At 51.1% G+C, this 57671-nt stretch carries 55 protein-coding genes and 1 pseudogene (2 of these 56 running past the window's edge); 25 read left to right on the forward strand and 31 right to left on the reverse strand.

The features are described from left to right. The 3 genes in view from djlA to L2725_RS08345 are tightly spaced (at most 30 nt apart) and all read right to left on the reverse strand, a layout consistent with a single transcriptional unit that may run on beyond the window. Positions 1-547, reverse strand: the 5' portion of a protein-coding gene (djlA, locus tag L2725_RS08335; RefSeq protein ID WP_249248510.1) for a co-chaperone DjlA. The gene continues 233 nt to the left of window position 1, outside the view; only the first 547 of its 780 coding nucleotides appear in the window; it begins with the start codon at positions 545-547; the stop codon falls past the left edge of the window. Between the two features lie 30 nt (positions 548-577). Further along, positions 578-1252 carry an N-acetylmuramate alpha-1-phosphate uridylyltransferase MurU gene (murU, locus tag L2725_RS08340; protein WP_249248511.1) on the reverse strand — a complete coding sequence of 225 codons (675 nt, stop codon included), beginning with the start codon at positions 1250-1252 and terminating at the stop codon, positions 578-580. Between the two features lie 3 nt (positions 1253-1255). Then, positions 1256-2260 carry an aminoglycoside phosphotransferase family protein gene (locus L2725_RS08345; RefSeq protein WP_346429387.1) on the reverse strand — a complete coding sequence of 335 codons (1005 nt, stop codon included), beginning with the start codon at positions 2258-2260 and terminating at the stop codon, positions 1256-1258. 162 nt (positions 2261-2422) lie between these two features. Between L2725_RS08345 and lptD the strand changes: the two genes are divergently transcribed. The 7 genes from lptD to L2725_RS08380 all read left to right on the forward strand — a co-directional run bounded on the left by lptD (position 2423) and on the right by L2725_RS08380 (position 11476). Next, positions 2423-4735, forward strand: coding sequence for an LPS assembly protein LptD (lptD, locus tag L2725_RS08350; RefSeq protein ID WP_249248666.1), 2313 nt, complete (start codon positions 2423-2425; stop codon positions 4733-4735). A 139-nt stretch (positions 4736-4874) separates the two neighbouring features. Then, a complete protein-coding gene (surA, locus tag L2725_RS08355; RefSeq protein WP_249248513.1) occupies positions 4875-6173 on the forward strand; it encodes a peptidylprolyl isomerase SurA in 1299 nt (432 codons plus the stop codon). Between the two features lie 4 nt (positions 6174-6177). Beyond that, the gene (gene pdxA / locus L2725_RS08360) at positions 6178-7161 is read left to right on the forward strand and encodes a 4-hydroxythreonine-4-phosphate dehydrogenase PdxA (protein WP_248935551.1); all 984 of its coding nucleotides are present in this window, start codon (positions 6178-6180) and stop codon (positions 7159-7161) included. Between the two features lie 11 nt (positions 7162-7172). Next, the gene (rsmA, locus tag L2725_RS08365) at positions 7173-7979 is read left to right on the forward strand and encodes a 16S rRNA (adenine(1518)-N(6)/adenine(1519)-N(6))-dimethyltransferase RsmA (protein WP_115136177.1); all 807 of its coding nucleotides are present in this window, start codon (positions 7173-7175) and stop codon (positions 7977-7979) included. A gap of 46 nt (positions 7980-8025) precedes the next feature. Continuing rightward, a complete protein-coding gene (gene apaG / locus L2725_RS08370; RefSeq protein WP_115136178.1) occupies positions 8026-8406 on the forward strand; it encodes a Co2+/Mg2+ efflux protein ApaG in 381 nt (126 codons plus the stop codon). A 15-nt stretch (positions 8407-8421) separates the two neighbouring features. Next, on the forward strand, positions 8422-9246 hold the full coding sequence (locus tag L2725_RS08375; RefSeq protein ID WP_249248514.1) for a symmetrical bis(5'-nucleosyl)-tetraphosphatase: 825 nt from the start codon (positions 8422-8424) through the stop codon (positions 9244-9246). A 205-nt stretch (positions 9247-9451) separates the two neighbouring features. Beyond that, entirely contained in the window at positions 9452-11476 is a 2025-nt protein-coding gene (locus L2725_RS08380; protein WP_249248515.1) for a methyl-accepting chemotaxis protein, read from the forward strand. A 78-nt stretch (positions 11477-11554) separates the two neighbouring features. On the opposite strand, the gene L2725_RS08385 is transcribed toward L2725_RS08380, so the two are convergent. The 5 genes from L2725_RS08385 to rplU form a co-directional block, all read right to left on the reverse strand. Beyond that, complete coding sequence (locus L2725_RS08385) at positions 11555-11938, reverse strand: DUF3718 domain-containing protein (RefSeq protein ID WP_248935400.1); 384 nt, start codon at positions 11936-11938, stop codon at positions 11555-11557. A 151-nt stretch (positions 11939-12089) separates the two neighbouring features. Beyond that, entirely contained in the window at positions 12090-12572 is a 483-nt protein-coding gene (gene folA, locus L2725_RS08390) for a type 3 dihydrofolate reductase (RefSeq protein ID WP_249248516.1), read from the reverse strand. A gap of 122 nt (positions 12573-12694) precedes the next feature. Beyond that, the gene (gene cgtA / locus L2725_RS08395; protein WP_249248517.1) at positions 12695-13861 is read right to left on the reverse strand and encodes an Obg family GTPase CgtA; all 1167 of its coding nucleotides are present in this window, start codon (positions 13859-13861) and stop codon (positions 12695-12697) included. Between the two features lie 159 nt (positions 13862-14020). Further along, positions 14021-14275 carry a 50S ribosomal protein L27 gene (rpmA, locus tag L2725_RS08400; RefSeq protein ID WP_115136184.1) on the reverse strand — a complete coding sequence of 85 codons (255 nt, stop codon included), beginning with the start codon at positions 14273-14275 and terminating at the stop codon, positions 14021-14023. 15 nt (positions 14276-14290) lie between these two features. Further along, entirely contained in the window at positions 14291-14602 is a 312-nt protein-coding gene (gene rplU, locus L2725_RS08405) for a 50S ribosomal protein L21 (RefSeq protein WP_115136185.1), read from the reverse strand. Between the two features lie 278 nt (positions 14603-14880). Here rplU and ispB point away from each other — a divergent pair, with 278 nt between their 5' ends. Next, positions 14881-15852: an octaprenyl diphosphate synthase gene (gene ispB, locus L2725_RS08410; RefSeq protein ID WP_249248518.1), complete on the forward strand. Its 972-nt coding sequence runs from the start codon at positions 14881-14883 to the stop codon at positions 15850-15852. 137 nt (positions 15853-15989) lie between these two features. Next, a complete protein-coding gene (locus L2725_RS08415; protein ID WP_428985279.1) occupies positions 15990-16544 on the forward strand; it encodes a type II secretion system protein in 555 nt (184 codons plus the stop codon). Between the two features lie 57 nt (positions 16545-16601). Here L2725_RS08415 and ung read toward each other — a convergent pair whose 3' ends face one another. Then, the gene (gene ung / locus L2725_RS08420) at positions 16602-17270 is read right to left on the reverse strand and encodes a uracil-DNA glycosylase (protein WP_249248520.1); all 669 of its coding nucleotides are present in this window, start codon (positions 17268-17270) and stop codon (positions 16602-16604) included. 161 nt (positions 17271-17431) lie between these two features. Between ung and L2725_RS08425 the strand changes: the two genes are divergently transcribed. Further along, complete coding sequence (locus L2725_RS08425) at positions 17432-18043, forward strand: pilus assembly FimT family protein (protein WP_249248521.1); 612 nt, start codon at positions 17432-17434, stop codon at positions 18041-18043. Between the two features lie 11 nt (positions 18044-18054). Here the strand turns inward: L2725_RS08425 and L2725_RS08430 are convergent, their stop codons facing one another. The 6 genes from L2725_RS08430 to L2725_RS08455 are packed head-to-tail and all read right to left on the reverse strand — an operon-like array spanning position 18055 to position 22720. After that, positions 18055-18825: a heme ABC transporter ATP-binding protein gene (locus tag L2725_RS08430; RefSeq protein WP_249248522.1), complete on the reverse strand. Its 771-nt coding sequence runs from the start codon at positions 18823-18825 to the stop codon at positions 18055-18057. A 22-nt stretch (positions 18826-18847) separates the two neighbouring features. Continuing rightward, on the reverse strand, positions 18848-19894 hold the full coding sequence (locus L2725_RS08435; RefSeq protein ID WP_249248523.1) for a FecCD family ABC transporter permease: 1047 nt from the start codon (positions 19892-19894) through the stop codon (positions 18848-18850). Between the two features lie 60 nt (positions 19895-19954). Further along, the gene (locus L2725_RS08440; RefSeq protein WP_249248524.1) at positions 19955-20833 is read right to left on the reverse strand and encodes a heme/hemin ABC transporter substrate-binding protein; all 879 of its coding nucleotides are present in this window, start codon (positions 20831-20833) and stop codon (positions 19955-19957) included. A 29-nt stretch (positions 20834-20862) separates the two neighbouring features. Beyond that, positions 20863-21276, reverse strand: coding sequence for an ExbD/TolR family protein (locus L2725_RS08445; protein WP_248935408.1), 414 nt, complete (start codon positions 21274-21276; stop codon positions 20863-20865). Beyond that, positions 21276-21968, reverse strand: coding sequence for a MotA/TolQ/ExbB proton channel family protein (locus L2725_RS08450; RefSeq protein WP_249248526.1), 693 nt, complete (start codon positions 21966-21968; stop codon positions 21276-21278). Before L2725_RS08450 ends, L2725_RS08445 begins: the two co-directional genes overlap by 1 nt. Positions 21969-21994: 26 nt before the next feature. After that, on the reverse strand, positions 21995-22720 hold the full coding sequence (locus L2725_RS08455) for a TonB family protein (protein ID WP_249248527.1): 726 nt from the start codon (positions 22718-22720) through the stop codon (positions 21995-21997). A gap of 318 nt (positions 22721-23038) precedes the next feature. On the opposite strand from L2725_RS08455, the gene L2725_RS08460 reads away from it, so the two are divergent. From L2725_RS08460 to L2725_RS23210, 5 genes are all read left to right on the forward strand, one after another. Then, a complete protein-coding gene (locus L2725_RS08460; RefSeq protein ID WP_249248529.1) occupies positions 23039-25075 on the forward strand; it encodes a TonB-dependent hemoglobin/transferrin/lactoferrin family receptor in 2037 nt (678 codons plus the stop codon). Between the two features lie 13 nt (positions 25076-25088). Next, positions 25089-25601, forward strand: coding sequence for a heme utilization cystosolic carrier protein HutX (gene hutX, locus L2725_RS08465; protein WP_249248530.1), 513 nt, complete (start codon positions 25089-25091; stop codon positions 25599-25601). Between the two features lie 32 nt (positions 25602-25633). Further along, positions 25634-26197, forward strand: a complete 564-nt coding sequence (gene hutZ / locus L2725_RS08470) for a heme utilization protein HutZ (RefSeq protein WP_249248531.1) — start codon at positions 25634-25636, stop codon at positions 26195-26197. A gap of 122 nt (positions 26198-26319) precedes the next feature. Then, a complete protein-coding gene (locus L2725_RS08475) occupies positions 26320-28149 on the forward strand; it encodes an ABC transporter transmembrane domain-containing protein (protein WP_428985277.1) in 1830 nt (609 codons plus the stop codon). A gap of 57 nt (positions 28150-28206) precedes the next feature. Then, complete coding sequence (locus tag L2725_RS23210) at positions 28207-28764, forward strand: type II secretion system protein (RefSeq protein ID WP_283164230.1); 558 nt, start codon at positions 28207-28209, stop codon at positions 28762-28764. A 106-nt stretch (positions 28765-28870) separates the two neighbouring features. Here L2725_RS23210 and L2725_RS08485 read toward each other — a convergent pair whose 3' ends face one another. From L2725_RS08485 to L2725_RS08500, 4 genes are read right to left on the reverse strand one after another with little or no spacing between them, the layout of a single operon-like run. After that, a complete protein-coding gene (locus tag L2725_RS08485; RefSeq protein WP_249248532.1) occupies positions 28871-29476 on the reverse strand; it encodes a class I SAM-dependent methyltransferase in 606 nt (201 codons plus the stop codon). 16 nt (positions 29477-29492) lie between these two features. Next, positions 29493-30149 carry a hypothetical protein gene (locus tag L2725_RS08490; protein WP_249248533.1) on the reverse strand — a complete coding sequence of 219 codons (657 nt, stop codon included), beginning with the start codon at positions 30147-30149 and terminating at the stop codon, positions 29493-29495. 6 nt (positions 30150-30155) lie between these two features. Then, complete coding sequence (locus tag L2725_RS08495; protein WP_249248534.1) at positions 30156-31358, reverse strand: M56 family metallopeptidase; 1203 nt, start codon at positions 31356-31358, stop codon at positions 30156-30158. Further along, complete coding sequence (locus L2725_RS08500; RefSeq protein WP_249248535.1) at positions 31355-31738, reverse strand: BlaI/MecI/CopY family transcriptional regulator; 384 nt, start codon at positions 31736-31738, stop codon at positions 31355-31357. The genes L2725_RS08495 and L2725_RS08500 overlap by 4 nt, the downstream gene beginning before the upstream one ends. Positions 31739-32037: 299 nt before the next feature. Between L2725_RS08500 and L2725_RS08505 the strand changes: the two are divergent. Continuing rightward, positions 32038-34089: pseudogene (locus tag L2725_RS08505) on the forward strand (bifunctional 2',3'-cyclic-nucleotide 2'-phosphodiesterase/3'-nucleotidase); the annotation flags it as partial. 88 nt (positions 34090-34177) lie between these two features. Here L2725_RS08505 and L2725_RS08510 read toward each other — a convergent pair. The 6 genes from L2725_RS08510 to L2725_RS08535 form a co-directional block, all read right to left on the reverse strand. Further along, a complete protein-coding gene (locus L2725_RS08510; protein ID WP_249248536.1) occupies positions 34178-34408 on the reverse strand; it encodes a hypothetical protein in 231 nt (76 codons plus the stop codon). A 105-nt stretch (positions 34409-34513) separates the two neighbouring features. Continuing rightward, a complete protein-coding gene (locus L2725_RS08515) occupies positions 34514-35749 on the reverse strand; it encodes a GGDEF domain-containing protein (protein WP_249248537.1) in 1236 nt (411 codons plus the stop codon). A 172-nt stretch (positions 35750-35921) separates the two neighbouring features. Further along, a complete protein-coding gene (locus L2725_RS08520; RefSeq protein WP_249248538.1) occupies positions 35922-37520 on the reverse strand; it encodes an AMP-binding protein in 1599 nt (532 codons plus the stop codon). 874 nt (positions 37521-38394) lie between these two features. Beyond that, entirely contained in the window at positions 38395-39159 is a 765-nt protein-coding gene (locus L2725_RS08525; RefSeq protein WP_249248539.1) for a phosphoadenylyl-sulfate reductase, read from the reverse strand. Continuing rightward, positions 39152-40843 (reverse strand): assimilatory sulfite reductase (NADPH) hemoprotein subunit, encoded by a 1692-nt coding sequence (gene cysI / locus L2725_RS08530; RefSeq protein WP_249248540.1) that lies wholly within the window; start codon positions 40841-40843, stop codon positions 39152-39154. Before cysI ends, L2725_RS08525 begins: the two co-directional genes overlap by 8 nt. A 71-nt stretch (positions 40844-40914) precedes the next feature. Further along, a complete protein-coding gene (locus tag L2725_RS08535; protein WP_249248542.1) occupies positions 40915-42696 on the reverse strand; it encodes an assimilatory sulfite reductase (NADPH) flavoprotein subunit in 1782 nt (593 codons plus the stop codon). Between the two features lie 274 nt (positions 42697-42970). Here L2725_RS08535 and L2725_RS08540 point away from each other — a divergent pair, with 274 nt between their 5' ends. The 4 genes from L2725_RS08540 to L2725_RS08555 all read left to right on the forward strand — a co-directional run bounded on the left by L2725_RS08540 (position 42971) and on the right by L2725_RS08555 (position 46399). Next, on the forward strand, positions 42971-44182 hold the full coding sequence (locus L2725_RS08540) for a Re/Si-specific NAD(P)(+) transhydrogenase subunit alpha (RefSeq protein ID WP_249248543.1): 1212 nt from the start codon (positions 42971-42973) through the stop codon (positions 44180-44182). A gap of 8 nt (positions 44183-44190) precedes the next feature. Then, positions 44191-44466 carry a proton-translocating transhydrogenase family protein gene (locus L2725_RS08545; RefSeq protein WP_205407303.1) on the forward strand — a complete coding sequence of 92 codons (276 nt, stop codon included), beginning with the start codon at positions 44191-44193 and terminating at the stop codon, positions 44464-44466. Positions 44467-44472: 6 nt separating this feature from the next. Continuing rightward, on the forward strand, positions 44473-45855 hold the full coding sequence (locus tag L2725_RS08550) for an NAD(P)(+) transhydrogenase (Re/Si-specific) subunit beta (RefSeq protein WP_249248544.1): 1383 nt from the start codon (positions 44473-44475) through the stop codon (positions 45853-45855). Positions 45856-46129: 274 nt separating this feature from the next. Beyond that, entirely contained in the window at positions 46130-46399 is a 270-nt protein-coding gene (locus tag L2725_RS08555; protein WP_115136213.1) for a hypothetical protein, read from the forward strand. Here L2725_RS08555 and L2725_RS08560 read toward each other — a convergent pair. Both L2725_RS08560 and hldE read right to left on the reverse strand, forming a co-directional pair. Beyond that, positions 46370-47257 (reverse strand): hypothetical protein, encoded by an 888-nt coding sequence (locus L2725_RS08560; RefSeq protein ID WP_249248545.1) that lies wholly within the window; start codon positions 47255-47257, stop codon positions 46370-46372. The genes L2725_RS08555 and L2725_RS08560 overlap by 30 nt on opposite strands. Next, positions 47257-48687, reverse strand: coding sequence for a bifunctional D-glycero-beta-D-manno-heptose-7-phosphate kinase/D-glycero-beta-D-manno-heptose 1-phosphate adenylyltransferase HldE (gene hldE, locus L2725_RS08565; protein WP_249248546.1), 1431 nt, complete (start codon positions 48685-48687; stop codon positions 47257-47259). The genes L2725_RS08560 and hldE overlap by 1 nt, the downstream gene beginning before the upstream one ends. 714 nt (positions 48688-49401) lie before the next feature. Between hldE and L2725_RS08570 the strand changes: the two genes are divergently transcribed. The 4 genes from L2725_RS08570 (at position 49402) to L2725_RS08585 (ending at position 54079) form a co-directional block, all read left to right on the forward strand. Then, on the forward strand, positions 49402-50580 hold the full coding sequence (locus L2725_RS08570; protein WP_249248547.1) for a DUF6602 domain-containing protein: 1179 nt from the start codon (positions 49402-49404) through the stop codon (positions 50578-50580). Between the two features lie 781 nt (positions 50581-51361). Next, positions 51362-52285: an LpxL/LpxP family Kdo(2)-lipid IV(A) lauroyl/palmitoleoyl acyltransferase gene (locus L2725_RS08575; RefSeq protein WP_249248548.1), complete on the forward strand. Its 924-nt coding sequence runs from the start codon at positions 51362-51364 to the stop codon at positions 52283-52285. Positions 52286-52364: 79 nt separating this feature from the next. Continuing rightward, on the forward strand, positions 52365-53276 hold the full coding sequence (locus tag L2725_RS08580; protein ID WP_249248550.1) for a L,D-transpeptidase family protein: 912 nt from the start codon (positions 52365-52367) through the stop codon (positions 53274-53276). Positions 53277-53515: 239 nt separating this feature from the next. Continuing rightward, positions 53516-54079, forward strand: a complete 564-nt coding sequence (locus tag L2725_RS08585; RefSeq protein ID WP_249248551.1) for a hypothetical protein — start codon at positions 53516-53518, stop codon at positions 54077-54079. Positions 54080-54137: 58 nt separating this feature from the next. Here L2725_RS08585 and L2725_RS08590 read toward each other — a convergent pair whose 3' ends face one another. Continuing rightward, entirely contained in the window at positions 54138-55058 is a 921-nt protein-coding gene (locus L2725_RS08590; RefSeq protein ID WP_249248553.1) for a prohibitin family protein, read from the reverse strand. Between the two features lie 275 nt (positions 55059-55333). Between L2725_RS08590 and L2725_RS08595 the strand changes: the two genes are divergently transcribed. Beyond that, positions 55334-55918 (forward strand): hydrolase, encoded by a 585-nt coding sequence (locus L2725_RS08595; RefSeq protein WP_249248555.1) that lies wholly within the window; start codon positions 55334-55336, stop codon positions 55916-55918. A gap of 15 nt (positions 55919-55933) precedes the next feature. On the opposite strand, the gene L2725_RS08600 is transcribed toward L2725_RS08595, so the two are convergent. The 3 genes from L2725_RS08600 to L2725_RS08610 all read right to left on the reverse strand — a co-directional run. Beyond that, on the reverse strand, positions 55934-56770 hold the full coding sequence (locus L2725_RS08600; RefSeq protein WP_249248561.1) for an N-acetyl-ornithine deacetylase: 837 nt from the start codon (positions 56768-56770) through the stop codon (positions 55934-55936). 91 nt (positions 56771-56861) lie between these two features. After that, on the reverse strand, positions 56862-57125 hold the full coding sequence (locus L2725_RS08605; protein WP_249248562.1) for a DUF3081 family protein: 264 nt from the start codon (positions 57123-57125) through the stop codon (positions 56862-56864). Positions 57126-57174: 49 nt separating this feature from the next. Beyond that, positions 57175-57671, reverse strand: partial view of a LysR family transcriptional regulator gene (locus tag L2725_RS08610; protein ID WP_249248564.1) — the 3' portion only. The gene runs 463 nt beyond the window's last position; 497 of the gene's 960 nt are visible here — the last part of the coding sequence; its start codon lies beyond the right edge, outside the window; it ends in the stop codon at positions 57175-57177.

Genomic DNA, 57671 nt, shown 5'->3' on the forward strand with positions numbered 1-57671 from the left:
CCTGACGAAACCGGAATTCAGCCTGCCAACGGCTTAGCAACTCATTCAATGCTGCTGCGTTAAACCCAAGCTCTTTGGCTATCACCTGCAGGATCTGCTGCTCCCTCGGGTGCAGTTCGCCATCAGCCAAAGCGGTCTGGATCTGAATTTCCAGAAACATCTTCAAAAGCTCAGGGCGACCCAGAGTCAGGATCCGGAATGCCCGCAGGCAACCTTTAAGATCAAAATCAGCACCCTTACCATCTCTGAATGCCTGTTGGGCGTCTTTACGGGCCTGTCCATCCAGACGCATTTGATCCATTACTAGGCTGGCCAGACGAATATCATCCTCAGTGACCCGGCCCGATGCTTTGGCAACATGCCCCATCACCGCAAAGGTAGAGTTAAAAAATACCGCCTGACGATTACTTCCATGTCGGCGCATCGCTTTTAATTTACCGGCCCGGGTATCCCACCAATGACCCAACACCAACCCCAGCAGTGCGCCGGCAAACTTGCCGAACATAAAACCTATGCCAACGCCGAAAAACTTCCCCCAAATGCGCATGGAAATTCCTGTAATTATCCTGAGTAAGAGTTAGATATGTGTCAGTCTGGCTTCCAGACCCTTCAACCGCTCAACCGTACCTACGTCGAGCCAATATCCCTGAAAATGCGTGCCCGATATCTTTTGCAATGGCATTTGTTTTCTCAGCAACAATGGTGTCCCGAAAGGCCCCTGCGGTGAATCATCAAAAAGAGCCGGATGATACACGCCCATACCGGCGAATGTCAGCCTGGGTTTATCTTCATCCTCAGAAACCAGACCTTGTTCAAGCACAAAGTCACCATTCGGATGATTCTCTGGGTTGCTCACCAAAAACAGGTGTGCGAGTTTACCTGTCGGCAGCATCAAATCTGATGGCAGGTCATCGATGAAGATATCGCCATTGATGACGAAAAAAGGGTCCTGACCATTTGGGCTCAATAGAGGCAGTGCTTTTTTGATGCCACCGCCGGTTTCCAGCGCGGTACCTTCAGGGCTGTAAATAATCTCCAGCCCCCAGCGGCTGCCATCCCCCAGTGTCTCTTCCAACATATGCCCCAACCAGGCATGATTGATCACCACAGTGCTGAATCCGGCGCGGGCCAGGTTTTCAAGATGGTACTGAATCAGGGGCTTGCCACAGGCTTTTACCAGAGGTTTTGGGCAGGTATCAGTGAGTGGTCGCAAACGCTCGCCGCGTCCTGCGGCCAGAATCATGGCTCTCATGGGTTACAACTGTCCTTTTTTATCAAGTTCGGCAACAACGACCGCTTCAACCCAGTCACCCAAAGCCTGTAATTCAGGATAGCGTCTGGCGATATCAACAATGTAAGTCAGGGTCAGTGGAATATCTTTCAAATAACCACTCTTGCCATCTCTGTGGTGAAGTCGGGCAAAAATGCCCGCCGCCTTGATATGGCGTTGCAGCCCCATCAAATCAAACCACCGACTGAACTGCTGTTCACTGACCTCAGCCGCCAGCATCCCCTGTTGCCTGAGCAGGTTGAAATAGTATTGTCGCAGTTCGCTGACCAACTTATCATCCCAACGCACATAGCAGTCTCGCAGCAGTGAAACCGGGTCGTAGCTGATTGGGCCACAAACTGCATCCTGAAAATCTATCACCACCAACTGATTGTCTTTCACCATCAGATTACGGCTGTGATAGTCCCTGTGCATACCGCCTTTTGGCTGTTCCATAGCGCTGGTTATCAGCAGGTCAAAACATGATTGAAGTAATTGATGGGGCACATGCTCCAGTTGCAGGTGCGCCTGCAGGAGCCACTCGTTGAAGATATCCAGCTCACGTTGGACAAAAGCGGCATCATAATCAGGCAAAGCTTTGGCTCCGGCCTCGGTGACCCGGTAAACCGCAGGAAGCAAATCCAGAGCTTGCTGATACCAGTCAGCAGCATTATCCCGTGTCAGCAGCATACCCAGTTGGATATCTCCAAGATCCTCAAGCAGCATCAATCCCTGAGCTTCATCAGTTGCAATCATTGCAGGGACGTTCAGCCCCGCATCGGCAAATGCCAGATCCATGTCAACAAAGGGCTTGATGGGAACCAGCTCTGGAGGAGAGTCCACTGCAATCAGGGTATTTTTGGCTGTGACAACCCGAAAATAACGGCGAAAACTGGCATCACCGGAGATAAGTTCGATGGAAAAATCGGCGGCTAACTCTTGCTGCAACCATTGGTGCAGACAAAGAAATCTCGGGTCAGACAAGGTCATCTCGTGGCTCTTGGAGAAAAATTGCTTTATTATACCCGCCATAACATCCGGAAACAGCCAAGAGTATGAATTTCTTGGTTTGACTGAGTTGCAAGCGCTTGGATGCAACCTTTCCCTCCGATTTTTGTCCAGACAAAGAAATCACAAATTTTATTGTTCAAGATGCAGATCCGTTACCTTGTGGCCCTGAGCCTGTTACCTCAACTCGTTATTGCAGGCGAAGCCCCCGCTCCGAGCGCATCTCAATGTGTTGTCCAGCCGCCTGTGCCGGTTCCTGCAGTTCAGCCCTCTACTGATGAGAATAATCAGGTTATCCGTATCAGCTCTCAGGACTCTGAAGCTCAGATGGGTAAGCAGGCCAGGTTTTCCGGCGATGTTACTGTGACCCAGGGAAATCGTTTGATTAAAGCTGATGAAGCGGTACTGGATCAGGAGAATGAACAGCTGGATGCCAATGGCAATCTGGTATTTCAGGACAGTGCCTTCACAGTAACGGCTGAGTCTCTGCAGGCACGTATGCAAAATAACAGTGCCACCCTTAAGGGCGCTCAGTATTGGCTCCATGGCCAGCAGGTGCATGGTGACGCCAATGAGTTGGAGATCACCCCGGACAATAATCTGCTGCTGAGTGAAACCAATTTCACCACCTGCCCGCCGGGTGACAGCTCATGGTTGCTGGAAGCAGAGAAGATCAAAATCGACTCCAGTGATGAATGGGGTGAGATCTGGGATGCCAGACTGAGAATCGCGGGCGTTCCCGTGCTCTATGTGCCTTATATGACAGTGCCGGTTTCAGACAAGCGCAAAACCGGCCTGCTGTTCCCCACCTTCAGTACCAGCTCAACCAATGGTGTGGAAGTGGCAGTACCCTGGTATTGGAATATCGCACCTGAATACGATATGACAATTACCCCAAATTACATGTCCAATCGGGGTCTGTTCCTGAAAAACGAATTCCGCTATCTGGCGGGGGATGCGCAGCAGGGCCAAATCAATCTGGAATACCTGGACAAAGACAGAAGTATTTCAGGTAATCCTGACCGTTATCTCTACCACTGGAATCATCAGGGTGCCATCGATAAGAACTGGCGGGTATTGGCTGACTACACAGATGTGTCAGACAACAACTATTTTAACGACCTGAATTCCGACGTGGCTCAGGCCACTGACAACCAGTTGTCCCGTGTGGGTGAGATTGCCTATTTCCAGAACAACTGGAACGCAGGTATTCGTGCGCAGGATATTAAGGTTCTGGGCGAAACCGACGAGCCATATCAGGTAATGCCTCAGGTGAGCTTTAACTACTTCTCTCCTTCACTTTGGCAGAACCTGGACTTCTCTTTCGCATCAGAAGTGACCAACTTCGCCCATAAAGATGCAGGAGAGCTGTCGCTGGCAGGCCAGACAATTCCAACTGCAACCCGACTGCATGTTGAACCTTCGCTCAGTTACCCTATTTATGGTCCGGCAGGCTCATTTGTCAGTGAACTTAAGCTGTATCAGACCAACTACTGGCAGCGTGACTTTGCCAATGACTCAGGTCTGAGTGAACATGTCAGCCGCACCATTCCTCAGGCGCGCCTCTATGGTCAGATTAACTTTGAGCGTCAGACCAAACTGTTTGATGTGAATTACCGTCAGACTCTGGAGCCTCAAATCCAGTATCTGTATGTGGGGTATCAGGATCAGTCAGATATTGGCCTGTACGACACAGCCGCACTGCAAGATGACTTTTACGGCCTGTTCCGCGACCGCAGATATGCAGGTCTGGACCGCATTGCCAACGCCAATCAGGTTACTTTAGGTGTCACCAGCCGCCTGTTCGACGACCATAACGAAGAGCAGCTGAAGTTCAGTATCGGTCAAATCTTTTATCTGGAAGACAATAAGGTCAACCTGTTGCCGGAACTGGTGGAAGAAACTCCGTCGTTCTCAGTGCTGGCTGCCGAGATGGATGCCAAGCTTTACGAAGATTTCTATTTCAGTGGTTCGGTTCAGTACGACACCAAAGAGCAGGACAATAAAAAGTCTGAATTCACTCTGGATTATCGTCCCGGCGCCAACAAGCTGGTACAGCTGAGCTACCGTTATATTCCGGATCTGCTGAACACCAATACCAATGACAGGGTCGACATATCCCAGGCAGGTATTCGTGGTGCCTGGCCCATCCGTGATGACCTCTACTTTGTGGGCAACTGGTACTATGACCTGAATGAAAGCCGCAGTATCGAAACCTATACAGGTATTCAGTATGAATCCTGCTGCTGGGCTGTGCGTCTGAGTTACCACTACCGTATTAAAACCAACTATGACGATGATATCGCCACAGTACCGGATCCCCGTGACCAGTTTGAAAGCGGTGTGTATCTGAACTTTGTGATAAAAGGCTTAGGTGGCTCGGGCCCACTGGGCGTAGCAGATATGCTGAACGAAGGCCTGTTTAACTACCGCAAGCCACTGTACCTGAGAAACTGAAACCGGCTCCATTGAGAGCCCAACCCGCCTCAAGGGCATAAAAATGTGATAGATTGCTGAACCACTTAGCGGACCGGCAGTCCAATAACGAAACCAAATCAGGCATAGGGCCTGATTTTATGAGGCCAAGGATTTTTGGATGAAACCCATTAACAGACTGATTGTAGCTTTTCTGACCCTGGTAATGAGCCAAACGGCTTTTGCCGCCCAGCAACAGCTGGATGCGGTGGCAGTGCAGATTAACGATGGCGTGATTCTGCAAAGTGAAATCGACAATATGATCTCCGAGGTAAAGCGCAATGCTGCCGAGTCCGGTCAGGCGTTGCCTTCTGAGCAGGCGCTGCGCACTCAGGTTATCGAGCGTCTTATTCTGACCCGCCTTCAGCTGCAAATGGCCGATCGCATGGGTCTGCATGTCGGCGATCTGCAGCTCGACCAAACCATAGAGAACATTGCCAAAGAACAGAATATGACTGTTGCTCAGCTGCGTCAGGCGGTTGAGTCATCCGGCATCAGCTTCAGCCAGTACCGTGAACAGTTGCGTGAAGAGATCACCCTGGGTGAAGTCCAGCGTATTCAGGTACAGCGTCGTATCCAAATCTCTCCTCAGGAGATCTCTGCACTGGTCAAAATGATCGAAGAACAGGGCATGAAGAATGTTGAGTTTCAGATTGGCCACATTCTGATTGAACTGCCTTCAAACCCGACTTCCGCTGAACTGGAAGGTGCCCAGAAGCGCGCTGATGCTGTACTTAAGCGACTGAACGAAGGTGCTGACTTCCGTCAGGTAGCCATCGCAGCCTCTTCCGGCCCTAAAGCACTGGAAGGTGGTGTTTGGGATTATATGAACATCAATGAGATGCCTACTCTGTTTGCCGAAGTGGTCAATGGTGCCAAGAAAGGCGATATCATTGGCCCTATCAAGAGTGGCAGCGGTTTCCATATCATCAAGGTAATGGATATCCGCGGTATGCAGACTCAGGAAATCAATGAAGTGAAATCCCGTCACATTCTGCTCAAGCCATCTCCGATTCTTTCCGAAGATAGAGCCAAGGCGATGCTGGATAAGTTTGTGAAAGAGATCCGCGAAGGCAAGGCTGACTTTGCCGACCTGGCCCGTCAGTATTCAGAAGATCCGGGCAGTGCAGCAAAGGGCGGTGAACTGGGCTGGGCGGAGCCAACTCTGTATGTTCCGGCCTTTGCCAACACGCTTAATGAGCTGAAAAAAGGTCAAATCAGTGAGCCATTCCGCTCCAGTCATGGTTGGCACATAGTACAACTTGAAGACCGTCGTACATCCGACGCAACAGACAAGTTCAATACCAACCGCGCACACCAACTGATCTTCCGTCGCAAGTTCAACGAAGAGCTACAGAACTGGCTGGACGAAATGCGCAGTGATGCGTACATTCATGTGTACGACCAAAGCGGAGAGTAACATATTGGATATCAAGCGCATCGCCATTACACCGGGAGAGCCGGCAGGGATAGGCCCGGATCTCGTGGTTCAGTTGGCCCAGCAAGCCTGGGACGCTGAATTGATTGTATGCGCAGATCCCAAACTACTGAAAGCCCGAGCTAAAATGCTCGGGTTACCTCTACAGTTCAGACCCTATCAGCCGGGTCAGGCCCCTAAACCTCAGGAAGCGGGCACCTTAACGATTGTGCCTTTTAGTCTTGAGGCAGAAGCGAAATGCGGTGTGCTTGACGAGGCAAACAGCGCCTATGTAGTGGAAACCCTGCGCTATGCAGGTGAGAAGAATATTGCCGGAGAGTTTGATGCCGTTGTCACAGGTCCTGTGCATAAAGGTATCATCAATCAGGCCGGTATCTCTTTCAGTGGTCACACCGAGTTTTTCGCCCATCAGGCTAACTGCCAGGATGTGGTGATGCTGTTGTCCTGCCCGGGATTACAGGTCGCTCTGGTGACTACACATATACCCCTGGCCTATGTGGCCAAGGCAATTACCCGTGATCGTCTGCACCATATCATCCGCATTCTGCACGATGATCTGGTCAACAAATTTGGTATTGCCGATCCCCGTATCTATGTCTGCGGCCTTAACCCCCATGCGGGTGAAGACGGACACCTGGGTCGGGAAGAGCTGGATGTGATGATTCCAGCCCTTAATGAGCTCAGAGAAGAGCAGATCAGTATCGTCGGCCCGCTGCCGGCAGATACCTTGTTCCAGCCCAAATATCTGCAGGATGCCGATGTTGTGCTGGCCATGTACCATGACCAGGGTTTGCCTGTGCTCAAAGCGCAGGGCTTCGGCAAAGCCGTCAACATTACGCTGGGGCTGCCCTATATCCGCACCTCGGTCGACCATGGTACAGCACTGGAATTGGCAGGCACAGGAAAGGCCGACACAGGCAGTTTTGTCTGTGCCCTGAATAAGGCCATTGAACTGGCCTCAAAGAACTGAAATCTGAGTTAATGAGCAATAAAGTCCATTTAGGCCATACGGCCAGAAAACGCTTTGGTCAGAACTTCCTGACCGATGGCAACGTAATTAATCGCATCGTGGGTGCCATCGCACCGGACAATGACCATGTCATGGTCGAAATTGGCCCGGGTCTGGCGGCATTGACTGAGCCGGTTGCTGAAGCAATCGATAAGCTGACCGTAGTTGAACTGGATAAAGATCTGGTTGAACGTCTCAAGGTTCATCCAACCCTGAAAGATAAGCTGGAGATCCATCAGGGCGATGCTCTGCAGTTTGATTTTTCCAAGCTGTTGGTACCGGGTAAAAAGCTGAAAGTGTTCGGTAACCTGCCTTACAACATCTCTACCCCACTGATGTTCCACCTGTTTGAATATGCCGAACAGATTGAGAACATGCACTTTATGCTGCAAAAAGAGGTGGTATTGCGCCTGTCGGCAGCGCCTGGCAGCAAAGCCTATGGTCGACTGACCGTAATGGCTCAGTATTTCTGTCAGGTTGTACCTGTACTGGAAGTACCGCCTGGCTGCTTTACACCTCCACCAAAAGTGGATTCTGCCGTGGTTCGTCTGGTTCCTTATGAGACCAAGCCATTCCCATGTCAGGATGTCAGTGTACTGCGCCACTTGTGCTCCACTGCATTCAACATGCGCCGCAAGACCTTGAGAAATAACCTCAAGCAACTGCTGAGCGACAGTGATTTCGAAGCTCTGGGTGTTGACGCCAGCCGTCGTCCGGAAGAGATCAGTGTTGAGCAGTATGTGGCCATGGCCAACCTGCTTTGTGACAAGCAAAAGTGATTTGCCGGGCGCCTTTGGGCGCCCACTTCATAACCAGGATAGAAAGATGACCGCATTGGAAGCCAGCATCAGAATCGAAGTGGAAACCGAGTACATAGAACAGCAATCTGACCCGGAACAGGACAAGTTTCTGTTCAGCTATACCATCACTATCTTCAATGAAGGTGCAGCTCCAGCCAAACTGGAAAGCAGACACTGGATCATCACTGACGCCAATGGCCGTACCAGCGAAGTTCAGGGCAGTGGTGTCGTCGGTGAAACTCCCACTATAGACCCCAATACTTCCTATCAATATACCAGTGGTACAGTACTCGAAACCCCGCTGGGTGTAATGGAAGGCAGCTATGACATGCTGTCCTCTGATGGTCAGGTTTTCAAAGCCAATATCCCGGCGTTTCGACTGGCCGTGCCCGGCCTGCTGCACTGATTTACAGGAGTTGTAGTGGCACACTATTTTGTAGGCGACCTGCAGGGTTGCTACGACGAATTCAGGCGCCTGCTCGCCAAGGTGGAATTCAATCCATCCAGAGATCAAATATGGGCCGTTGGTGATCTGGTTGCCAGAGGACCGGGTTCTCTGGATGTATTGCGCTTCTTCGCCAAGCACGAAGGCGCCGCCCATACTGTGCTGGGCAATCATGATCTGCATCTACTGGCCGTCCAGGGTGGACTGAAAAGAGCTAAACCTAGTGACAAACTCGACGCTTTGCTGCAGGCCGAAGATATCCGTTATCTGATCGATTTTGTGCGTGAGCAGCCACTGGTTCATCACTTACCTCAGCAGGATCTGGTGGTCACCCATGCAGGTGTTCCTCCGCAATGGGATCTGGACACCTTGTTGAAGGAGTCTGCATTTGTCAGCAAGGCACTGAAACGGCCCGACTACCTGACTGCACTTATCGCCGAAATGTATGGCACAGATGTGGATACCTGGTCACCGGAACTCAAAGGGCTGAAACGCCGTGTTTACTGCATCAATGCACTGACACGCATGCGTTTTCTTCACGCTGACGGCCGACTGGACTTTGACTGTAAGATGCCCCCCTCTTCAGGAACTCAGGGGGATCTCGCTCCCTGGTTCAACTTCCCCTCTTCCCTGCCCGAAACCACAAAAATAGTGTTCGGTCATTGGGCCGCATTGATGGGAGAGACTCACTCAGATCGCTTCCAGGCGCTGGATACAGGCTGTTGCTGGGGTGAGCACATGACCATTCTTCATCTTGAAACCGGTGAAAAAATTACCCAAAACGCGTTAAAAAGAAGTTAAACTTCCTCCGAGTTCGGCCGATAGTATTAGTCGGCCACATTGGGAGCCTATCCCAATGGTGAAAATCTTCCCTCGTACTGAGTCCAGTCACGCCCGCCGCCAAATTGGGTCAGTGACTATTTCGTCACGGATGTCGAAATTTCCGGTACCGCAGGGCGCAATGCATTTTCATTTGGGTAGAACAGAATAAGAACCGGAGTAACCTATGAAAATCAATATGACGACCAGGGTCATTGGTGGTTTCAGTATTGTCACCCTGTTGCTGGTTGTACTGGGAGGAGACTCCCTGCTCACCCAAAATAACCTCAAGCACACTACCTCCAGCCTTAAAGAGATCAGCATGCCCTCGCTGATCACGACCAACCAGATTGCCGCCAATCTCGCAAGCCAGCAAAGAGTACTGTTAAGCCTCTATCACAGTCAGGCTTCTGCTGATATTCCTGCCCAGGCAGAGCAGCGCAATCAGCAACATCAGACTATTGAGGAGCAGCTGAGCAAACTGCAGCGCCTGCTGGCACAACAGTCTAAAATCAGCGCTCAGTTGCAGCGACTTTCACAGGGCTACACAGACTTCAGTGAGCGGGCTCAGAAGCTTATTCAGGATCATCAGGCCTCACTCAAGCTTAAAGAACAGCTGAATACCCGTCGTGACGACCTTGAGTATGAGCTGGATGATGTCACTTCCAATCTGCTGGATATCATAGATCTGGAAACCAGCAGCGATGATGCCGAACGCCGCATTGCAGCCTCAGCCGTGGCTGTAGACAACAACCTCACCACAGTAGTCAGCACCCTGTACGAATTGGTCGCCGCCAAGGACAGGGAAAAGTACGACCTTATCGTCAATGACCTCAACTATCTGACCAGTGATATTGAAAGCAAGCTCAGCTATCTGCTGCGTCACGGCGAAACCATGAGCAAACTGTCAACGTCGCTTTCAGATATCGACGCAGGACTTAAAAGCGTATTGCAAACCATCAATAGTCAGGATGGCTTGATTCAGGACAAAGCCAGACAGTTAACCAATCAAGAGCAAGCAACGGCAGATCTCAGACAAATTGAAACCGAAGCTGCCAATATCGAAGCGCTGATGACCACCATCAGTGCCGAGATTGAGACCTCTACCGATAAATTAAGTGCCGAAGCGATCAGCTCTATCGAACGGGGAAGTGTCCAGACACTGATACTGATGCTGATTGCTGTTGTGGCCGCAGTCGTTGTGAGCATGGCGGTCATTGGCCCACTTCGCCGCTCTCTGTCCAAGGTAAATCATGCTCTGGATGTCCTGGCCGGCGGTAATCTTACCCATAAGCTCGACGATTCAGGTCATGATGAATTCGGTGAGCTGGCTCGAAACTGTAATCGTCTGATAGACAGTCTGCGCGGCCTGATCCAGGGAATTCTTGACCGCTCCACTCAGCTGGCTGCGGCGGCAGAGGAAACCTCAGCCATCACCACCCAGACAGAGGCGGGAATTCAGGATCAGAGAAGTCAGGTTAATCTGATTGCTCAGGCCACCACAGAGCTGAATGCCCGTTCCCATGATGTGGCACAAAGTGCAACGTCCGCCCTTGAACAGGTCGAAAAGGCAGATGCCGAAGCTCAGCACATGCAAACCATCGCCGACGAAAACAAGCAGATTATTCAGCACCTGGCTGATGAGGTTGCCAAAGCCGGACAGGTCATCAATAAGGTTCATGCGGACAGCGCGTCTATCAGCACCATCCTGGATGTTATCCGTGGTATCGCTGACCAGACCAACCTGTTGGCTTTGAATGCCGCCATTGAGGCTGCCAGAGCCGGTGAACAGGGGCGTGGCTTCGCCGTGGTAGCAGATGAAGTGCGTAGCCTGGCATCACGAACTCAGGACTCCACTCAGGAGATCCATCAGATGATCGAAATTCTGCAAAAAGGTACTCAGGAAGCTGTGGCTGTGATGGAAAATGGCCGTGCCCAGGCTCAGGCCTGTGTTGAGAAAACAGAGCAAGCCAATGAGGCTCTGACCGCCATCAGCGACTCAGTCCACAGGGCATTTGATGCAGGTAATCAAATTACCCATGCTGCCAACGAACAGAGCCAGCTCAGTCAGGATGTGTCCGTTAAACTGGACCACATTGCCGCTATCTCAGAAGAGAGTGCAACCGGTGCAGAGCAGACAGCTATTTCAAGTGCTGAAGTGGCCAAACTGGCAGAAGAACTGCAAAGTTCAGTCAGGGAGTTCAGGGTCTAATCCCAGCCACTCTCCAAAACCCAGGCATAAAAATACCGGACATCAAGTCCGGTATTTTTGTATCTACCTATAGGAGAATCAGCCACCGATACGTTCTTTTACCGCAGCTGCAATAGGGCTGGCACCGTGCCCCTGGGACTCTGCCCAGGCACCCACTGTCATGCCATCTGCTTCAGGCTTTTTCAGTTTGGAAGATGGCAGGCGAGATACAATAAACTCTCCCGACTCGTTGGCACCGGAAACCATGGCGAAACGCACCAGGCTATGACCATCGCACTTAATGCCATCATAGACTTGCCGTAACTTCATCCGGCTTTCTTTCAGCTTTTTACGCAGCAGGTTTCTGTCGTCTGACTTCACATATTCGCAGATATTAGCCACCAACATATCGCTGGCGGCTGCCTCTTTGGCCATTCCCCCGGCCACCAACAGAGCTGCCACTGCCACAGGCAATATACGCATCTGATTCTCCTTGTTTCTTGTTATATAAATAAACCGGGCATGCCCGGCTTATTTGTCGTGTTAATTCACGGATAAATGCCGTGTACAGACACCCGCCTCCCATGACGATGCCACAACTGTACAGAGCTTTATCGGCGAATCGCGCCAAAAATTAACACTTTCTTATCAATTTTACAAAGCGATAGCCTAACCCTTTGTCACTGGTGCCTTTTCCCAGCTCTGTTTCATCCCACTCATTCGGGTTCCATTGGGGGAAATGAGTGTCGCCATCAACATCGAGCTCTATCTCAGTGAGATAGAGAATATCGGCCACGGGTAACAGCTCCCCATAAAGTTGTCCGCCCCCTATCACCATCAACTCATCGCATTGGCCTGCGGCCTGTTTCGCAGTCTCAAAGGAGGTCACACAGGTGACGCCTTCAATCTGCAGATCCGGATTGCGGCTGATAACGATATTCTGCCGTCCCGGTAAAGGACGCCCAATGGACTCAAACGTTTTACGACCCATCACCACAGGTTTACCCATGGTGACCGCCTTGAAGTGTTTCAGGTCGTCCGGTAGATGCCATGGCATCTGATTGTCTTTGCCGATAACACGGTTGTGAGCCATAGCGGCAATCATGGCTATCTTCATTTCAGTTCCTTGATGGGGGAAAGCGTGGGCGCAGGTTAGCAAATTCCCTCAGTTTTTTGCACCGCCAAAGTAAACAAAAAGGGCAATGTCAGTGACATTGCCCTTTAATACTCAAATGATTATCAACGTTCGTATACGACTTCAACGTCGTAATCATCATCGTCGAAATCATCGTCCCAGTCGTCATCATAGTCCTGGTTTGCATCTTCCATGCTGCACTGGTGGTAGTTATCCCACTTGAATTCAACGTCTGCATCCGGATCCTGATCTTCATCTTCAGGCGGCAGGCTCTTGATAAAGTCCATCAGCTTTTCTGACAGCTTTTGAGTGCCTTCACGGGCATAGGCAGACATGGTGTATACCTCACCTTCCCATCCCAGCTCAGCAACGATGCGGTCGACCTTTTCCTGAACTTCTTCTTCCAGCATCAGGTCAGTCTTGTTGAATACCAACCAACGCGGCTTACCAGCCAGCTTTGGAGAATACTTTTCAAGTTCACCCACGATAGCGCGTGCAGCTTCAACAGGATCACTGCCATCAATCGGTTCTATATCCAGAATGTGCAGCAGAATACGGCAACGCTCAAGGTGCTTGAGGAAGCGAATACCCAGACCGGCTCCATCAGCTGCGCCTTCGATCAGACCGGGAATATCGGCAATAACAAAGCTCTGACCTGGACGAGGGTTTACCACACCCAGGTTTGGAACCAGAGTGGTAAACGGATAATCAGCGACTTTTGGCTTGGCACGGGATACAGCACGGATAAAGGTAGACTTACCGGCATTCGGCATACCCAGCAGACCAACGTCAGCCAGCAGCATCAGCTCAAGGCGCAGGCTGCGTACTTCACCCGGGGTACCCAGGGTCTTCTGACGTGGAGCACGGTTGGTGCTGGACTTAAAGCGAGTGTTACCCAGACCGTGGAAACCACCTTTGGCAACCAGCAGCTTTTGACCATGGGTGGTCAGGTCGCCCAACACTTCCTCAGTCTCTTCATCGGTCGCACGGGTACCCACAGGCACTTTCAGCACCAGATCTACACCGCCTTTACCGGTACAGTCACGGCCGCGGCCATTTTCACCACGCTCAGCCATATGGAATCGTTCAAAACGATAATCGATCAGAGTGTTAAGGTTTTCATCGGCCTGCAGAAATACGTTACCGCCGTCACCACCGTCACCGCCATCTGGACCACCGTCCGGCACATACTTTTCGCGACGGAAACTGACACAACCACTGCCACCATCACCCGCTTCGACGCGGATCACTGCCTCATCGACAAACTTCATACTTACTCCTGGCGCCAAGAATTGTGGGAAATTATACCGCTGAACCCAAGCTACGCCAAACAATCACAGTCTGTACTCTACAATGGCAGAATACAGTAACCAGACAAAACAAAAGCCCCACCAATGGCGGGGCTTCAGGATTCGATTTAAGGTCGAAGATTAATCTTCGATGCTAACGAACTTACGGTTGTTAGGACCTTTAACTTCGAACTTAACTTTACCGTCAGTCAGAGCAAACAGAGTGTGGTCACGACCAACACCTACGTTTACACCTGCGTGGAACTTGGTGCCACGCTGACGAACGATAATGTTACCAGCCAGAACAGACTCACCGCCAAAGCGCTTAACACCAAGACGTTTGCTTTCTGAATCGCGGCCGTTACGAGTAGAACCGCCAGCTTTTTTGTGTGCCATGAGTTAGACTCCTAATTAAGCGTTGATAGCAGTGATTTTAACTTCGGTGAACCACTGACGGTGGCCCATCTTCTTTTCGTGGTGCTTACGACGGTTGAACTTCTGGATAGTTACTTTCTCGCCGCGACCATGGCTGATTACTTCGGCAACAACTTTGCCAGCTTCAACCAGTGGAGCACCAACTTTCACGTTTTCGCCATCAGCAACCAACAGAACCTGATCGAACTCGATGGTTTCACCGGTAGCTACTTCAATTTTTTCCAGACGCAGAGTGTGGCCTACAGACACACGGTGCTGCTTACCACCACTTTGAAAAACAGCGTACATAGCTATTTTACTCCAAACATTTGACGTACTGGCCAGCCGTACAGGCAGGGGGCAGTCGCCATAAAAACTTTATTGACAATGGGCGCGGAGTTTACGCGAAGAACGCACCTCAGGCAACCCTTTTTACTCAAAGATTAAAAAAAGATCGCATCCAGCAGCACAAAGCCTCAGCAGGTGCTGGCCTGGGGGATTAATTTCGGTAAAATCTGCGATATCATAGCACTTTCGCCGAAATTCGGGCAGCATTCCGTGGCCCTTCAGTAAACCAGAGTCTTTATATGGATTTAAATGCCATCCGCCAATTGGCGGACGCCGACATGCAAGCGGTCAATCAGCTGATCTACAAGCAACTCGAATCTGATGTTGCCCTTATTAATCAGTTGGGGTTCTACATTATTAATGGTGGCGGCAAGCGATTGCGCCCTCTGCTGACTGTACTGGCAGCCCGCGCTATCCAATATGAGGGCGAAGCTCATCTGAAGCTTGCTGCGATTGTGGAGTTCATTCACACAGCCTCCTTGCTGCACGACGATGTGGTTGACGAGTCCACCATGCGCCGCGGCCGTGAAACTGCCAACGCCATGTTTGGCAACAGCGCCAGCGTACTGGTAGGTGACTTCCTTTATACCCGTTCTTTCCAGATGATGACCGAACTGGAGAATATGAAGGTACTGACAGTACTGGCTGATGCCACCAACGTACTGGCAGAAGGGGAAGTACTGCAGTTGATGAACTGCAACGATCCCAATACTACAGAAGAAAGCTATATGCGGGTTATTTACTGCAAGACTGCCAAGCTTTTCGAAGCAGCCACCAAACTGGCTGCCGTGGTAGCCGGTGCTGAGAGCTCATGGGAAGCGGCGCTGGGTGAATACGGTAAGTATCTGGGCACAGCTTTCCAATTGACTGATGACCTGCTCGACTACACCGCCGATGCCGAAGAGCTGGGTAAGAATATTGGTGATGACCTTGCCGAAGGTAAACCAACCCTGCCGCTGATCTATGCGATTGCCCACGGTAATGATCAAGAGAAGGCGATGATTCGTAATGCCATCGAACAAGGTGATGGCACCAATGATATCGACGCTATTATCCATGCACTGAACCACTGTGGCGCGCTGGACTATACCCATCAGCGTGCGGTGGAAGAGTCTGATAAAGCTATCGCCGCCCTGGCTCCTTTGCCTGATACCGACTTCAAAAAGGCGCTTATCTCTCTGGCCAAGCTGGCTGTTGCCCGCAATCACTAATAGCCAAACTCCTGCAAAATGCCGCCATAGTGCGGCATTTTTCGTTATAAAGAATGGCTATCTATCTCAGCCACCACCTTCTCATGGCAATTGACAACTGATAAGCTCTCAAAAAGATAATTACAAAGTGGTAGGAGATTAAGTTGAAAGACTTACAAGCCAACCGCTCAGTCCATGGCTTTACACTGATTGAGCTTGTGGTGGTTATTATCATTCTGGGAATTTTAGCCGTCGCTGCAGCCCCCAAATTTATCAATCTGCAATCCGATGCTTTGGCCTCCACAGTCAAGGCTACCGGCGGCGCGTTTAAATCCGCAGTGAATCTCGCCCACGCGGGCTGGATAGCCAAAGGTGCCTCAGGCCCATTGGAAGACTTTCCTCTATACCACGATGCACCTGATCGCTCGGGTACCATAGATATCAACGCCAATGGCTGGCCTGCCCAACATTATCTGGGCCCTCAGGAACCCGATCCCAATCTGAATAATGTTGAAGATTGTGTCTCTGTCTGGCAAATACTGTTTGCCTATGGTGAGCCTACAGTTTCCCGGGCTGGCGTCGACCCGGATGCGGATTACAGGGCAAGCTATATCTCACCGGCTCAGTGCGACTATGTCCTCAGTGAAGATCCCGGCTACAAGATCTATTACAACGCCAACACAGGCCAGGTCACGACCACGATTCCCAACTGATTCAACAAAAACGCCGCATTCAAGATGCGGCGTTTTTTATGGGCAAGAGAAAAACAACTACACCTGCCAATCGATTAGAGACTCACCCCTGTCACTCAACAGCTGATTCACCCTGGAGAAGTGTCCGCAACCAAAGAATCCGCGATAAGCAGACAAAGGCGAAGGGTGAGGACCGGAAATCACATGATGCTGTGATGCAGTAATCACCTTCCCCTTCTTGATGGCATGACTGCCCCAAAGCACAAAGATAATTGGCTGAGTTTGTTCATTCAGCAATTTCATCACCTCCGTAGTAAAGATTTCCCAGCCCGATTTTGCATGGGAATGGGCCTTGCCCTGCTCAACCGTCAATACGGTATTAAGCATCAAAACCCCCTGCTTTGCCCAGGACTCCAGATAGCCATGGTCAGGAATAGTGAAACCAGGAATATCAGTCGCCAGCTCTTTATACATGTTGACCAGAGAAGGTGGCGTTTTTATTCCCGGTTTAACCGAAAAACAAAGGCCGTGGGCCTGCCCCGGACCGTGGTAAGGGTCCTGGCCAAGAATAACCACCTTCACCTTATCCAGAGGCGTTAATTCGAAAGCGCTGTAGACCTCCTCTGCAGGAGGAAAGACAGCTTTTCCTGATGCGCGCTCAGCATCAACAAAGGCTTGCAAGGCTTTAAAGTAATCCTGTGATTCCTGGGACTTAATAAAATCCGGCCAGCCGGCGGGCAAACTCATAACAACTTCCTGGGTAGTATAATTCGGCGACAAGATTAAAACCCCCGCCTGCCGGTGGCAAGCAGGAGGTGAGTTTTTACACAGACGTGATCAGTGTTCTGGAACGACTTTTTGCCACGTGCTATCTTGTCGCGCTTTTTCAAGAGATCAGGCCTTACTCAATGAAGAAAACCCATATTTACCGCCAAACTCACACCCGTGCACAGGGGTTTACCCTTATTGAACTGGTGGTAGTCATCATTATTCTTGGGATTTTGGCGGTTGTCGCGGCCCCTAAAATGCTCAACCTGCAGGATGATGCCAATATCGCCTCGGTTCAGGGCACGGCGGGCGCATTCAAGGCAGGGGTAAACCTAGCCAGAGCTGTCTATCTGGTTAAAGATGGCGATGGGGAAGCTGAAGATCTGCCTGTATTTATTGGTACCCAGAACAACAATCCTGCCTATCCCTATGAAAAACCCGGCCATCTGGACTTCAACAAATATGGCTGGCCGGTACAGAACTATATGTATGAAGACACCACTATCGTTCAGCTGGACAATGCTGCCGATTGCGTCTCTCTCTGGCATACACTGTTTGCCAACGAAGAGCCCACTGTCTCAGAGGCGGGACAGGATGAGGTGACAGACTATATCGCCCACTATACTCGCCAGACAGGTTCAACTGAGGCCAGTCAAGAGTGCCGCTATGACCTGCGCAGAGAGCCTAAGCTCTCTATCAGCTATAACGCCATTACCGGTCAGGTCAGCACAGACACAGATCTGAGCTCATAAATACTGAACTGTCAGAAGTACAGCGGGGTCTCGCTGCTGCGATACAAACGCTCAGGGCGATAACGCCAGACATGGTCAATGAGGTCTTCATTCATACAGGTACGCGGCGTACCACTCGCCGCTACTCTGCCCTGACTCAACACCACCAGCTCATCACAATACTGGCAGGCCTGATTCAAATCATGCAGCACGCTGACGATGGTGTACTCCTGCTCCCTTGCCAGCTCCTTCAGCAGCGACAACACCCTGTGCTGCTGTGCCAGATCCAGGGCTGAGGTAGGTTCATCCAACAAGAGCACCGGCGGCTGTTCACTTTGAGCCAGCTGCACCAAAACCCGGGCCAGATGCAGCCTTTGTTTTTCACCACCGGACAGCTCAGGGTAAAGGCTATCCCGTAGATGCATGATATCCAATCGCTCCAGCCAATGGGTAACCAGTGCATCTCCCTGCTGCTGGCTCAGAGTCAGCGGATAGAGACCCATGGCCACCACATCTTTAGCCTTAAACGCAAAACCCAGTCCGGAATGCTGGGGCAGTACCGCCAGCTCTCTGGCCAGCTTAACCTGAGACCAGTCGCTCAAGGGTTTGCCACGAAAACTTATACTGCCGATATCGGGCTTATGGTCCTGGCTCAGACATTTGAGCAAACTGGATTTACCCGCGCCATTGGGGCCTAACAGCGCGGTAAATTTCCCCTGTGTCAGCTCAAGATCGATATCAGACAATATCTGCTTACCGCCGCGACTCAGATTCAGGCCTGACAGAGATAATACGCTTTCCATAAGATTCTCCTCCCAAGCCGGCTTAAAACAGTCGCTGACGTTGCTTTAACAGCAAATAGATAAAGAAGGGTGCACCAAGCAGGGCTGTCAGCAAACCAACAGGAACTTCAGAAGGTGGCATCAGAGTCCGGGCACCCACATCAGCAATCAACAGCAATACCGCACCGAGCAAGGCGCTCAGGGGCAACAATAATCTGTGGTCCGGCCCCACCATCATGCGCACTATATGGGGCACCACCAGACCGATAAAGCCTATTATTCCGGTACCGGCAACCGCAATCCCAACGCCTAGAGCGCACAGAAAAATCATCCTGTATTTAAGTCGCTCCACATCCACCCCCAAATGCCTTGCTTCGGCTTCGCCAAGCAAGAGTGCATTCAAGGCTTTGGCACTGCGATGAAACTGCCATGAGATCACCACCAAAGCGGCCGCAGACAACCACACAAAATGCCATTTTGCCCCGGCAATAGAGCCCATCTGCCAAAGGCTTAAGTCCCTCAGCGCCATATCATTGGCGATATAGGTCAGTACCCCGATACCAGCGCCAAACAATGCCGCTACTGCAACACCGGCCAGCAACAGCATCACCACTGAGGTACCACTGCTGCTTGTCGCGACCCTGTATACCAGTAAGGTGGTTGCCAACCCTCCAAGGAAAGCACCTATGGCTACCGCGTATTCTGGCGCACCAGCAAACAACACAATAAAAATTGCTGCACCAAACGCTGCTCCCGCAGACACACCAATGATCCCGGGATCAGCCAGAGGGTTACGAAACAGGCCCTGCATGACAGCGCCGCACTGAGCGAGCGTTGCCCCCACACACAACGCCAACAAGGTTCTGGGTAATCGCACATTATTGATAATCAACTGCTCGTGAGGTGCCAGTGTGCCGGGATCCCATGCGGTGACCGTGTTCACCAAACCTATCACCAGTCCCTTCAGGCTGTTGATAAAGCCGATGGCTAAAGGGCCTGTACTGATGGACAGGCCACAGGTCAGCAGCAGCGCAAGTAACCCCAGATTTCGCAGCGAGGAATAGCTGTTAATTGAAGAATGAAACGACATAACTTCTCTTTCTGCATCTCTTTCTGCACTGAGGCAGCGTGATGGCGTTTGGTAACGGATTCAAGGTAACTGCGACATGGATTGACTCAGATCCTGAGCCGCAGCAATAGCCGATATCCCAAGCCCCCCCATCAGAGCTGTCCCGGGAATATGGAATACCCTGTCCTGTGCCATTGCAGGCAGGTGCTCAAGTAGAGGCAAAGCTTCCAGTACAGCGGCCTTTGGGTTGTTCGCTTGTTCAGGGTCGCGAAAGCTCACCAGTATCATGTCGGGTTCAAGAGCCAGGATGCCTTCCTCCGACAGCGTCTTATAACCGCCAAAATCGGCAGCATTTACACCACCTGCCAGCTCAATCACCATGTTCACCGCGGTGTCACTTCCACCTACGCGGGTCGCCCTGCCCGGCTGCACAAGTAGAAAAAGCATAGAGACCTGTTGGCCCTTCAACGCCTCTCTGGCGTTGGTAAGCTCATCCAATGACGCAGCCAAAGAAGTTTTCAGCACTTCTCCCCGGGAACCAGCACCAAGGAGATTAGCCAGCGTATCAACATTAGATAAAAGGCCTTCACCGTCCTGTGCATCAGGCAGAATCACCACCCTAACCCCTGCATCTTCAACCAGTTCAACAGCACTTTTAGGCCCGGTTACCGGGGTACCGATCAGAACCGACGGAGACTCCGCCAGCATGCCTTCAGCCGACAGTGCTCTGTGGTAACCCAGCTTTTTTGCCTTGCTGCCCTGAGGCAAAGCACTGCTGGAATCTACTGCCACCAATTCTTCAGCTTTATCCAAAGCCACAATTAACTCAGTTACCCCCGGACCTGCACTGATAATTCTTTGAGTATCTTCCGCCCATGTGGGCGAAGCTCCCAGGGCTAATGCCGCAACCAGTGCAGCGCTGAACTTAAGCGCGCCACACTTGAGTATGAGTTTGTCCAAGATACCTGTCCTTGTATGAGTCATTGTTTTCAGGGCTCCATTAAAATCTGAGTTTGGGAAATTGACTGGGCTTGCAGCAGAGCCAGCAATCGCATCAGGTGCTGCACGTCTGCCTGTTTGTCTGCGGCCACGATAAGAGTAGCGCTGGGATTGGATTTAACTCTTTCAAGCAATTGCTGCTCGAATACTTTGAAGTCATGCAGACGCTCACCATCCAGTGCCCAGTAGGGTGAATCCGTCATGACATTGATACTGATGCTGTCGGTCCGGGTAATCGTTTGAGTACTCTCACCACCGTGAGTTGGCACATCTACAGGTAACGCCTGCAGACGCACGTTGGCAGTCAGCATAAAGAACACCAACATAATGAAGATGATGTCTATCAGCGCAGTCATATCCACGCCGACATCAAGCTCCTGCTCAGCCTGAGGAAGATGGATCATCAGGCCACCTCCAACTTTGCAAACTCTTGGCGCTGTTGTGGCAGAGCACTGACACCATCGAGCCAAAGGTTAAGCTGGGTCAGACCATGAGCCAGTCGGGTACAGCGGGAACTGGACCAGATATCTACCAGCTTACTCCCCAGCAGTGCAGGCAGGGCGATAAGCAAGCCTGCAGCAGTGGTATTCATCGCCAATGCCAAACCAGCACTTAACATAGCGGGCGTTACGGGCCCCTGGGTTTGGCTGATACCATCAAACATCTGAATCAGCCCAAGCACAGTGCCCAACAGACCAATAAGTGGGCTGACTACACCGATCAGATGCAATAGCTTCAGGCCGGTTTTCTGTTTACTTTGGAGTTGCGCCAGCCAAAGTTGCGCCATCTCCTCTCTGTCAGCCCGGCAAAGCGCTTTGCCATCCAGCAGCAACCTGCACCCTCTGGCAAATACCCCCTTGGACTGCTTGAGTTGAGCGTCCAGCTCACCAAGTGACTTATCGTTAACCGGCTCAGCCAATCGTTGGCGAAACGCCACCAACCAGCGACGCTGAAACGCTGAAATCCCCCGAACCTCGTACCAAATAACGTACGCCACCCGCTCCAGCAGTATCATACCGCTGAGCACTGCTGCCGCCACCAGCGGCCAGGTCAGCGGCCCAAGTTGTTGCTCCAGATTACTGATAAGGTCCTGCATGCAATTTCCTGTTTTATTTATGCTGCTTAATTGAGGGCGAACCTGACGGGCACCCTGACGATAAATTGGTCGCCTTCATCTGACGGCGCAGCAAACTGCCAGTCCCGCACAGCGGTCAGTGCGGCGTCATCCAAAGCACCAAAACCGCTGCTTTCAACCATCTCAAGCGAGAGCTGCTCACCAAAGCGGTTAAACAGCACCTCAATCATCACTACGCCTTCCATACCTCTGCGTCTCGCCAATCTTGGGTAAGAGGGAGCTTTGGGACGTTTCATAAATTTGGGCTTATCCACCCACACGGGTGCACTGGGGGCTGATGCATGGGACTCGCTGGTTGTCGAATCAAGCTCCTCAACAGCATGCTCGACGTTCTCATCGGTTCTGGCTTGCTCTGTCCTGGGCTGTGCCAAAGGCTGGCTCTCAACAACTGGCGTGGGAACAGGTTTGACAGCAGGGCTTGTTGTCACTGTCGTTTGGGTTTCGGCTGTTGGCCTGCTTTCCTGCAGAGGCTTGGTCTCTGGTTGATGTTCTGGTTGATGTTTAGCTTTGGGCTTTTCTGTTTTCTCGCGTACTGGCTTTTTCGGTTCCGGAGAAGGTGAAGACAGGGGCTTAGCAAGACTGAGGGTCAGGGGGCCCTGATTGTGGGGCATCTCGAACGCCAGCGCTCTTTGGTCACTGACCTTAAGAGTTAACCCTCCGAATAACAGCAGAATGGCAGCAGGCAGTGAAACCAAGTATCGCCAAGAAACCACATCATCCCCCGTTAAAATCGCTTTGACTATTAAATCCCCGCCAGCATGAGTCCGCTTCAGCACCTGCCGAAGTCTTCCCTGAACAGCCAGCAAAACAATAAAAATTTACCTCATGAAAAAGTTATATGCAAATAATAATAATTATCGTTTGATCTATCATTTGGTATTGTGCAAGCATAATAATTATCAAAATAAGATGACCCAAGTCACTCAATGCGCAACCAAATTACCGGCAAGCCCGCCGTGATCATTGAGCTCTGATAAGGGTTTGTTTCACTTCACAATCAGGTAAAAAAGACAGTCATGGATAGTTTGAAGATGTCACCAACTCCATTGGCCACAGCGCTGCTGTTGGCTCTGGGCAGCACTTCAGTGTCAGCTCAGAATGATCCCTATGAATTGGAAGAAGTCCTGGTCAGTGCGACCCGGGTTGAAGAAGCTGCATCCCAAAGCAGTCGTTCCATCAGTGTTGTCGATGAAGAAGAACTGTCACTGACTCAACCTCAATCTGTACCTGAAGCCCTTTCCTCCAGCCCCAATATCACAACCACTAATGGCCCAAGAGTCAGCAGTCAGGGAGTGGAAATTCGAGGCCTGAGTGGTACCCGTGTCCTGCAAACCATTGATGGAGCACGCCAAAACACCACTTCTGGACACCGTGGCGTGTATTTTATGGATCCGGAAATGCTCCAGTCTGTGGAAGTTATTCGGGGACCGGCCAGCAGCCTTTGGGGCAGTGGTGCCATTGGTGGTGTGGTGGCTCAGGTAACCCGTGATGCCCGCGACTTTCTTGAGCCCGAAGATAACTTTGGCGGTTACCTGAAGCAGGGATTTGAATTTAACGGCGATCGCCAAAAGACCAGCGGTGCGGTTTATGGCCAGCAAAATCAGATAGATTGGCTGATTAACGCCAGTTACTTCGACAGCAACAATATCAAGACAGGTGATGACCTGACGCTGGAGAACAGTGGTGGCAACGGCACCAGTGGGATGTTCAAACTGGGCTGGCAGGAAAACGATAATCACCGCCTTGAGTTCAACGCCCGCCTCAATGAAATCCGGGAGCTGGTCCCCAGTAACCCGGCAACCAATGCAGGTAGATCTGTACCTCTGGTAAAGCGCAATACCAAAGACACCTATTTCGGACTGGATTACACGCTTAAAACAGATAATCCGCTACTGGATATGAATGCTCTGGTATACCTGAATGACTCCAGCTACAAGGAGGACAGAGTCACCAGAAATCAGAAAGATGACACTGAGTACCGCACTTTTGGCATCAGTGTGAAGAACACCTCTGAGTTTGACTTTATGTCCCTCACCTACGGTCTTGATGGTTACAAAGATGAGCTGGATACGGTACGTGATGACTCAGGTCAAGTCGGACAGCGTCCTGCCAACATCAATGCCGAGTCCACCGTATGGGGTGGCTTTGTTCAAGCCGGGATCCCTCTTGGGGAGTCCCTGTTGCTGACCCCGGCAGTACGTTACGACAGCTACGACAGTAAAAGCGAGCAGGTAAACCGTGATGTGGACGACAGTGAGTTCTCGCCATCTGTAGCACTGGTATGGGATACCACTGACTGGCTGACTCTGAGTGCCCGTTATGACCAGGCATTCCGTGCGCCGGGGATGGAAGAGATGTTCTCCACCGGCAGCCACTATTGCATTCCCCCGATTCCGGGATTCCTGCCTGGCGGCCTGTGCAACACCTTTAAACCCAATCCGGACTTGAAGAGTGAAACCGCCCGAAACAAAGAACTGAAAGCCTACTTATCCTTCGCTGACCTGGCCGGTGACGATGAGCTGAATATCAGCCTTAACCTGTTCCGCAACGACGTTGATGACTTCATTTTGCAGCAGGTAATCGATCCTCTGATAGGCGTTCCGGGTCTGGAGCAAACGACAACCTGGAACAATGTTCAGGATGCCCGTTTGCAAGGTTTCGAGCTGGTCACCAACTATCGAATCAAGCAAACCAGGGTGTCGTTGAGTTATGGCCAGACCGAAGGTAAAGACAAGGCAGATGACAGTTTCCTGGAAGGCATCCCGGCAGATAAATTTGTACTGGACCTGTCTCAGGGCTGGTTTGATGGCGACTTCAAAGCCGGGACCCGTCTGACCTATGTTGCTGAGCAGAAAGATGTCCCAGCTGATTTCACCGCCGCTGAACAATATGACAGCTACACCCTGTGGGACCTGTATCTGGCGTGGGAGCCAAGCAGTGGCGCGCTGACAGGCCTGCGTATTGATGCCGGCGTCGACAACATTACCGATGAGTACTATCAGCAGGCCTGGCAAACCCTGTATCAACAGGGCCGTAATATCAAGCTGAACGCCAGATACATGTTCTAGCAGGAATAGACAGATGAAAAATGAAATCCTTACCCGAATCCAAACCGCTATCTCTGAGTCACCTCAAAGCTCTCCGGCGCAACTGGCTAAATCATTGAATGTCAGCGAAGCGTGCGTGTTGATGGCGCTGGGTTCAGAGCAGGTCAACTGGATGGATAAAGCGCTGGCTCAGGAGTTGCTGGAGGAACTACCGGATTGGGGAGCCCTGACCACTATAGTGCAGCTTGCCGGCAACGTATTTGAGTTCAAAGGGGCGTTCCCCAAAGGCAAGCCCGGGCATGGCTACTACAACCTCTATACCAAAGGTGAAGGGCTGCATGGCCATCTGCTGCTTGAAAGCTATCAGCATATCGCTCTGGTCAGTCGCCCACTGCGGGGACGCATGAGCCACTGCATCTGTTTCTTTGATGCCGAAGGCAACACCATTTTTAAAGTGTATTTAGGTCGGGACAAGCAGGGAGAACTGCTTACCAATCAGGTCGAACGTTTCGAATTACTGAAACAACGCCTGGCTGAAACCGCCTGAAGAAGTGACATACTGGGAAACCGGAGAAAATCATGAGTGATCACCAGGCCGACAAGGCCCAGCGTCTGGCAGACAAATTGCTGCCTGAAATCAATGAGTTCAAGCACAGCCGTAAAACCCTGCAACTGGCAACCCGCAACTCTGAGGGGCAGCCCAACGCCAGCTACTCGCCCTATGCCCTGTCTGAGAACGGCTTTTATATTCTGGTGAGCGATCTCGCCCGCCATGGCCAGAACCTCAAGATGAGTGAGCAGGTATCCGTCATGTTGGTAGAGGATGAGTCTGAAGCCAAAACTGTGTTTGCCCGCAAACGTCTGACGTTTGACACCACAGCACAGCGACTTGAGCGAGACACCGACGCCTTCAAAGAGGGAGTGTTGGCATTGCAACAAAAGCATGGCGAGATGGTTACCAACCTGGCTGCCCTGGGCGACTTTAATCTCTATCGCTTGCGCCCCGAGCAGGGGCTCTATGTCAAAGGCTTTGGTCAGGCGTTTAAACTGTCTGGCGCTGAGCTGCTGGATGTCAGTTGGATGACTGATGGCCACCATGGCGAAGCCAAAGATCCTGAAGTGACAGAGAAAGTCTCTGCCTGACAAGCTCATATCAAAAACAAGGGCCTGCCAAGCAGGCCCTTTTTCATCCCTGAATTCCGGCACGGATGTGATAGAGTCTGGCATAAATCATTCAGCAGCCGCAGCAGAATAAGGAAGTTTCAGTGACAGATATTGCAGCGAGCACGTCAGGCCAATCGGCTCCATCAGACCCGGATAAGTCCCTCCCTAACCGCCCTAAAGGTGAAGTATACCGCTGGATTGTCGGGTTTCTTTCCCCCTATAAAGGAAGAGTGATAGCGGCTCTGTGCTTTCTGCTGCTCGGGTCACTGGCGTGGCTGGCTATCGGTCAGGGTGTCCGCTTGCTGATAGACCAGGGCTTTGGCGAAACCGGGGACAGCAATTTCAATCAGGTTATCCTTTGGCTGGCACTGATTGTCACTATCAGCTCTATCGCCATATTTGGGCGATTTTATCTGATGAGCTGGCTGGGCGAACGTGTCAGTGCCGATATCCGCCTGACCGTATACCGGGCGTTGCTGACCCTGTCCCCCTCTTTTTACGCCAAAGCCCGCACCGGCGAAGTGATCAGCCGCTTTACCTCAGATACCACCTTATTGGAGAACGTGGTGGGATCCAGTTTCTCTATGGCGCTACGCTCCAGTGTCATGGTGCTGGGCGGCTTGATTATGATGGCAATTACCAGCTGGAAACTGACGCTGCTGGTGTTGGTTGCTCTGCCAGTGGTGTTGGCTCCGGCCCTGGTTCTCGGTAAAAAGGTGCGGCAACTGGCCAAGCGCAGCCAGGATAAAATCGCCGATTTGGGCGCCTATGTTGATGAGAGCATCCACGAGATCCACACAGTTCAGTCCTATGGCCACGAAGCCAGGGATAATCAACACTTCACCGGACATGTTGAAGCCATTCTGGCCGCCGCCAAAGACAGAATCTTTTATCGTGCAGTGTTAATCAGCACCATTTTAAGCCTGTCATTTTTTGCCATTCTCGCCATCACCTGGGCAGGCGGTCTTGCAGTACTATCCGGCAGCATTACCGGCGGAGAGCTGTCAGCCTTTATGTTCTATGCGGTATTGGTAGCAGGTGCAGTGGGCACGATCAGCGAAGTATTCAGTGAAGTGCAGCGAGCCGCAGGTGCAAGTGAGCGACTGATGGAGCTGGCCCATAGCTGCAGCGATATTACCGAACCTGAATCCCCCATCGCCCTGCCTGACCAGGTTAACGGCAGAGTGCAGTTGAACAATCTCAGCTTTGGCTACCCTGGCCATGAGGAGACTGTGCTGCATAATCTCAGCTTCACCATCAATGCCGGTGAACGCGTCGCCCTGGTAGGTGCCAGCGGTGCCGGAAAAAGCACACTGTTTGCCCTGTTGCAGCGCTTCTATCCAACGCCTGAAGGGGCCATCACTCTGGATAATCTGGCGATAGATGCGTTGAGCCTGGACCAATTGCGGGCCCAGTTCGCCCTGGTCCCTCAGGAGTCAGTTATCTTCGCCACCAGCGTACTTGAGAATGTGCGTTATGGCAGACCGGATGCCACTCAGGACGAAGTGATAGCCGCTTGTGAAGCTGCCCGGGCTCATGAGTTCATTTGCGAATTCCCAGATGGATATGACACCTATCTGGGTGAACGCGGCGTGCGGCTGTCCGGCGGCCAAAAACAACGTATCGCCATTGCCAGAGCGATTCTGGCTGACAGACCTGTACTTTTGCTCGATGAAGCCACCAGTGCGTTGGATGCCCGCAGTGAAGTACTGGTTAAACAGGCTTTGGATACTTTGATGCAGGGCAAAACCACACTTGTGATTGCACATAGATTGGCGACTGTGGTCAATGCCGATCGTATTTTGGTGTTGGACAAGGGAAAACTGGTGGCCAGCGGGACTCATGAAGAGCTACTGGCATCCAGTGACCTGTATCGGGAGTTTGCCAAGCTGCAGCTGTTAACCCAAAAGGATACAGGCCAAACAATTTGACATGCGCAAAACCATATTTATATTATTTATCAACAACATTTAAACACAAGAATAACTATGAAGCGCTATTCAACGGGTTTTACCCTCATTGAACTTGTTGTCGTAATCATCATTCTTGGTGTACTGGCAGTGACTGCAGCACCTAAGTTTATCAACCTTCAGGATGACGCCAGAGTCGCAGCTCACCAGGGATTTACTGGCGCCCTGTCCTCATCAGTTAAACTGGCTCATGCCACATGGGAGGTACGCAAATCCAGCGCGGACCCGGCCACTGTTGGTAATGGTGGTTACCTTGATTACAACGGCGTGCGTATCGGTTTCTGGGGAGTGTCCGGTTATCCTGAATGTGAAAATGGTTGCACACTCAATGGCGGCATAGCCAATGCAGGAGGCTGTAATGGTGGTATACCTAAGTTATTGGATGACTCAGTGACCTTCCTGGACACCTACAATACAGCAGCTTTTCCACCTGCCGGAGGGGATTGCGTTTTTACCGATAAAGAAAACGAAAATCTGAAAATTCGATACAGTGCAGTTAATGGGAAAGTGAAATCTTGTACGGATACAACTTCATGCACTGCGCTGCTTTCAAGTAGTACCCCCGGTAACTTTTGAGCCCATTACCAGCCAATATCGACAGCTAACGACATCTACAGATAGCTGATGATAAACCGGAGGCAGAAGTGGACGCTTCCATCCAGTGCGAATGTTTTCTTAGACGTTAAGGCGACTTTTTAGCAACCACAGAATAGATATGCCACTGATGCGGCTTGCCATCAGGAGCCTCACCACTGGCTCGGTTTTCTTTAAAACTGACGATATTGAATTGTTCGAACCACTGCCGGATCTCAGCCTCGTCTGTCACCAATATATCCGGCCAATAAGCCTGTCTGTCAAAGTCGGCTCCAGCCATGGTGTCTTCAGCGCCAAGAAAGGATCCGACAAATACACCGCCCGGTGGCAAACATTGGCATATCTTTTCCCACACCTGAGCAAAATGTTCATGAGGACAGAAAAACAGACTGGCGTCTGCCACGACCAATGATGCGGATGGATAAACAAAGTCCTGAAACTCCGCAACCGATAATGAGACTCGGGTGTCGCCTGAGAATCTGGCGTTGCACCTGGCGATGGCCTCAGGCTCAATGTCAAAAGCACAAACCTGAAACCCCTGACTACGCAGAAAGTCGATATCACTGCCAGCGCCGCATCCACAATCTATGGCGATCTTTTCCCCTTCGACCAAACTCACCGCAAGGCGAAGCTCCCCTCGAACAGGCCGGTTCTCAGTGGCATCCAGATATTGCTGTATTTCAGACGAAGCCATAACTTTCTCCTATGTGCTAACCGCCGTACACGGTAATAAATTCGCACTGGTCGAATAGCTGAGGGTTCTGTTTATTGGACTCCAACCTAATGACATCAGCAGGGCGCAGCCCAAAAAAGGTATCTACTTCAATTGCCGTCAGGGTGAAGTCATAGTTGACGTGATTCAGGGTCACTGTGCCCTGTTCGCCCTTCATCACATAGGTGCCCTCCACCAGTATATCTTCCGGTTCAGCCACCACCTCAAGCACAACCCGGGTATCACTTAAGCGTTCAAGTGTCGCACGAATATCGCCGCACTCCCGGGTCTGCATCACCACAGGCAAACTGATCTGCTCTCTGGGCAAGTAAATGCCAAGGTGACCTGAGGAATAAAAATGATTGGACTGGCTGAAGTCTTTTACCTGGATATCTGCAAGCCCCTCTTCCCGCAAACTGTCTTTCACCAACTCAAGCAAATCACCACCGGTCAACAATGGATGGATCAGCAACTCAGCGGCGGCGATATTGTAGGGCAAAGGAGATTCCAGCAGCTGAACATCCAGCCCTTTGGTTTCCAGTCTTTGTATGACATCTTCAGCCAGTTCAAGGCTATCGCCGGGCTGCAGGTACACCACAGGTGCCGCACAGCCATTGAGCAACCCCAGAACAACCGGGATAAAGCAAAGCTTCATCAGCTCTTACCTGGCTGTAACCGAAATACGCTCCACTTCATCGGCAGGCGCTAACAGATAATCCAGTTGAACCTTACTGCCCGACGCGCCCTGGCTACTGGCCTCATATTGCCATTGCGCCAATGCCTCTGCTGCCGATTGGTCAAATACCCCCTCAGGCAATGATTTGAGCACCTTAATATTGTTAACCTTGCCCGCAGGCGTGATATCAAATGACAGCTGCACATAACCCTCCAGCTTATTTTCAACCGCCTTGGCTGGATAGGTGGGTTCAATGCGTACTTTCGGATAAGGGTGATCCCCCCGCTTGCTCTCACCGGCAATCAGTTGTTGGCTGCTGAAAAGTGCAACCAAGCCCATTGCCCCTACCAGTACCATAGCCACAACCAGACTTCTGCCCGCCATATTGTGATGTTTAAGCTGCATAATTCTCTCCTTGAGTGTGTGTTTGTTACCGCTTTGGGTAGCCAACATGGCCAGCGGTCTGGATTGAGCCTGAGCCAACAACAAACGGCCATAGGCAATGCGTTGATCTTTATTCATATTTCGGCAAACGCTGGCATCACAGGCGAGCTCCTGCTCCTGCCGGAATCTGCGGTATGCGAGATGACATATGGGGTTAAACCAGCAAAGGCTAAGCAGGCTCCAGGCCATCAGGTTGGCGGGAATATCCCGGCGGTGCCAGTGCACCAGTTCGTGCCTGATAATGCTTTGCTGCTCAAAAGCTGAGAGTGTCGGAAAGGTTCGTGGCAGCAGAAGCACAGGATTGCGCACACCCGCCAGCATGGCAGAGTCACTGTCCACCAGCCAGGCAGGCAAGGGACTGGAGATAAGCTCAATCGGCTGACCGTGAGCCAACAAGGCTCTGACCTTAAGCCATTGCAGCAAGGCTGTGGCCCACATCAACGCCGCCCCACCAAGCCAGATAAACAGCAGAGAAGGCCAAAACCAGGATGAGACATGCTCTTGAGAGGCAATCGCTTTGACACTGTAGTAGCTGATTTTGTCAGCTAGCAAAGAGCTTTCTGCGGCGGCAAACCAAGCAGGCCACAAGGTAACCAATAAACCGGTCAACAACTGCAATGGCACCAACCACCAGTAGAGATAAGCCAGATCAGCGCCGCCTTTGGCTCTTTGCTGACTGGAGACAAGCAACAGCACACAGATCAGGGTCAGGCCAATAAACTGAGCGCTCAGAAAAGCCATCATGCGTTGTTATCCTTCCACTCATCCAGCAATTTTTGCAGTTCGGCGGCATCTTCCGCCGTCAGGCTTTTATCTTTGGCAAAACCTGCCACCAGGGGAGCCAGCCTGCCGCTGAACAGCCTGTCGATAAAAGAGTGACTGGCCTGACGCTGATAACTTTCCTGCTCAAGCAGCGGGAAATAGCAGTAACCCCGCCCCTGCTTTTCAAACCCTATTGCCTGTTTTTTTACCAGGCGGCTAAGCAGTGTCTTGATGGTCTTTTCATGCCAGTCTTTGCCAGCATCCGTTTGCTGCAGCACCTCAACCGCTTGAGCAGAGGTTAATGTGCCCCGTTGCCACAGCAGGTTCAGCACCACCAGCTCTGCATTGCTTATTTCGTTCATCCTGTCCCTCATTCAGCTATTGGTCTGCAGCAACTCTTGTGCGCAAACAGACCTTTGCCTACAAACGTAATCCAAACTTAAAATTACATTTGTAGTCAGTGAGAACAAGGGGGCAGTTCAAAATTCATCCGAAAGGATGAGAAGTGGTAACTATGTCTAAAGATCAGCTGATGGTTCGGAGAGCAGGCTGTAGCGGACAAAACGGAAACTTGACGTAACAGCTCAATAATTAAGCGGCCTTCAATCTATTGTCTCAGCTGCATATAATGCGCTCAGATTGACAGCAGGGATAACGCAGTATGAAAGCAGTAACAGGGAAATTAGCCGCCTCCGCTCCGGCACTGGCAGGGGTGATTTTAATGACAGGGTGTAGCACTCCCCCCGCCAAAGAGGATCCTGTGGTAGAGCTGAGGGTACTGGAAACCTCAGATCTGCATATGAACCTGATGGACTTCGACTACTTCAAAGGTGTTGAAGACCCCACCATAGGCCTGGCCAGAGCAGCATCCCTTATCCATGCCGCCCGGGATGAAGCAGCAAACCATGTTCTGGTGGACAATGGCGATCTGTTACAGGGAAGCCCTATGGGCGACTACATGGCGTCACTCAGCCTGCAAGAGTGGCAGTTGCACCCGGCATACAAGGCGATGAACACCCTTAACTATGCCGTGGGAAATATAGGTAACCATGAGTTCAACTATGGCCTGGAGTTTCTCAGCCAGGCTGTCGCAGGCGCCAATTTCCCCTACATCAGTGCCAACGTCTATTGTGCTGTTGATAACTGCCTGCCCGGCATCAACAAAGACCAACCTCTGTTTGACCCCTGGCTGATAAAACCTACCCGGGTAGTGGATACTCAAGGCCAGACTCACACGCTTAATATCGGCTATATCGGCTTTGTGCCACCGCAGATCGAACAATGGGACAGAGCCCATTTGCACGGAAAGGTCTACGCGAAAGGCATAGTTGAGTCTGCCAATACCTATGTGCCGCTGATGAAACAAGCTGGTGCAGACATTATTGTTGCTATCCCCCACTCTGGTATTGGCTCTGCTGCCGCCCCTCACGACCCGGATGCTGAAAATGCCAGCTATGCCCTGACTCAGGTGAAAGGTATCGATGCCATTATGTTTGGTCACAGCCATGCCGTATTCCCCCATCCGGATTACAGCTCGCTGCCTAATACCGACATCAAAAAAGGCCTGCTCAACGGCGTGCCATCTGTGATGCCAGGTCGCTGGGGAGATAATTTGGGGATAGTTGACCTCACATTGACCCTGAGCAACGGCCAATGGCAGGTGATAGATTCGAGCGCCCAGGCTAAACCCATCTTCGACAGTGGAAAAAAGGCGCCATTAGTTACGGCAGATGCACATATTCATGGCAGTATTGCCCATGAGCATGAGGGCACCCTGGATTTTGTTGATGCCCCTATTGGTAAAGCCCGCGCTAATATGTACAGCTTTCTGTCACTGATCCAGGATGACCCTACAGTCCAGATAGTCGCCGACGCTCAAATAGCCAGAGTCAAACAGGCTATCGCCGACTTGCCGGACAATGAACGTCAGCATTATGAGGGGATACCGGTTGTATCAGCCGCCGCCCCATTCAAAGCCGGTGGACGCCATAAAACTCCTGCCGACGCGGCTCAATACGTTGAAGTTGATAGCGGTGAGCTGAAGTTCCGCCATGCTGCCGACCTCTACCTCTACCCCAATACCATGGTGGCGGTAAAAGTCTCAGGTGCAGAGCTGAAAGACTGGCTGGAGTGCAGTGCCAATCAATTCAATCAGATTGATCCACAAAGTACTTCACCTCAGTCATTGATTAACTGGACCCACCCCACCTTTAACTTCGATGTGATTGACGGCATCCAATACCGTATCGATATTACCCAACCCGCCAGATTTGACCGAAACTGCCAACTTGTAAACCCGAATGCCAGCCGCATAACATCCCTGAGTTATACCGATGACAAGGGGAATACACTCACAGGTGAAGCGTTCGCCGCGCAGTCCTTTATTGTGGCGACCAATAATTATCGCGCCTATGGCGGCCAGTTTGCCGGTACCGGCCCTGAATATGTAGTGATGGAACTGCCGGACACCAACCGTGAAGTGCTGGCGGCATATATCAAACAGCAAACCTCAACCCATGGCTCAGTAAACCCAAGTGCCGACCATAACTGGGGGCTGGTGAATATCAGCAATCCGAAGTTGAATGTGTTGGTGCAAACCCAAAGCAGTGATAAAGCCGACCGCTTTGTGGCCGAACAGCAAAAGCGTCCTATGGTAAAAACCGGTGTGGATGAGCTTGGGTTCGCTGTCTATCAACTGGATATGAGCCAGGAAAACCCCTGGTCCCCAATAAAGCCAAAAGTAAAAAGCCCGACGGTCGGTAATCGCCATCGGGCTTCATTTTCAGTTCAAGGGGATCGGGCTAATGAGCTCCTGCTCCAGCCTCTTCAGCACAGTGTTCACAGGAGTTAGCCTCGGCAGCATGCTCTTTGCTGCGCAGGTCTACCAGCATATAGGTCCAACTGCCCAGCAAAAACACCAGTGAAGCTGTCAGGCCATCCACTTCACCCACACCATAAAGCACCCCCAGAATGGCGGCAAACAGTACCCCGATAATGGTCCAGGTGTTCAGGCAAATCAGATTTTTCTTCATGGCGACTCCTTACTGTGTTTCTGTGAATACACAGTACCCCGATCAGCCTGTACAAAAACTGAACCACCAACCAGTTAAATCAGACAGTTAGAAAAATACTCAAACTTAACTGGTCACCACACAGTTACGACCGGCCTTTTTAGCCTTGTAAAGCAACTCATCAGCCACCTTCATCACTTCCTGAGGGGTCTTGCCGTCTTGATAATCTGCCACGCCAATACTGATGGTGACGTTGACAGTTTTTACTTTGGATTTGGTGCCCCTGCGCTGCTTACCTTTCTGATCATCCTTGTCCCTGTCTTCATCCCGAATCGCCAATGGATAGTCAGCCACCGCCTCACGAAACTCGTTCAGGTGATCCTCACTGGCTCTGGCATCCTGCCCCTTAAACAGCATGGTAAATTCTTCACCGCCATAGCGATAAACCCTGGCTTTACCCGCATAGTCCTGCATCAACTTACCCATCAGCCGCAGCACGTCATCGCCCATCTTATGGCCATAGGTGTCGTTAAACTTCTTAAAATGATCTACGTCCATCATCGCCAGCGCATAGTGGCGGCCCAAATGCTTCATCTCATTTTCAAGCGCCCTGCGTCCGGGTATTTGGGTCAGAGAATCGATAAAAGCCAACTCATGGCTACGGTAGATAAGATTGATAATCAGCAGAACACCGCATAGAGAAAAAGCCAGTGAAGAGATCATCGACTCCTGAAAATAGACCAGGGTCAGCTCAGTGGCTATCAGACACGTGAGTGCGGCCATATCGGCCCCGGTATTGCGATAACTCATCACCAGCGCAGCGCCACAGATGGCCACCAGCCCCAGCAGCAACAGCAGTATCGGTAGAGGGGTTAGTTCTCCCGGCGTCATCAAATAGGTTTCCCGCCATGACAGCAACTGCTCTGGCTGGATAGTGCCTGTCAGCCAGTAACCAGCCACCAACTGCAGGCCGATAAACAGCAGAAAACCAAATCCACCGGGCGACAATAGTCTGCGCGCAGGCCAAGCCAAAACCAGCAGCAGGTTCAGCGGCATCATCAGCGCCAATAACTGATAGGCGAAGCGGGTATTGGCTTCCGGCAGAGGCTGCTGCAACCTTAATTGGATAATGGCATAAGCAAGCAGCATCAACACCGCCAGAAAACCGGTTCTGAGTTGATTGAACAACTGGCTAAGCAGCAGCACAGTGCCAAGCAGCAAATAGGGAAATAACAGCACCAGCTCGGGATAGGGAGCCGTGACCGCTCTGAGTGGATTCAGAGTGACAATCAGGATTATTGCAGCCATCAGCTGCAGTAAAATGCGGCCTCCAGCCGACTTTATCAGTCCAGTTAGATTCATAGCCCCTTACAACAGAAAAACGGAGGCAGCCGGTTAATCATCAGCAGCCTCGTCACAAACATATGAATGATAAGTATAAAGCGTGTGCAACTCATAAAGCGACCCAAGTCTCGGCAAACCAAAACAGCAGACAGAAAAACAGCGGGATGACCCGCTGTTTTATTGTTACAGGCTATTGGTTTCTCAGCTCTCTGCGCAAAATTTTGCCCACTGTACTCTTCGGCAGTTGTTCAACAAACTCTATATATTTTGGAACCTTATAAGCTGTTAACTGAGAACGGCAATGTTCTTCGATTGCCTGTCGGGTTTGCTCTCCGGCGGTGGCATCCTGAGTCAATACAATCACAGCTTTCACCGCTTCACCGGTTCGTTCATCTGCCACACCGATGACAGCACACTCCATTACGGCTTCATAATTGGCTAGCACGTTTTCCACTTCATTTGGATACACGTTAAAGCCGGACACATTCACCATGTCTTTCTTGCGATCCACAATAGTGTGCATACCGTTTTCCAGCGCCATGGCGATATCACCGGTTTTGAAGAATCCGTCAGCAGTAAACACAGCCTGAGTTTCATCAGGTTTTTGCCAATATCCAGACATCACCTGAGGGCCCCGAACCGCCAACTCGCCCACCTGGCCAACAGGCACTTCATTATCTTCGTCATCAATAATTCTGACTTCTGTTGCCAGTACAGGTTTCCCTATAGTGCCCAACATCTCCTTGCCAGGGCAATTAAGGGACACTACCGGAGAGGTCTCAGACAAACCATAACCTTCGCTGATGGTACAACCCGTTGTGTCACGCCAGAGATCAGAAGCCGCCTCGGTTAATGCCGTGCCGCCAGAGATGGTCACTTTAAGATGACTGAAATCCAGCTGCTGGAAGCTCTCCTGGTAGCAGAGACCTATAAACAGGGTGTTCAGCCCGGCAAATCCGGTAAAGGGATATTGAGACAGGGTTTTGATCATGCCAGGAATGTCTCTGGGGTTGGGGATCAGCACAGAGCAGCCACCACACTCAAAGTAGAGCACCAAATTCACCAGGAAGGCATAGATATGGTAGATGGGCAAAGGAGCGACAAACACCTCTTCCCCTTCCACCAGTTTATTGCCGAGACGTGACTTGCACTGCAAAGCGTTGGCGATAAGATTGGCATGGCTCAGCATGGCACCTTTAGAGAGGCCAGTTGTCCCCCCTGTATATTGCAATGCTGCCAACGCATCACTGTCCACCAACACCGGCTGAAAGCCATGTTCACGTCCTATCCTAAGAGCCTCAACAAATACCACATTTTTCAGGCCCGTACTGGGTTGAGGCTGAGGATCAATTAAGTCCATGGCATGGGTAGAGATCACCAGCTCAAGTTGGGTTTCATTGACCACTTTCGCCAGAATCGGCAACAGATCCGACAGCACCACCAACGCCTTGGCGCCACTGTCATTAAACTGGTGAATGAGCTCACGCTCGGTATAAAGCGGATTGGTATTAACCAGCACCATACCCGCGCGCAATACCCCATAGGCGGCAATCACAAATTGAGTCAGGTTGGGCAGTTGAATCGCGACCCTGTCTCCCACCTGAAGTCCTGACTGTTGCAGATATCCGGCAAATTCTTTGGAATAGGTATCTATCTCGTTAAATGTCAGACTTTTACCCAAGCAGGCGTAGGCAGGCTTATCACCAAATTTAGCCACAGCAGTTTCAATCAGTTGCGGCAGAGTTTGATAACGCCCGGTGTCCAGTGTTGATTCTGTATCAAATACCATCTTTACCTTCCGTTGTTATTATCATCAATCTGCGCAGCAGCCCTGACACAGCGGGAGTTCAACGCACAGTAGTCTCTTTGCCTTATCCGGACAGATCATCCTTGTCAGGCATGAAATCAGCACTGTGTATTTTCGCTGGATCGCGCGACTTCCACGCAAACTGGTATCGTGATGGAGGTACCCAGAGTATTAGTAATGGCGAGCCCTGGTCAATAACCAAAAACCTGAGTAAAACCATTAAAAACTTATAGATAGGAATATATAGAAGGAATCTTTTGCGCCTCCCCGGACAGTGGTGACGAGCACTGTCCGGGGGAGCTGCACTGATTAGTTCAACATGCGCCAGCAAGCCAACCAATCAAGAAGCTGCAAAATGCAGCCTTTGGTTAATTTGAACATCTGCAGGATTCGTCCCTGAATCCGGAGGAGAACCTGTTGGAACCAAAACGGTAACCTAAAACAGGTCGGAAGCCTCCTTGGGCCATGCGCCAGCGAGAACACTCACCTGATTGCCCGGCTTTTGCTCAAAAAACCATCTACGGGAGACTTGACTATATAACAAAGTTAAAATCTGTGCATAACCTTGTTAGTAAAAATGTACAAAAGTATGAATACAACTCACCAAACCCTAGTCAAAACTCCACTACATCAAGGGTTCAGCACCACCTAATAGGTATGGAGACAAGCTTCAGATCTTATCCACAAGCAAATAAGAGGCTCGGAAAGAAGGGAAACCTGAGCATATTTGCAACCTAAATAGACTTTTTACCTATTCATATAGAGCTAGATATCGGGAGTTTAATCAGAATCTCCCGATAATCAGCATCTTCCTACAGGCTCACAGGATTAAATCTGCTCTGTCGCCATCATCATATTAGATATCAAAGTGCAGACCACACTCCCGCTTTAAGCCATTGAACCGGGTCTGCTCTTCGGTCATTCCCAGCTCCAGTGGCTTGCTTGAGTGAGTATCACCAACCGATACATATCCCTGATCCCACAGCGGGTGATAGGGCAGATCATTTTCTACCAGATACTCATGAACCTGTTTGTTGCTCCAGTCAATCACAGGCAAGAACTTAAAACGTCCCGCTTGCACCCCCAGAACAGGCAGTGATTCCCGGGTGGAAGACTGGCTGCGACGCAGGCCTGCAAACCAGGTGCTTACTTCCAGTTCTTCCAGCGCCCTTTGCATGGGCTCGAGCTTATTGATGCGGTTGTAACGCTCCAGTCCATCCAATCCCTGCTCCCACAGCTTGCCAAATTTGGCCTCCTGCCATGCCGGAGTCAGTGACGAACGATATACCTTGAGATTCAGGTTCAACTTCTGGGTTAACTGCTCGATAAATTGATAGGTTTCAGCAAACAGATATCCAGTGTCCGTCAGCACCACAGGAATATCGGGGCGGACCTGAGTGACCAGATGCAACATCAGGGCGCCCTGAATACCAAAGCTGGATGACAACACCTGGTTTCCGGGCAAATAATCCAGCGCCCATGCCACTCTTTGCAAAGGGGTCAAAGGTTCCAGCCAGGCATTCACTTCAGTCAATAACCCTGAGTGTTCGCCCCCCTGCAAGACATCTTCCAGCTGCTCCTTCGAATAAGGGCTGGCAGGATAGTGATTGAAATCAGCCATGGAAATCCCTCGCTGCATCAATAACAGGTTTAATCACCTCAGAACGGACACAGTAATTACCAAAAGTTTCATCAGTAAGACGCTGACCAGCATACCCTTCAAACAGGGCACCCAGCTCTGCCAGAATTTCCGCTTCCTGAATGTTCTCCCGGTAGAGTTTATTCAATCGGGTGCCCTCAAAGTTAGCGCCCAGATACAGGTTATATCGACCGGGCGCCTTACCAACCAGGCCAATTTCAGCAGCAAAAGGTCTGGCGCAGCCATTGGGGCATCCAGTCATACGCACTACAATGGGCTGTTCGGCGATACCATGTCTGGCCTGCAGTGCATCTACTTTGTCCATAAACTCAGGGAAGTAACGCTCCGCTTCGGCCATGGCCAGAGGACAGGTAGGCAAAGCCACACAGGCGATGGAGTGTCCCCGACTGGGACTGACATCCACCAACAGGCCGTGATTGGCAGCAATCTGCTCTATCTGTGATTTATCCGACTCGGCCACACCGGCAATGATAATGTTCTGGTTTGATGTCATACGAAAATCCCCTTTATGGATTTTCGCCAACTCACGCATACCGGTTTGCAGTGGCTTGCCCGGATAATCGATAATCCGGCCGCCTTCAATAAACAGGGTCAGATGCCATTTCTCATCGACACCTTTTACCCAGCCGTATCTGTCGCCTCTGTCGCCTATGGTTACGTCCCTTGGCGCTTCAAATTTAACCCCGGCACGCTTTTCTACCTCGGCTTTAAAGGCGTCGAAACCATGATCGACTATGGTGTACTTAAGGCGGGAACGTTTACGGTTAACCCTGTTCCCCCAGTCCCGCTGCACTGTCATCACAGCCTCGGCAAACTTCATGGTGTCTTCTGGCTTAATGAAGCCAAAGTCATCCGCTAAACGGGGGAAGGTTTCCACCTCGCCATGGGTGGACCCCATACCGCCACCGGCCACCAGATTAAAGCCCACCAGCTCGCCATTATCAGCCACAGCAATAAAGCCCAAATCATTGGTGTACACATCCACATCGTTATCCGGCGGCACAGCCACAGCCATTTTGAACTTACGGGGCAGATAGGTTTTGCCGTAGACGGGCTCCACCTCATCTTCCGTGGTCAGCAGCTTCTCTTTATCCAACCAGATTTCTGCATAGGCCTGTGTGTGAGGCAGCAGATGATCCGACAGCTTCTTGGCCCATTCAAACGCCTGGGCATGAAGCCTGGACTCCACCGGGTTTGGATTACACATCACGTTACGGTTCACATCACCACAGGCAGCAATCGAGTCAAGCGCTTCTCTATCCAGCCCCTGAATGATGGTTTTCAGATTACGCTTGGGAATACCGTGGTACTGAAACGTCTGCCGTGTGGTCAGACGAATCGAGTTGGAGCTGGTCAGCTCGGTGGCAATCTTATCCACCCCCAGCCATTGCTCCGGGGTACACACACCACCTGGAACCCTGGCTCTGAGCATAAAGGAGTAAAGTGGCTCCAGCTTCTGCGCCTTACGCTCATTACGCAGATCCCTGTCATCCTGCTGATAAAAACCGTGAAACTTGATCAACTGCTGATCACCATCACTGAAAGCACCTGTTACCTGACTGTCCAGTCCCTCTTTAATGGTGCCTCGTAAGTAGTCACTGTCGGTTTTCAGGTATTCATTGATTGCTAACTTCTGCTCACTCATGGCTGATGCCTCTGCACTTTTATCTGTTACTCAGGTAGATACAGCCCAGCGCTGTATACCTTTAATCCTGCTTAATACACGTCTTTCTGGTAACGCCTGTCGGCTCTCAGGTTCTCAAGATAGGCTTCAGCCTGCTCCCGGGTTTTGCCGCCATGGTCAGCGATGACATCCAGCAACGCCTGATGGACATCCTTTGCCATACGCTCCGCATCGCCACAGATATAGAGGTGCGCCCCACGCTCAAGCCACTGCCAAAGCGCCTCACCCTGCTCTTTTATCCTGTGCTGCACATACACCTTGTGTGCCTGATCTCTGGAGAAAGCCACATCCAAACGCTCCAGCACTCCGGATTTGAGATACTGCTGCCACTCGGTTTGGTACAGGAAGTCCTGCTCGAAATGTGGGTTACCAAAAAACAGCCAGGCGTTGCCATTGATGCCATCGGCTTCACGCTGCTGCATAAAGGCTCGAAACGGTGCCACCCCCGTGCCCGGACCTATCATCACTACAGGAGTTTCCGGGTTGTCCGGCAGACGGAAATGCTTATTTGGCTCTACATAAACCCTGACTGTTTGCCCCTCTTCAGCCGCAGCCAGAAAATGGGAGGCACCGCCGAAACGGGTATCGCCATAATGCTCGTCAGCCACCAAAGCCACAGTGAGATGAACCTCTTCATCCACTTCGGCCTGGCTGGATGCAATGGAGTAGAGTCTTGGCGTAATAGGTCTGAGCAGATCCACCAGCTGTTGTGGCTCTACAGACACAGGCCAGCGTTTTGCCAGGTCAGCAAGCTGATGCCGATGAATAAAACCTCGCAGCGCATCCTTGTCGGAAGCGATCGCCTGCAGCTCCGCATCGCCGCTTAACTCTGCCCACGCCTGCACCTGCGCGGGACTGAGCTGAGTCAATTCACGCTTTTCCAGTAGCGCCTGTTGCAGGCTAAGTGTCTGATCTTTAATACTGACCTGAGCATCGCCATCAAGCTTGAGTACCGATACAAGCTCTTCCACCAAAGCGTCATGATTATTGAACCAAACGCCAAGGGCATCACCGGGTTGGTAGTTCAAACCTGACTCACCCAGATCTATCTCCACATGACGGATATCTTTGTCGGAATCGCGGCCGGTAATCTTCTGGCTCACCAGCAGTTCAGCACTGTAGGGCTTCTGCTTGCTGTAGTCGCTTGCCGAGAATCCTCCCGCAACGGCAGAGGTATGTGTTTGAGTCCTTGCCTGCTGATGAGGAGCCAGTGCTTCCAGAAGCTGAACTTGCCACTGCTCGGCGGCATCTTCAAAGTCCACATCACAGTCCACCCGGGGCAGCAAAGCTTCGGCCCCGAGGTTAGCCAGCCGCTCATCAAAGTCCTTGCCCGTCTGGCAGAAAAACTCATAGCTGGAATCTCCCAGTGCCAACACTGAATATTTCAGTCCATCCAGTTTGGGCGCTCGCTTTGAGGCCAAAAACTGATGCAATTCGATAGCATCATCCGGTGCTTCACCTTCACCATGGGTAGACACCACTAACGCCAGTAATGATTCATCCTTAATCTGCTTTGGCTTCAGATCTCCCATAGAGGTGAGATTGACCTGCCATCCGGCCTCAGCCGCTCGCTGCGCCAGCGCTTCTGCCACACCACGGCTATTGCCGGTTTGGCTGCCGTAGAGCACTGTCAGCTGCTGGGCCTGCTCACCGGATTGAGCCTGACTCTGTCCCGGCTCAGAAGCCGAAGCTGCCAGATAACCACTGACCCAGGCCAATTGCAGAGGTGACATATCGGCCGTTAGCCGGGTTAATTGGTCCAATTGGGGGGCAGACAGCAAAGCGCTGAATTGAGATAGTTCCTTTAACGACATGGTTGATTGCGGCCCTGTGACTTTATGTAGGCGTCAGCTTAGCCCCGTTAAAGATAAGCAAAAAGAATAAAATTTAATCTTTTATTACTGTTTGGTATATGCATTGATGCTTTTTTGCGCTACAAAATTTGTGACCTAGTGCAAACAAATCATTCTTCGTGGGTGAATTTCTGCCAAGGTTGTTGGGTAATGCTTGTGGAAAAAGAAAGGCTTGCCACAATACTGAACCTTTCCGTGACCAATATCCCGAATTCTGAGAAGCGAGGTTATCCCGTTGAAGATAGGTCTGCCAAAAGAAACCACCAATCAGGAGACCCGAGTTGCATTAACTCCGGCCAATATTTCCCGATTGATGAAAAAACCAATACAGGTGCTTGTGGAAGCCGGTGCCGGTGTTGCCGCCGGATATCCGGATCAAGAGTATGTGGATGCAGGTGCGACCCTGATCACAGATCGCGCAGCCCTGCTTCGTGATGCCGATATCATCACTGTGGTGAATGCCAAAGACGAACAACTGGATGAGCTAAGGGCCCATACCCGAGAGGGTCAGCTGGTTATCGGTATGATGGATCCCCTGGTGCAATACCAGACCCTGGCTGACGCAGCCGAATCTGGTATGACAGCAGTTGCGCTTGAGCTGATCCCCCGTATAACCCGGGCTCAGAGCATGGACGTGCTCTCCTCCATGGCCACTATCGCAGGTTATAAAGCCGTGATTCAGGCGGCGCAGTATGCTCCCCGCCTGTTCCCCATGATGATGACAGCAGCCGGTACGCTTAAGCCCTGCCGCGCCTTTGTGATGGGGGTTGGCGTTGCCGGTCTGCAAGCCTGTGCCACCGCCAAGCGTCTGGGGGCTGTAGTGGAAGCCTATGATATTCGCCCGGCGGCCCGCGAACAGATCCTGTCTGTTGGTGCCAAGCCTGTGGAACTGGATATCGAAGCCGAGAACACAGAGACCAAAGGCGGCTACGCCACAGAACAGAGTGATGACTTTATCCGCCGTCAGCAGCAGGCAATGGCCAATGTGCTGGCGCAGCAGGATGTGGTGATTACCACAGCGGCTATCCCGGGTCGTAAAGCCCCTGTGCTGGTGACTAAAGCTATGGTGGAAGCCATGAAGCCTGGTTCCGTGATTGTGGATCTGGCCGCTGAAACCGGCGGCAACTGTGAGCTGACCCAGGCTGGTGAAGAGGTAGTTCACAATGGTGTGACCATTCTGGGCCCGAAAAATATCGCCGGTACGGCTGCTACCCATGCCAGCCAGATGTATGGCACCAACCTGGAGAATCTGCTGAAGTTGCTGTTGGATGACCAGGGTCAACTGCAGCTGGATTTTGAAGATGAAATCGTAAAAGACACTGTCGTGAGTCACGGTGGCGCGCTGGTTAACACCAGATTGAGAGAACTGGCCGGTATGCCAGAGCTTGCCAAACCTGAAGCCGAAGCGGCATCAACTGAAACCAACGCTGGGACGGAGACAGAATAATGGAATCAATATCACTGCTACTTCTGCTGACCCTGTTTGTGGTCGCTGTATTCCTCGGGGTTGAGCTGATTACCAAAGTTCCACCAACTCTACATACACCTCTGATGTCTGGCTCCAACGCCATTTCCGGTATCTCTCTGGTGGGTGCCCTGTTGGCCGCCGGTAGCGGCGCCGGATGGTGGGTGAATCTGCTGGGCTTTATCGCCGTCGTGCTGGCAACCATTAACGTGGTAGGCGGCTATCTGGTTACCAACCGCATGCTCGCCATGTTCAAGAGGAAATAAGCCGACATGAGTACAACAATTATCTATCTGGCTTATTTGATTGCAGCCAGTCTGTTTATTTTGGGGATAAAAGGCATGACCAAGCCTCGCACTGCGGTGCGTGGCAACCAGTTGTCTGCTCTGGGTATGTTTATTGCGGTGGTGGTAACCCTGTTTGACAAAAACATCCTCAGCTATGAATGGATTATCGCCGGTATTTTGGTGGGATCTGTGATTGGCGGCATTATGGCCGTAAAAATCCAGGTCACAGCCATGCCGCAAATGGTAGCGCTGCTGAACGGTTTCGGTGGTGGTGCTTCGCTCTTTATCGCCCTGGCCAACTTTATCGACCCTGAGTCTGCAACCCACACGGTGGCACTGGTATCTATCGCCGCGACAGTGTTGATTGGTGGTGTGACTTTGTCAGGCTCATTTATCGCCTTCGGTAAGCTGCAGGAGCTCATCTCAGGTAATCCTATCCGGGTACCGGGCAACAAGGTGATTAATGCCGTACTGCTGGTTGCTGCGCTGGTACTTGGCGGCATGTTGGTGGCCGAGCCTTACAACCTGACCAATGTTTATATTCTGGTTGCAGTAGCTCTGGCGCTGGGTATCTTCCTGGTAGTGCCAATTGGCGGCGCAGATATGCCGGTTGTTATTGCCCTGCTGAACTCCTACTCAGGTATTGCAGCGGCAACTACAGGTTTTATCACAGGCAACACAGTACTGATTGTTTCCGGCTCCCTGGTCGGCGCGTCAGGCATTATTCTGACTCAGATTATGTGTAAGGCGATGAATCGCTCACTGTTCAACGTACTCTTCGGTGTGATGGCCGAAGGCGGTGAGACAGTGGATGCTGATGAAGTCTATGCCGGTAAAGTGAAATCCTCCTCTCCTGAAGAGGTTGCCATGCTACTGGAGACCGCAGAGCGGGTAGTGATTGTGCCAGGTTATGGTCTGGCAATGGCTCAGGCCCAGCACGCTGTGCGTGATTTAGCCAGCATACTGGAAGGTCGTGGCACAGATGTGAAGTACGCAATTCACCCGGTTGCCGGTCGTATGCCAGGCCATATGAACGTACTGCTGGCTGAAGCAGAAGTTCCTTATGAACAACTGGTAGAGATGGACGAAATCAACCCACAGTTTGAACAAACTGATGTGGCTATTGTGATCGGCGCCAACGATGTGACCAACCCTATGGCCCGTGAAGATAAGGGCAGCCCAATTTACGGCATGCCGATTCTGAACGTGGATAAGGCCCGTACTGTGGTGGTGGTTAAGCGCTCACTCAGCCCAGGCTTCGCCGGTCTGCCTAACCCATTGTTTGCTATGGACAACTCCCTAATGTTGTTCGGCGATGGCAAAAAGGCCATTGTAGAGCTGACACAAAATCTGAAAGAAGCAGACTGAAGCAAAACCATGAGCACAAACTAAAGCCGGCATCGTCGGCTTTTTTGTTGATCAAAACTCCCTGTTTACAGGAGCTTCAGCTCACTCATAGCTTTTTCATATCAAATATGACGCAATTTCACTTGAACATTATTTGATCCGCTGCTTATATATTCACATAAATATAACAACAAAATAATAATAAAATCAGCAAAATCATTTACTTCAGCTCATAGTAGCTTAGTGGCAACATAATGTGGCTCTCCCGCACAGGGCCACCCTTTCAGGAGGGAATATGCAATCGGTAGCAGCTAACTGCCATCAATTGAACGTTGAAGACCGTCGATCTATGGCCTCAGAGCCAGTAGATCACTGGGAGCGACTGAATGCGGTACAGAGATTCGCTTTCTATGGTCTGGTGAAACTTGGGTACGAGCTTTTGTTCGTCAGAAACAGTTTTTCAACCGAGGCTGTTGCTATCGCCAGGTTGAACAACCAGCTGGCGACCATAGACGCAGACGGAGAGATTAACTTCTCACCTGATATTACGCTGCGCACCCACTGAAGCGCCATTTTCAGACCCCAGGGCGTGCTCTTTCATGAGCTGCGCAGCGCCCTGCTCTCCCATTAATTCCTGTAAGCTTGGCACCAGCCAATCCCCCAACCGCTCCCTTCTCCAGTACAAATAACCCGGTAAAGCCTGCACCGAACCTGCACCAAACAAGCGTTTGGTCAGGCTGGCGTACTCTTTAAGTTCATCCGGTTCTGGCCAACCACTCCCCCCCGGCAACAGTGCCAGTTGAGCTATCAGGTCATTGAAATCGGACATGGCCAGCAACTGCCGGACAGTGAAGGTTTTCAGGGCGGTAAAGAGTACTGGCACGCTCCAATGACTCAAATGCCCGATATCATTAAGCAGTTGCAGGTTTCTTCTGTGGTACTGCTGCCAACCTCCCTGAAAATCACCTTCGTTCCGGGCAGCAAGCCAAAGCAGATACAGATCGGCAAGTACTTCATGCTGCCAGGCAGAATAGGCAGTTGAACCGGGAAGTGATGAGATATGCAGATGCCCAAGCTCATGCCAGAGCGTCAATTGCTGCTGACGGGGTAATTCAAGTCTGTGGGAGTGACCACCAACTATGGTTTGGATCTGAGCAGGAAGTCGCTCCGGTGCCATCAGCACCAGACCGGCGATAGAGCCGGACTGGATTGGAACTGCCATTGCCCCGCGACGCCCAAGGGAAACCAACAGTCTGTCAGCATTGGGCAAACTCGTGTAAACCGCGGGAGGCAGCAGAGTCAAACAGGGCGCGAGAGCTGATACCTGACACACCAGCGCCACCGGTGTGTCGACTTGCGGGTCAATTGCCTGCCCCTGCAGATTAACCCAAAGACTGGAGATCAGCAGCCCGGCACTGAGCATTACTGCCGGGACATAATGTTTTGAATAATGGCGGTGGTGGAGATGCCATCTTCAAAGTTAAGCACTTTAACCTCGCCACCTGCGGCCATAACTTCGGCGCCACCGGCAATCTCTTCTACCCGGTAGTCACCGCCTTTCACCAGCAGATCGGGCAGCAGACGGGAGATCACCCGCTGCGGTGTATCTTCGGCAAACGGCACTACCCAATCCACGGCAGCAAGACCAGCCAGTACAGCCATTCTGCGATCCACAGGGTTTACCGGACGGCCATCGCCTTTAAGACGACGCACAGACTCATCATCGTTCACAGCAACTATCAGGCGATCGCCCAGCTTACGGGCCTCTTTCAGGTAACTGACATGACCGGCATGCAAAATGTCGAAACAGCCATTGGTCATCACCACCTTCTCACCACGCAGTTTGGCCTGCTCCAGTGCATAAGCCAGCTGATCTTCACTGACGACACCAAAACCTGACTCACCCTGAGTCAGATTCAGCGCTTCGATCAGCTCAATACGGGACACTGTAGAGGTGCCGAGTTTGCCCACGACTACACCGGCTGCAGTATTGGCTATCGCGCAAGCCTGTGGCAGTGATGCACCTGCTGCGATAGCTGTCGCCAATGCGGAAATCACTGTGTCACCAGCACCTGTCACATCGTAGACCTCACGGGCAACAGTAGGAATATGCAGCTCAGGCATATCACGGGTAATCAGCGTCATCCCCTTTTCAGAGCGAGTCACCAGCAGTGCGCCCAGCTGGTGTTTCTCAAGCAGTTCATGGCCTCTGGCAACCAGATCAGCTTCAGACTCAACCTTACCGACAACCGCCTCAAACTCGCTCATATTGGGCGTCAGCAGGAAAGCACCATGATAACGGCTGAAGTCAGAACCTTTTGGGTCCACCAACACTTTGACGTTTTTGGCGTTAGCGCTGGCGATAAAGGCACGTGGGTCAGCAATGGCACCCTTGGCATAATCTGACAGCACGACTACATCAACACTGTCCAGCAGGGCTTCACTCTGCTCAAGCAAAGCGTCACTGTCAGCACGGGCGAAAGCTTCTTCAAAATCCAGACGGATCAGCTGCTGATTACGGGACAAGACTCTCAGCTTGGTAATGGTTGGCTTATTATCAACCGCATGCCAGCGTGGAGACACGCCCAGAGCTTCAATGCCACGGGTCAGCGCCTGAGCGGTATCATCCTGCCCTACCAGACCTGCCAGCTGAACCTGGCCACCCAGAGTGGCAGTATTCAGCGCCACGTTAGCCGCGCCGCCAGGTCTGTCTTCAATCTGATTGATCTGCACCACAGGCACCGGGGCTTCAGGGGAAATTCGTCCGGTTGGACCGACCCAATAACGGTCTAACATTACGTCGCCCACAACCAATACCCGGGCTTTTTCAAATGCTGGCAGAGTAACCTTCATAGCGCTCAATCAATTTTTGTGTAAATTGGGGCTGATTGTACTCAACTGCGGTAGTTTGCGCTATCAAAGTGGTGGGAGGTGATTGCAAAGCTCCGCTTTGCAGGAGGTTTCGCAGCTTCGCATCTGCATCTGCATCTGCATCTGCCAATTGCATTTAGCATCGCAATTGGGTTTGCAGGCAAGCTTCGCTTGCCAGAACATCGAAGCCTTCCAGGCTTCACCCGGGTCAGGGGTATTGCTCGTCCAATACCCCTAACAACCCCAAGGACGCCCCAACCAACGCTGAAAGCTCCTCAGGCTCATTTCGAAAATTGGCTAACGCGACAAACGCTCGTCCATGATTCGATGTCGCTGCATCGGCATCCATGCCTCGCTACACCATTTTCTCATTCCCCTTCGGCAGCGTCGGACGGGGACTGGTGTATCCCTCAAACCCAGAATTGCCCCAAAGTTGCATTTGCTGTGCATGGCACGGTTTTTTTTGAGTGGAAATTTTTAATAGTCATTAAACTCAGAGTCATGGGGCGTATTGAACTGTAGATAACAGGCGAAAGGCAGGCAGATAATGTGTCGGCACGCTTTTGCTCAAAGTTTAATCTGGACTTCCATTGCTAACTTATTGAATAATATATCAAAATAGCGGCACGATTTTCACTAGTCAGAGGTGACAAACGAGCATGCATATTATACAAAGGTTAAACCTTAGGGAAGATTATGGATCTGCATAAAGTATTCGAATCAATAAGCATCCAATTGATTGCCGAATTTACAAAATCGACACAAGTGAAACACCATGGTGGTAAAGGAGATATTCGTGAGGACGCTTTCCGCGATTTTCTTGCTGAATATTTGCCTCGTAAATACGGTACTGGACGAGGCGAAGTAATAAGTTCGCAAAACGATGTAAGTGGTGAACTGGATATCGTCATATTTGATAATGATCATTGCCCGCTATTTATTAAATCATCCTCTCATTCCGTCTACCCAGCTGAAAGTGTATACGGAGCAATTAGCATGAAGTCCAATCTTGATAGCACAGAACTTCAAGATGCCTATGAGAATATTGTTAAATTTAAAAGGATGTTGCCCAAAACTGGTTTTACACATAACCCCAATTCTGGAATGTCATTAGGTATGGGGCCTGCCGTTCCAGTTACCGCTGTTATTGCTTATGGCTCTAACAGAAGCATGGAAGCAATTGCAAAACAATTAAAAGAGTTAGATTCTCAAATTGACGATATTACTCTTAGACCAGATTTTGTGGCTGTAATAGGAATGGGGCTAATTGGGCCAAGAGGAAAATTGAGAGGTGAATTCAATAAGTATACCCTTCCGGAAAATGTTGAAGATTTATGCAGCTTAAGAAAAACTGGTCGGCATACACTTCTTAGACTCTATATGCAGTTCTTGGACGAATTAAACTCCATCCAATTAAAAAGTCTAAACCTTCAAGAATATTTTGATATGCCTCACATTGAAGGTGTGCACAAGGTGCGTAGACACGACAAGCTCATGCTGACCCCTATCGATGGTGGAGAGACTGAGGTTAAGAAACTAACCGCTAAAGCTATTGAAAAGATTGTGGAATCCTCAAAGCCAGTCCCGCTAAGAGAGCATTTTGTAAATGCCTATGGTCAAGTTCCTCAAGGTGCTGAACAACATTATGATTTAGACTTAACAATTTATGAATTCAACCCACATAACAAAAAATCGATACTTAGCGGCGGTATTACTCGAAACAAACAGGGGCATCCCATTGGAGATGGTTCAACTTACCAACCAATTCCAATTGAAATAGATAACAAAAACTATGCAGTCGATTTTGGCTCTTTAGAATCGAGTGATTTTGTAGAGAATCAGGATTATACAGTCGATGAACTTATGTCAATTTAGTGGTTTAACAAGTTGCTGCTGCGGATCGTCGCTTCGCTCCTCCCGCAGAGCAAGGCGCTAATTCCCTCGCCCCTCAAGTAGCTAATGTCCCAAAATGCATAACACGGAAGTGGCAGATTGCACCCAGTCCCCGTCTGAAGTTGCCGGAGGGATTAGATTGCAATAGCGGGCGCTGTCATGAATGACAGCGTAAGTGCCGCTGAGCCATGGGCGAGTATCGCAAAGCGATAAGCTCACGAGCGCGAGGCAGGATAGCCGAGCGGGGAGTGAAGGACATGGATGTACTTCGGCGAATCGGCACTGGTCGCGTGCATTGCATGCTAATCACGATGGGTCACAACTTCGGTTGGGGTGTCCTTGGGGTTGTTAGGGGTGCTGAACAAGCAACACCCCTGACCCGGGTGTGGGCTGGAAGCCCGCGATCTTCTACCAAGCGTAGCTTGGTTATTCCTCTGCTCACAACAACTGTGGCGGCGAAGCTCCACGACTTTACATTGCCGGAACGGCAATCACCTCCGCCAACAGCGGGTCCCCCAGGGACTAATGCAATGTCAGCCAAGTGCAGCTGGCAAAGCAGCAAACACAGATACCAATCAAAACCCCAAAGAGGTCTACCCGGACGATATCGGCGGCTCATCCATCAGAGGAGGACAAACCGAACGAAACCGGTCAAAAAACCGCTATGGTCTGCTCTGTCGGGCTGAGTCCAGATTACGATTGGTCAGATTCCAAACAGGCGTTAGAATAACCTCTTCTTTTTCTCAGGGATCTCGAGGACACAGTGGTAACAGCTGCACAATTCTCTCTTCAACTTTGCCATCCCAGATACTGGCTTCTGTGGTTGGGTATTGGCTTGATGAAACTCACCATGCTGCTGCCAATGCGACTGCAGATGAAATTGGGGGCCGGCATAGGCCGTTTGGCGATGAAGCTGGTGAAAAGCCGGGTGAAAACAGCCAAACGCAATCTTGAGCTCTGTTTTCCTGAGATGCCAAAAGATGAGCGTGAGCAGCTGCTGGTACGTAACTTTGAGGAAACCGGCAAGGCGATTTTCGATACCCTCAACGCCTGGTGGTGGTCTGATTCCCGAATCCATAAACATATGACCATCAAAGGCCAGGAGCATGTTGAGCAAACCATAGACGCCGGTCAGGGCGTTATCCTGTTTGCCGTGCACTGCCTGCCGCTGGAGATGGGCGCCCGCATTTTCGGTCAATTCCAACCCGGTGTTGGAGTTTACCGCCCCCACAATAACCCTGTGCTTGAGTATCTGCAGGTCAAAGGTCGCCTGCGTTCCAACAAGGCGTTGGTGCCCAAGCGGGATCTGCGTCAGATGGTGCGTTGCCTGCGCAGTAAAGATGTTATCTGGTATACCGCAGATCAGGATTTTGGCCGCTCCAGCGCCGTATTTATTCCCTTCTTCGGCGTTAAAGAAGCCGCCACCATCACCGGCGGGACCACTTTGGCCAAACTGGGTAAAGCCAGAGTGTTGCCCTTCTTTGTAAAGCGCAACGAGGATGACAGGGGATATACCATTGAGGTGATGCCACCACTGGATAACTTCCCCGGCGAAAATGAACTGGAGGATGCCATTAGAGGTAACGGCATTATCGAGGAGATTATCGCCCGCAGCCCGGCACAATATATGTGGCTGCATCGCCGCTTCAAGACCCGTCCCAATGAGGAAGATGCTTCCTTATATTGATTTTCGGTGCCAAATGGTTGAGGATGCGGCGCTATCGGCACTTTGCCGCTAGCGTAAAATCAGGAATGAATACCCAATTATGAAGTCGATTCGTTTGATGCTGACAGTGTTGGTCGGACTGGTATCTCTGCCCGCACTGGCAACGGACTATCTGCTGCCAGCTAAAGACAGCCGTCTGGTTGGAGAGAACCAGTACTATATTGTTCAGGATAACGGTGAGAGCCTGGAATCCATTGCCGCCCGTTTCCAACTGGGCCTGACCAATATGATGGAAGCCAATCCCGGTGTAGACCCGTATCTGCCCAAGCCCGGCACCCGAATCATTATTCCTCATCAACTGGTCCTGCCCGACGCGCCGCGTAAAGGCATAGTGGTCAATATCGCTGAAATGCGACTCTACTACTACCCTAAGGGCGAAGACTTTGTACGTGTGCTGCCCATAGGCATTGGTCAGGTGGGTCGTGATACCCCCGAGAAGTGGGTAACTCAGGTTTACCGTAAGAAGGCCAACCCCACCTGGACACCCACTGCACGCATGCATAAAGAAGCTGAAGCCAGAGGTGAAACCCTGCCTAAAGTATGGCCGGCAGGACCGGACAACCCCATGGGCCTGTTTGCCATCTATATCGGTAACCTGTACGCCATCCATGGTACCAATGCTGATTTTGGTATTGGCCTCAGGGTAAGTCAGGGCTGTGTTCGTCTGCGTAATGAAGATATCGAAGAGCTATTCCACGAAGTGCCGGTCGGTACCCGGGTACAGTTTGTCAATCAGCCGATTAAAGCCACTGAAGAACCTGACGGAGCCCGCTATCTGGAGGTGCATCAGCCACTGTCACGCACTGAGGCAGAGTTTGAGTCCAATGCACCTGTCCCGCTGGAACTGTCACCTGCCATTGCCCGATTTGTGGCCCACAGAGATACCGACTCCTTTGTAATAAAACGTCTGCTGGAAGACAGAAGCGGCATGCCAACAAGAATCAATCCATAGATTGAAATCTACAAACATAAAAAACGGCACCTTGAGTGCCGTTTTTTAATTTCCGCCTGAAGTCTGAAATATCAACAAGATAAAAAAGTCAGCACACACTCACCTCGAAACCACCACCCCGGTTGAGCACAAACCTGAAAACCGATATTAGCAAAAGCTGATCAACATCAAAGACAGGCTGATATTTCACCTCTACAATCCGCGCCCTTTTGACTCACATTTGCGTTCACCGATAACACATGAGACTCCCTGTTCTTATGCTGGTGACAGGGATAGTTCTTTCCAGTTTTAATGCCATGGCTTCTGGCTCTCAGGTTAACTCCATCGCTCAACCCAACAAACCTAATGTAGTCGCTACATCGGCAATGGATAAGCAGGCCATCGCGATACTGTGCAGCCTGCCGGACAACAGACGCGTTGAGCAGGCTCGCGCAGTGATGAAAGATGGCACCCTGATTATGCCAACCCGTTGTACCAACCACAGCTGCAGCTTCAAAATTGACACCAACCAGGTGAGATTTGTGGTGCATACCCATGTCAAAAGCAATGATGACAATCATGGTGTTGCCCGGTTAATTAACAAAGGCCGTGAGCTGCCGGGGCCTGGCGACCATGCTTTTCTGGATATGGGTAACGCCCCAAACTATTTCCTGACTCCGAAAGGCAGCATCAGGGTGCTGGAATATCACAATGGCGAATACAGGGTAAGAACCCTGTCAGGTGATGATTTGCCGGTACGTCAGTGGCAGCCCTATGCAGGTGAGCCATCACTGTCTGAAATCAGCCGGGCACTTCGGGGTTAATACAGTGTCCAGTCAAAAAAAGAGGAGGCCAATGCCTCCTCTTTTGGGTCAGCAATAATTATTGCCCCTTCATATTCCAAAGGATGTCCTGATCGCCACCCATAACCGTAGTGGGTAACTTGCCGTCCCACTGCTGAGCTTTAACATAGTCCACCAGCACCCGGCTTTGTTTAATGGCTTCAGCCTTCTTGTTAATGGCATCGGCTTCAGCCAAACCTTTCAACCGAATCGCTTCAGCTTCTGCTTTCGCCTCTGTGGTAATGGCATAAGCACGACCATCAGCTCTGGCACGCTCTGCATCCCGCTTGGCTTCTGCGGTATTAACCTCACGCTGCGCTTCCAACTTTTGGCGCTCAAGTCTGTGCATTTCAGCAGCCGCAAGGTTTTTCTCTGTCTGTTTGGTTTCAATACTCTGCAGATACTTGGGTGGCAGCACCAGGTTTTCAATCTGAACGCTGTCCAGTTTCACCGGAAACTCCTTCATGGTATCCATCAGGGTTTCTTCAATCTTCTGGATAACCTGGCCACGGTTCTGCACTATCTGCTCAGCTTTAAAGCGAGCCATGGCATCCTTGGTGGCACTGCGCAGGCGCGGATCCAGAATACGGTTTTCAAACTGATCCAAACCACCATAGTTTTTGTAAAGCTCGAAAGCCTCAGAACGCACCACAGTCCAGTTAACACTCACTTCGGCCTGAACCGGCATCTGCTCGTGGGTTGATGCCTTCAATTGTTCCTGGTTCTTACGGGTACGGATTTCAAGCTCTTCCACGCCATCAGCAAAAGGTACTTTAAAGTGCAGGCCAGGATTAACCTGATCCGTGGCCTCACCGAAGCGCTTCACGATGCCGACATGACCTTCATCAATGGTATAAAACACCTGCATTGCGCCCAAAGCTATCACTGCAACCACAGCGCCTGCTACGACCTTTTTACCTGCGCCACCCGAGGCCAATTTGCTACTAATCTGTTTATTCATTCAATCCTCCTGATCTTCAAGGCACCACTCCCGTGGCAACAGCCCCCCCAAGGCTGATTTCATTCTGTTAACAGATGCAACACAATGGCATATTACGACATAATATGTCAAAAATTCAATTTCAGTCCGTCAGACAGGTGAATAAATCTTAAGGCAGTAAATGTTGAGACCTTGAATGGCGGAGAGTAGTTTTAGGTACGGTGCTCAGGTTCGGCATTTGCGTGGCGAATACCTGTTGGCACACACATCAGATTATCAGCTACAGGATTATCATCATGGCAGCATTCTCTCCCGCCTCAACCGCGCTGGTACTTATTGATCTGCAGCAGGGCATTTTGCCGGTTGTGGGTGGCCCCTATATGGCCCCTGATATTGTACAAAGGGCCGCAAAACTGGCAGAAGCTTTCCGCAATCGTAATATGCCCGTTGTCTGGGTTCGTGTCGGTTGGTCACCGGACTTTGGTGACGCCCTCAGTCAGCAGGTGGATAAACCTTCCGTCATTGAAGCGCTACCGGACAATTGGTGGCACTTTCCGCAACAACTCAATGTGCAGGCTGAGGATATTCAGATAGTCAAACACCAGTGGGGCGCGTTTTATGGCACAGATTTGGATTTACAGCTACGCAGACGGGGAATAGATACTCTGGTGTTGGGCGGCGTTTGCACCAATATCGGGGTTGAGTCCACGGCGCGTTGCGCCTGGGAACATGGCTATCAGCTGATTATTCCGGAAGATTTGTGCAGTGCCGCCGACACTCAGCAGCACAACACCAGCTTTACTTATATATTTCCACGCATCGCCAAAGTGACCTACAGCCAACCTTTGCTGAGTACCTTGTCCAGCACTCCGGTCAACTGATTGGCGGCGCTGCTGTCAGTATACGTCGGCAGCCTCCGGGAGCTGCAGGTAACGCCCCACAAAGCCATCGAGAATATGCGCGGTGGCTTTGACTCTGTCATCGAAATCACCGCCGGCAGGGGTATAAATTGCAGCTCCACACCTGGCTCCGGCTTTGACTAGAAACGCCGTAAAACTGCTATCAAAGCAGTTAAACAGATTGCCTTGCCCAACATCACAGGCCTGACTGGTCGCCTGAGCCTTCAGCGGGAAATGCTCTCCAAGTGACTCCAGTAACTGCCCGGTAAATGCGCCAGGAGCCTGACGGGGTTCAAAGCTGCACAGATAAGCCTGCTCGCTGTGAACATCCTCTCCCAATGTCAGCACACCATCACGCCCTGCAGCTTGAAGCAACTGACCATGACGCAGCAGTATTTCCCCCTCTTCGGAGGTGTCGTCATTGGTTTTGGCCTTGCCCTGCTCCCACAGATACCCCATCAGAGCATCCTGCCCCTGACGATTGTATTTCTGCCCCTTTCTAAAACCACTTGCACTCACCAAAGGCAGGATACTCAGGTTTACCTGAGTGAAAATATCCTCAGACTGACTGGCCAACCAGTACAAAATTCCCCATGGCCCAGCTGCCGCATCACCGTGAAAGCCAGCGCAAACCAGTATTGAGGGGAGGTCGGCATTGGGCGCCGGACTCTTGAACATCGGCAGTGGGAATCGGCCAGCTTCACCCAATAAGGTTTGCTTCATACCCAGTCGCTGGGTCTCTTCGCTGAGCAGAGCTGAAAAGTGCTCCAGGTCGTTACTGTCGCAGGCAAACAGACCGGATTGCCAAAGGAATGATTGGAAAGGGGAGCGCATGAATACGTCCAAAGGGTCAGTGTATATGGGTATCATACCAAGCCTGCATTGAAACAACAGATCCGATATGACTCAATCGGTTATGACTTACTCAGTCCGCAGTGGAACTCGCCACCTGCCACATTCTGGCCATGAAGTTCTCCATCGCTGATGCGTCCGGGTAGTCAAAATCATAAACATTATGAAAACCGATATGCAGGCTGCAGCGACCATCTTCAACACTGATGTTATAACCTTCCAAATCACTGGTTACCGTTAAACCATTGAGCTTGTATCCGCCATCCAGTTTCTCTCCTTCGGCATTAATTTTATTAACGACTCTCAAAACCCACTGGATATCTATTTCGTTTTTCATATCTTTTCCTTTTGTTCAGAGCCTTATACGGAAATCAATACAGGGAAGTTCAAGCTGTCTCACCTGACCATTCAAGCAAAGTACTCAGGTCTTCGGCCACCCAACTCGGCTCGATACAATCCCACAAATGAGACGCCATAAACTTAACCAACTGATCCGCCGCGTAGGATAGCCTTCGGTCCCGCCGACTGACCAGATACCAGTGACTTTTGAGCGGGAAACCTTCGACATTTAGTACCGCAGGCCGCTCCCGACCTTCCTGCAGGGTATGACCTGAAATCACAGACAAGCCCAGGCCCGAAACCACACTTAGTCTTATCGCTTCATTACTTTCTATCTGCATTGTATGCCTGAGTTCGTGCCCCTGCCGACTCAACCAGGACTCAAACATCATCCGGGTCGCACTGCCAGGCTCCCGGATCAGAAACCTCTCCCGGGTTAACTCGCTGAAGCTCAGGTGAGTTTCTGCTGCCGCCCAGTGATCTCTGGGGGCTATCAACTGTAATGGATTTTGGATAATACGCGCTGATCTCACCTGCTCACCGG

Origin of the sequence: Shewanella corallii, from assembly GCF_023349125.1 — a bacterium.
In the GTDB taxonomy this organism is placed as follows: Bacteria; Pseudomonadota; Gammaproteobacteria; order Enterobacterales; family Shewanellaceae; genus Shewanella; species Shewanella corallii.

Coding starts and splice junctions, on each gene's coding strand:
- rsmA (WP_115136177.1), top strand. CDS start 7,173: ATGAGCAATAAAGTCCATTTAGGCCATACGGCCAGAAAACGCTTTGGT.
- L2725_RS08600 (WP_249248561.1), bottom strand. CDS start 56,770: ATGCGCTCCCCTTTCCAATCATTCCTTTGGCAATCCGGTCTGTTTGCC.
- folA (WP_249248516.1), bottom strand. CDS start 12,572: ATGAAGATAGCCATGATTGCCGCTATGGCTCACAACCGTGTTATCGGC.
- cgtA (WP_249248517.1), bottom strand. CDS start 13,861: ATGAAGTTTGTCGATGAGGCAGTGATCCGCGTCGAAGCGGGTGATGGT.
- L2725_RS08580 (WP_249248550.1), top strand. CDS start 52,365: ATGAAGTCGATTCGTTTGATGCTGACAGTGTTGGTCGGACTGGTATCT.
- surA (WP_249248513.1), top strand. CDS start 4,875: ATGAAACCCATTAACAGACTGATTGTAGCTTTTCTGACCCTGGTAATG.
- L2725_RS08585 (WP_249248551.1), top strand. CDS start 53,516: ATGAGACTCCCTGTTCTTATGCTGGTGACAGGGATAGTTCTTTCCAGT.
- apaG (WP_115136178.1), top strand. CDS start 8,026: ATGACCGCATTGGAAGCCAGCATCAGAATCGAAGTGGAAACCGAGTAC.
- hldE (WP_249248546.1), bottom strand. CDS start 48,687: ATGAAGGTTACTCTGCCAGCATTTGAAAAAGCCCGGGTATTGGTTGTG.
- L2725_RS08385 (WP_248935400.1), bottom strand. CDS start 11,938: ATGCGTATATTGCCTGTGGCAGTGGCAGCTCTGTTGGTGGCCGGGGGA.
- L2725_RS23210 (WP_283164230.1), top strand. CDS start 28,207: ATGAAGCGCTATTCAACGGGTTTTACCCTCATTGAACTTGTTGTCGTA.
- rplU (WP_115136185.1), bottom strand. CDS start 14,602: ATGTACGCTGTTTTTCAAAGTGGTGGTAAGCAGCACCGTGTGTCTGTA.
- L2725_RS08535 (WP_249248542.1), bottom strand. CDS start 42,696: ATGTCGTTAAAGGAACTATCTCAATTCAGCGCTTTGCTGTCTGCCCCC.
- L2725_RS08570 (WP_249248547.1), top strand. CDS start 49,402: ATGGATCTGCATAAAGTATTCGAATCAATAAGCATCCAATTGATTGCC.
- L2725_RS08590 (WP_249248553.1), bottom strand. CDS start 55,058: ATGAATAAACAGATTAGTAGCAAATTGGCCTCGGGTGGCGCAGGTAAA.
- L2725_RS08430 (WP_249248522.1), bottom strand. CDS start 18,825: ATGGAAAGCGTATTATCTCTGTCAGGCCTGAATCTGAGTCGCGGCGGT.
- L2725_RS08525 (WP_249248539.1), bottom strand. CDS start 39,159: ATGGCTGATTTCAATCACTATCCTGCCAGCCCTTATTCGAAGGAGCAG.
- L2725_RS08510 (WP_249248536.1), bottom strand. CDS start 34,408: ATGAAGAAAAATCTGATTTGCCTGAACACCTGGACCATTATCGGGGTA.
- L2725_RS08515 (WP_249248537.1), bottom strand. CDS start 35,749: ATGAATCTAACTGGACTGATAAAGTCGGCTGGAGGCCGCATTTTACTG.
- L2725_RS08425 (WP_249248521.1), top strand. CDS start 17,432: ATGAAGAAAACCCATATTTACCGCCAAACTCACACCCGTGCACAGGGG.
- hutX (WP_249248530.1), top strand. CDS start 25,089: ATGAAAAATGAAATCCTTACCCGAATCCAAACCGCTATCTCTGAGTCA.
- rpmA (WP_115136184.1), bottom strand. CDS start 14,275: ATGGCACACAAAAAAGCTGGCGGTTCTACTCGTAACGGCCGCGATTCA.
- ung (WP_249248520.1), bottom strand. CDS start 17,270: ATGAGTTTGCCCGCCGGCTGGCCGGATTTTATTAAGTCCCAGGAATCA.
- L2725_RS08435 (WP_249248523.1), bottom strand. CDS start 19,894: ATGTCGTTTCATTCTTCAATTAACAGCTATTCCTCGCTGCGAAATCTG.
- L2725_RS08445 (WP_248935408.1), bottom strand. CDS start 21,276: ATGATCCATCTTCCTCAGGCTGAGCAGGAGCTTGATGTCGGCGTGGAT.
- hutZ (WP_249248531.1), top strand. CDS start 25,634: ATGAGTGATCACCAGGCCGACAAGGCCCAGCGTCTGGCAGACAAATTG.
- L2725_RS08500 (WP_249248535.1), bottom strand. CDS start 31,738: ATGAACGAAATAAGCAATGCAGAGCTGGTGGTGCTGAACCTGCTGTGG.
- L2725_RS08550 (WP_249248544.1), top strand. CDS start 44,473: ATGAGTACAACAATTATCTATCTGGCTTATTTGATTGCAGCCAGTCTG.
- L2725_RS08380 (WP_249248515.1), top strand. CDS start 9,452: ATGAAAATCAATATGACGACCAGGGTCATTGGTGGTTTCAGTATTGTC.
- L2725_RS08460 (WP_249248529.1), top strand. CDS start 23,039: ATGTCACCAACTCCATTGGCCACAGCGCTGCTGTTGGCTCTGGGCAGC.
- L2725_RS08520 (WP_249248538.1), bottom strand. CDS start 37,520: ATGGTATTTGATACAGAATCAACACTGGACACCGGGCGTTATCAAACT.
- L2725_RS08560 (WP_249248545.1), bottom strand. CDS start 47,257: ATGCTCAGTGCCGGGCTGCTGATCTCCAGTCTTTGGGTTAATCTGCAG.
- L2725_RS08495 (WP_249248534.1), bottom strand. CDS start 31,358: ATGATGGCTTTTCTGAGCGCTCAGTTTATTGGCCTGACCCTGATCTGT.
- cysI (WP_249248540.1), bottom strand. CDS start 40,843: ATGAGTGAGCAGAAGTTAGCAATCAATGAATACCTGAAAACCGACAGT.
- L2725_RS08345 (WP_346429387.1), bottom strand. CDS start 2,260: ATGACCTTGTCTGACCCGAGATTTCTTTGTCTGCACCAATGGTTGCAG.
- lptD (WP_249248666.1), top strand. CDS start 2,423: ATGCAGATCCGTTACCTTGTGGCCCTGAGCCTGTTACCTCAACTCGTT.
- L2725_RS08490 (WP_249248533.1), bottom strand. CDS start 30,149: ATGAAGCTTTGCTTTATCCCGGTTGTTCTGGGGTTGCTCAATGGCTGT.
- ispB (WP_249248518.1), top strand. CDS start 14,881: ATGGATTTAAATGCCATCCGCCAATTGGCGGACGCCGACATGCAAGCG.
- L2725_RS08605 (WP_249248562.1), bottom strand. CDS start 57,125: ATGAAAAACGAAATAGATATCCAGTGGGTTTTGAGAGTCGTTAATAAA.
- L2725_RS08485 (WP_249248532.1), bottom strand. CDS start 29,476: ATGGCTTCGTCTGAAATACAGCAATATCTGGATGCCACTGAGAACCGG.
- L2725_RS08450 (WP_249248526.1), bottom strand. CDS start 21,968: ATGCAGGACCTTATCAGTAATCTGGAGCAACAACTTGGGCCGCTGACC.
- L2725_RS08555 (WP_115136213.1), top strand. CDS start 46,130: ATGCAATCGGTAGCAGCTAACTGCCATCAATTGAACGTTGAAGACCGT.
- L2725_RS08595 (WP_249248555.1), top strand. CDS start 55,334: ATGGCAGCATTCTCTCCCGCCTCAACCGCGCTGGTACTTATTGATCTG.
- murU (WP_249248511.1), bottom strand. CDS start 1,252: ATGAGAGCCATGATTCTGGCCGCAGGACGCGGCGAGCGTTTGCGACCA.